Source organism: Streptomyces sp. CA189 (assembly GCF_056428985.1).
Genome location: NZ_JBWJVM010000025.1, coordinates 1 through 56,563 on the forward strand (window position 1 = coordinate 1; position 56,563 = coordinate 56,563).

Here is a 56,563-nt window from a genome sequence, read left to right on the forward strand (position 1 = left end):
GCTCTGACCGCCCCGCGCGTTCGTACCGGCTGAGGTCACTGTCCTGCCGGAGCGGTGTGCGGATGACCACCGGCCGAAGAAGGGCTGCGGATCTCAGACGGGGCCGCTCCTCCCCACTCCTCCCCCCGGCCGTTCCCCGGGGGGATCCCGGAAGTCTTGTGGCGTTTCGGTGTGGGCCGGTCGGTCAAGGGTGGCCGAAGGCCATCGCGTAGCGACGCGACCGCAGGGAGCGCCCTTGAGGGACCGGTCCACACCGAAAGGACACTGGACTGCCGGGACGCCCCCCGGAACCCCACGCAGCCACCGACCAACCCGCAGCACAACCCATCCTCCCGCAGCCCCCCTTCGCACCCCCCGCCCCCCACTTCCGGGGTAGTGGCCGGAAGCTGTTACCGGCATGGCACGCTTGGGGCATGGCCGTTCAGATCAATCCCAGCATCTTGTCCGCCGACTTCGCCCGGCTCGCCGAGGAGGCGAAGGCTGTTCAGGGGGCCGACTGGCTGCATGTCGACGTCATGGACAATCACTTCGTCCCGAACCTCACCCTCGGCGTGCCGATCGTGGAGTCGTTGAGCCGGGCGACGGACATCCCGCTCGATCTGCACCTCATGATCGCGGACCCCGACCGCTGGGCCCCCCAGTACATCGAGGCCGGTGCGGGCTCCGTGACCTTCCACGCCGAGGCGGCCGCCGCGCCCGTGCGGCTCGCGCGGGAGATCCGGGCCAAGGGGGCGCGGGCGTCCATGGCGCTGAAGCCCGCGACGCCCATCGAGCAGTACGAGGACATCCTTCCCGAGCTCGACATGCTGCTGATCATGACCGTCGAGCCCGGCTTCGGCGGTCAGCCCTTTCTCGACATCATGCTGCCCAAGATCCGCCGTACCCGGGAGCTGATCTCCAAGCACGGTCTGGAGCTGTGGCTCCAGGTCGACGGAGGCGTCTCCGCGACGACCATCGAGCGGTGTGCCGAGGCCGGTGCGGACGTGTTCGTGGCCGGCAGCGCGGTCTACGGAGCGGTCGATCCGGCGGCAGCCGTACGCACGCTGCGTGACCAGGCGGGTGCGGCAATCGCCGCTGCGCCCTGGGCTTGCGACCACTGAACCAAGGCTTGGTGAACAGCTCGGTGAACGGGAGCTGTCCAGGCTGATCAACGGCCGTCGGATCTGACAGGATGAACGGCGAGTCGAGAGTGTGAACACGAGAGTGTGAACAGCAGTGAGGAGAACGCGGTGTCTGCAATGTCGGCGGGACGGTCAGCCCTGCGGATGGGACCCGCGGAGCTGGTGCAGGCGGCGGCCATGGCGCGCCGCTTCTACCTGGAGGGGAAGTCCAAGATCCAGATCGCCGAGGAGTTCGGCGTGAGCCGCTTCAAGGTGGCCCGGGTCCTGGAGACCGCTCTGGAGCGCGACCTCGTGCGCATCGAGATCCGCGTGCCGGCCGAGCTGGACGCGGAGCGGTCCGACGCGCTGCGCGCCCGGTACGGGCTGCGGCACGCCGTGGTCGTGGAGTCTCCCGCCGATGCCACCGAGGATGCGCCGGACCCGGAGAACCTGGGTGCCGTAGCCGCCGATCTGCTGGGCGAGCTCGTCAACGAGGGTGACGTACTCGGCCTCGCGTGGGGGCGGTCCACCATCCACATGGCCGCCTCCCTGCACCGGCTGCCTCCGTGCACCGTCGTCCAGCTGACGGGCGTGTACGACGCCGGTACGGCCGAGCGCGGGTCCGTGGAGGCCGTGCGCAGGGCCGCGCAGGTGTCGGGCGGCGACGCCCACCCGATCTACGCGCCGATGCTGCTGCCCGATCCGGCCACCGCGGCCGCCCTGCGGAGCCAGACGGGCATCGCGCGGGCCTTCGAGTACTTCGACAAGGTGACGGTCGCCGCCGTCTCCATCGGGTCCTGGGAGCCGGGCATCTCGACGGTCCACGACATGCTGAGCGACGAGGAGCGGGCGCACTACGCCTCGCTGGGCGTCGCGGCTGAGATGTCCGCCCATTTGTTCGATGCCGAGGGGCGTCGGGTCGGGCGGGACCTCGGCGAGCGCTGCATCACCGTGGAGGCGGACCGGCTGCGCCGGATCCCAGAGGTCGTCGCCATCGCCGGCGGGCTGCGCAAGGCGTCCGCGATCGGGGCGGTGCTGCGCTCGGGGCTCGTGACCAGTCTGGTCACCGACACGGCCGTCGCGGACTACCTGCTGACCGAATCGGAGCCCGGTCTGAGGCCGGCGCTGGAGCGGGCCGACCCCGACGAGTGATTGTTCGGATTGGTCCGATTGTCCGGACGAATGCCGGTCAAACGCGGGCACGTGATGTTCGCCGATGCGGATGGTGCCGTAATTGAGATCCGAACGGCGGACCGTTGGACGGCCTGCTGGGCGCATACTGGGTGCAATGACAAAGTCCGCAGTACCTCGCCGCCACCTGCCGTCCAGCCCGTTCAAGGCCCCCGTGGAAGCGCCGCTCCGGCACTTCAGCGTCGGCGACCGGGTTACTCACGATGAGCACGGCCTCGGCCGTGTCGTCGCCGTTGAGGAGGGGATCGCTGTCCTCGTTGAATTCGGGCCTGAGGTCCGCAAGCGCATTCTGAGCCCGTACACCAAGATGGCCGCCCTCTGAAGCCATCGCGCGATTCGCGGGCGAATCGGATATTTGGCACGATCGGTGCATGATCTTTCGGAACGTGCCCCGATCGTTGCTGCGTGTGCTGGGGGCCGTGTTCCTCTGCGCGGCGCTGGTCGGTGCGGTGGGTTGCAGCGGGAAGAAACCCGCGCCTGCCGCGGCCACCAGTACGAGCGCGAGCGCCGGCTCCGGCGTTGACGCTGCCCCGAGCGGGGCGGCGAGTTCCGCCACACCGACGCCCGGATGGGCGAAGGGGATGGCGACGGTACGGGCCGCGGCGTTGCCGCAGCAGGCCCGGGACGTGCTCGTGCTGATCGGCAAGGGCGGGCCGTACCAGTACCGGCAGGACGGGACCGTCTTCGGCAATTTCGAGAAGGTCCTGCCGCAGAAGAAGCGCGGCTATTACCACGAGTTCACCGTGAAGACGCCCGGTGAGCGGGACCGTGGGGCCCGGCGGATCGTGACCGGTGGGGGCGGGGAGTTCTTCTACACGGACGACCACTACAAGACCTTCAAGGCGGTTCTCCGATGACCTTGGACCCGCGGCCCCTGGCCCCCGCGCTCGAAGCGGCCGAGGCCGCCGGCTGGGTGACCGTACGGCTGGATCTGGACGGCGTACGGAGCAAAGCGGAGCTGATGCGGCGGTGTGGGGGCGCGCTGCGGCTGCCGCCGTGGGTCGGGGGGAACTGGGATGCGCTGTTGGATGCGCTGAGGGATCTGTCGTGGTTGCCGGCTGCGGAGGGGCGGCTGCTTGCGGTGACCTCTTGGCGGGGGTATGCGGAGGCTCGGCCTGCGGACTGGGAGACGTTCCGGGATGTGCTGGAGGAGGCCGTCGATTTCTGGCGGGCCGAGGGTGAGGGCGGCTCCGAGGATGGTGCGGCCGCGCCGGGGTTGACGGTGCTGCTCGCCGAGTCCGGCCCGGGGCCGGTTGCCGGGGCTCCGCCCCGGGCCACGCGCCTCAAACGCCGGCGGGGCTGAGTTGGTGCCGGTGGGGCGGCCGGGATGGTGTGGGCTGAGCTGGGGTGGCCCGCCGGGCTGAAAGATCGGAGCTCCGCCCCGGGCCCCGCGCCTCAAACGCCGGCGGGGCTGGATTTGCCCGGCGGAGCCCGGGGGCTCCGCCGGGGGATGGGTCAGTCCTTCGGGATCCAGGGTGGGGTTTGGCCCCAGGACCAGACCGGGATGTCGGCCGCGTCCACCGGGGGTGGGGTGGGGCCCGAGTAGATCAGGGCCATGCGGGTGCCCCACTCGATGTAGTACGCGAAGACCGCGCGGAACTCCGGGTCCGTGGGCAGGCCCACTTCGTCGGCCGTGTCCGTCAGGAGGTCCACCCAGCGGCGGCGCTGCTGTTCGGTGATGCAGCGGCCCAGGTGCTTGGTGGCCATGTGCTGGTGGCCGCCGTGGGCCGCGGTGTACTGCTTCGGGCCGCCGAAGACCTCCGCCAGCCAGACCGCGACGTGGTGGGGGTGCTCCGAGTCCATGCCCGCGAAGACCGGGGCCAGGACCTCGTCCTGGAGGGCGTGGGCGTAGAAGGCGTCGGTGAGGCGGTCCATCGCCTCCGCTCCGCCCATCCACTCGTAGATCGTGGGCGTGGTGTCGGGTGTGGTGCTCACGGGGTGGAAGCCTTTCCGGGGCCGGCCACCTGGGTGACGAGGTAGTGCTGCATTTCCTCGATGGCCGTGACGTACGGGCGGATCGCGCTGAAGAACGCCGGGAAGTGCTCGCCCTTGCGGAATCCGTTCAGGTGGGCGTCGATCGAGGTCCAGCGGATGCGGAGGATGTAGCGCTCGGGCTCCTCCTCGCAGCGGGCGAGTTCGTAGTCGATGCACTCCGGCGAGGCGGACAGGGACTCGGAGGCCCTCGCGTACGCGTCTTCGAAAGCCGGCTGATCGTCCAATGCGATCCGGTAGCGGATGTATTCGACGGTGGTGGTCATGGTGCGGGCCTCTCCCTGGGGTCGGGCGTTGATCGCCGGTGGTCCGTGCCAGGCTTGCGCGATCTTGTCGGTGCCGGGGGATCTTTCGCCGTTATGACCCGGACTTCTGGGAGTCGGCGAGGTCCGGACCCTCGGCGCGGACCTGCTGGACCCGGTCCAGGGACTCGCGCAGGTCCGTCAGCCAGGTGTCGGTGTTGCGGCCGACCAGGCGGACGCACCAGGCCAGGGCGTCGGCGCGGCTGCGGGCGACTCCGCCCGCGACCAGGGTGTCGAGGACCTGGCGCTCGGGCTGGCGCAGGCGGGTCATGACCGGGACGGCGAGGTGGGTGAAGAGGGTCCGCTCCTCGCCCGACTGGACGGCCCAGGACACCTTGCGGCGGTAGAGCTCCTCCGCCTCCCGGGCGACTTCCATGCGCTGTTCGCGGGTGCGCTCGCGGAAGGCCGCGACCGATTCGGTCGCGGGGATCGCGCCGACGACGGTGATCTCCTCACGGTCGACCGTGACCGAGAGGAGCGACTCGTAGACGTCCACCGGCAGGTGCTCGGCGAACCAGGTGCGGAGCTGTTCGTTCTGCTCGGATGTAATCATGTAATCAACGGTGCGTCCGGTGATTGCTTGATCGCAAGTGGGCCGGCGCGCTGTTCGCTCTCAGCCCATCGAGCGGTAGCGGTGGATCAGGGAGACCGCCATGGCTCCCTCGCCCACCCCCGAGGCGACGCGTTTGACCGAGTGGGCCCGTACGTCCCCTGCCGCGAAGACCCCGGGGACGCTGGTCTCCAGCGGGTACGGTGCCCGCTCCAGGCTCCATTCCTCCGGGAGTTCGCCGCCGTTGGAGATCAGGTCCGAGCCCGTGAGGACGAAGCCGTACTCGTCCCGCTCGACCACCCCGGCCAGCCATTCCGTGTGCGGGCGGGCGCCGATGAAGGTGAACATGAAGCGGGCCGGGATCTCCTTGTCCTCGCCGGTTTCGGAGTTGTGGAGGGTCAGGCGTTCGAGGTGGTCCTCGCCGTGCAGGCGGACGACCGTCGTGCGGACCCGGACCTCGATGTTGGGGGTGCGTTCGATCTCGTCGATCAGGTAGCGGGACATGCTGTCGTCGAGCGAGGCCGCGCGGACCAGGATCGTGACCCGGGCGGCGTACTTGGCGAAGTGCACGGCGGCCTGGCCCGCGGAGTTGGCCCCGCCCACGATGAACACGTGCTGCGAGATGCACGCCGAGCTCTCCGTGGTCGCCGCGCCGTAGTAGAGCCCGGCGCCCTCGAAGCGGTCGGCTCCGGGGGCGTCCAGGCGGTTGTACGAGACCCCGGTCGCCAGGAGCACCGTCTCGGCGCTGATCTCCGTACCGTCCGCCAGGGTCAGGATCTTCGCCGGGTCGTCGCGGGTCAGCGAGGTCACCTCCACCGGGTGCAGGATCTCGGCGCCGAAGCGGGAGGCCTGGATGGTGGCGCGGCGGGTCAGGTCACCGCCGGAGAGGCCCGAGGGGAAGCCGAGGTAGTTCTCGATCAGGCTGGAGGTGCCGGCCTGGCCGCCCGGGGCGCGGGAGTCCAGCATGAGCGTGGACAGGCCCTCGGAGGCCGAGTAGACGCCGGCCGCGAGGCCCGCCGGGCCCGCGCCGACGATGACGCACTCGTAGTGCGGGCGCGAGGCGGTGGTGGCCAGCCCCAGGCGCTGGGCGAGCTGGGTGTCCGTCGGCGCGGAGAGCACCGAGCCGTCCGGGAAGCGGACCAGGGGCAGCGCGGCCTCCGGCTGGGCGGCGGCGATCACGGTCAGCGCCTCGGGGTCCCGCTCGACGTTGAGGAAGCGGAAGGGCTGGCCGTTGCGGGTGAAGAAGTCCCGGACGGCGTGGGTGCCGGGGGAGACCAGGTGGCCCGCGACGATGATCCCGTCGTACGCCGGCCGGTAGGTGGCGAGCCAGTCGGAGAGCAGGTCGTCCAGGACCGGGAAGAGCCGCTCGTGCGGGGGGTCCCAGGGCTTGAGCAGGTAGTAGTCCAGGCGGACCCGGTTGATGGCGGTGATCGCCGCGTCCGTCTCGGCGTACGCGGTGAGCAGCACGCGGCGGGCGTCGGGGAAGCGGCTGACGGCCTCCAGCAGGAACTCGACCCCGGTGACGTCCGGCATCCGCTGGTCGACGAGGAAGAGCGCCGGGTCGTGGCCGCGCTCGTCGAGGGAGTCCAGGATCTTGAGGGCGTCGGCGGCCGAGGAGGCGCCGAGCACCCGGTAGCGGTCGCCGTACGCGCTGCGCAGGTCGCGGCGGACGGCGCGCAGCACCTGCGGGTCGTCGTCCACGGCCAGGATGACGGGCTTGCGGTTCTCCGCGCGCGCCGCGGCTTCGGCGGTCGCGGAGGCGGTGCTCGTGGGCGCGCTGCTCGTCGGCGCACTGCTCGTGGGCGCGCCGCTCGTGGGCACGGAGCCCGCGGCCGCGGCGCTCTCCCGGGTCGCGCTCACGCCGGGTCCAGCATCAGCTTGTCGGCGTAGCACCAGGCCCAGTCCTCGCCGGGCTCGTGGGAGGCCGCGATGGGGTGCGCGGTGGTCCCGTAGTGCCTGGTGGCGTGACGGTTCTTCGAGGAATCGCAGCAGCCGACGTGCCCGCAGCTCAGGCACATCCGCAGGTGCACCCAGGCGTCACCGGAGACGAGGCACTCCTCGCAGCCCTCGGTGCCGGGTTTCACCGGACGTATCTGATCGATGTGGGTGCACAACAGGTCCATCGTCATCGTCATCGTCCCCGTCCCTCTCCTCGCGCTCTCGCGCTTCGCGCCCGTGATTGCAGCGCGCCCGTGATTCCGGCGCGTCCAGACCATAAGGCGGGGCCCCGCCGACGGTTCAGGGATTCGGACGAAGTCAGGTAGTCCGGAAGGTACTTCATGACCTCGCCGGACGACTTCCTGAGGTGCCCCCATGACCTGGCCGACTACCTCACGAAGTCGCACACCAGCGCTTTGACGGGAACCCCGGGCGCGGCCAGTGTGGGGGACGCCAACGACAACAGGCGGCGCCTGGAGGAATCCGTGAGCAGAAAGATTCTGGTCATTGTCTCCGAACACGGTTACTGGGCCGAAGAACTGATCGGTCCCGTATCCCAGTTCGACGAGCAGGGCTATGAAGTCGTATTCGCCACGCCGACCGGAAAGCGTGCCCACGCTCTCCCGCCGAGCCTCGACGCGAACTACATCGATCCTCCGCTGGGACGCTCGGTCACCACCGAGGAGAACGCCCGGCTGGGCCGGGAGTTCGAGCAGTCGAGCCGGCTCGACTCCCCCCTCGACATCGAAGCGTGGGCCCCCGAGCGCCCGTACACGAGCGACTCGGCCTATCTGCCCAAGCTGGAGCAGTACCACCGTGATCTGGACAAGCTCCAGTCCGACATCGCCGGTTTCGACGCGGTGCTCATCGTGGGCGGCAGCGGTCCGATCGTCGACCTCGCCAACAACGAGCGCGTGCACGCCCTGATCCTCGCCTTCAAGAACGCGGGCAAGGTCGTCGCGGCCGAGTGCTACGGAGTCGCCTGCCTGGCCTTCGCCCGGGACTGGGGCGACCGCCGCAGCATCATCTGGGGCAAGCACGTGACCGGCCACTGCAAGGAGTACGACTACAAGGACGGCACCGGATTCCTCGGTACCGATTTCAACATGGGGCCGCCGCCGTATCCGCTGGAGTACATCCTGCGCGATGCGACCGGGCCGCGCGGTGCGTACCACGGGAATTTCGGCCACCCCCTTTCGGTGATAGTCGACTTCCCGTTCGTGACCGGTCGTTCGACCCCCGACTCGTATCTCACGGGACAGAAGATCGTGGAAGTACTGGAGAACGGTCTCACCCGGTACGGCTGGTAATTCCGGTAACTCCGGCACGACGGTACGCAAAGGAGGGGGAGTTCGATGAGTTCTGGAGCCACTCCCGGACGGGAAAGGCTGATCGACCAGTTCAAGGCCGACGGCCTGAACGTCATGTTCGGAAATCCGGGGACGGTGGAACAGGGATTCCTCGACGCGGTCGACGCGGCGGAGGACTTCCACTACGTCCTCGCCCTCCAGGAGACGGTGGCAGCGGGCATCGCCGACGGCTACGCCCGCGCCACCGGCGGGGCGGCCCTGCTCCAGCTCCACTCCGGGGTGGGGCTGGGCAACGGCATCGGCATGCTCTACCAGTCGCTGCGCGGCCACACCCCGCTCGTCGTGGTCGCCGGCGACGCCGGGGTGCGCTACGACGCCATGGACGCGCAGATGGCGTCCGACCTCGTGGCCATGGCGAAGCCCGTGACCAAGTACGCGACCCGGGTCACCGACCGGCACTCCGTGCTGCGCACGATCCGCCGGGCGGTGAAGATCGCCCTGACCCCGCCGCGCGGCCCGGTGTTCGTGGCGCTGCCGATGGACGTGCTGGACGAGCTCAACTCCGAGCTCGTGCTGCCCGCCACGGTGCCCCTCACCGACGTGGCGCCCTCCGCCGCCTCGGTGGGGCGGGCGGCCGAGCTGCTCGCCTCCGCCGAGCGGCCGGTCGTCCTGGTCGGGGACGGGGTCGCCCTCTCCGGGGCGCAGCGCGAACTCGTCGCCGTCGCCGAACTGCTCGGCGCCGACGTGTACGAGGTCGACTCCTCCGAGGTGAACATCGCGGCCTCGCACCCGCTGCGCCGCGGTCAGACGGGCCACATGTTCGGCCCGCACAGCAGGGAGCTGGTCGGGGACGCGGACGGGGTGCTGATCGTCGGCACCTACGTCTTCCCCGAGGTGTTCCCGGAGCTGGAGAGCCCCTTCCGGGCCGGGGCGCGGGTCGTGCACATCGACCTGAACGCCTACGAGATCGCCAAGAACCACCCGGTGGACCTCGGGCTCGCCGCCGATCCCCGGCAGGCGCTGCGCGCGCTGGCCGGCGTACTGGAACGCGTACTCACCCCCGCGCAGCGGGCGGCGGCGGCCGGGCGGCTGGACGCGCGGACCCGGGAGCGGGTGCGGGCGGGCCAGGCCGAGCGGGAGGCCATGGATGCGGACGGATCGCCGATGGCGGTCTTCCTGCGGACCCTGGCCGAGCGCACGGGCGGGGACCTGATCGTCTTCGACGAGGCGCTGACCACCTCCCCGCTGGTCACCCGGTACCTGCCGCCGGAGCGCCCGGGCGACTACCACCTCACCCGGGGCGGATCGCTGGGCGTGGGCTTCCCGGGCGCGGTCGGCGTCAAGCTGGCCCGGCCGGAGCGGCTCGTCGTCGGCTTCGCCGGCGACGGCGGCTCGATGTACACCTACCAGGCGCTGTGGACCGCGGCCCGGCACGGCATCGAGGCCAAGTTCGTGGTCTGCAACAACCGCAAGTACCGGCTCCTGGACGACAACATCGCCCAGTACTGGCGGGAGCGGGAGATCCCGCAGCACGGCTTCCCGGGCTCCTTCGACCTCTCGCACCCCGAGATCGACTTCGCCGCTCTGGCCCGGTCGCTAGGGGCGGGCGGAATGCGGGTGGAGAAGCCCGAGGAGGCGGCCGCCGCCGTGGGGCGGATGCTCGCCCACCCCGGGCCGTTCCTGGTCGACGTACAGATCTGACGCACCGTGTACCGCGCACGCCCGGGTCGTACGGACAGACAGACAGCAGCAGACAGGAGGAGACCGCATGCCCGCCGAGCGGCTGACCGAGGACGCGATCCGCGCCTTCGCCGAGAAGTGGTACGTGGCCCTGGACCAGCACGTCCAGCCGGACCAGGTGCTGGACCTGATCACCGAGGACCTGGAGTTCAAGGTCCCCGAGGACACCTTCCTCGGCCACCAGGGCTTCGGCCGCTGGTACGAGGCGGTCACGAACCGCTTCTTCGACGAGGTGCACACGGTCACGAAGGTGGAGCCCGTCATCGAGGGCGACCGGGCGATCGTCCGGGTCCTCGTCAACTGGCAGGCCAAGATCTGGGATCCGCCGGCCGCCCGCAGCGTGTGGCTGGGCTTCGACGCCGACCAGACCTGGACCGTGGTCGCCGGCCCCGACGGGCCGCGGATCCGGCAGTACACCGTCAACGAACTGGCGCCCATGCCCGGTTCCGCCTCCCTCTGACCGCCGAAGGAGAAGCGACGATGACCGAAGTGACACGGGAGCGGGTCGAAGCGGCGTACCGCGCCCTCGGCTCCGGCGACCGGGCCAGGATCCTGGAGTACTACGCGGAGGACCTGCGCTGGCAGGTCCCCGGCAACCACCCGCTCGCCGGCTGGTACGAGAGCCTGGACGCCTTCCTGGAGCTGATGGGCCGGACCCACAAGCTCACGGGCGGCACCTTCCGCATGGACATCGAAGCGGTCCTCGTCGGCGAGGACTGCAGCGCGGACGTCTGCCGCAACGTCGCCGTGCGCGGCGGCGCCGACGAGTCGAGCGGCTCCCCGTACGAGCGGATGGACTACCCGGTCTTCCACTTCATGCGCTGGCGCGACGGCCGGATCGTCGAGGGCCACGACGGCCTGTTCGGCGACACGGCCACCGCCTTCAGCCAGTTCTGGGCGCCCTTCGCCCCGGACGGAACCCGCAGGGACGGATAGGGGGTTGAGCGCCATGGACGCGCGACAGATCTTGCAGAAGTACTACGAGTACGCCAACGCCGGTGACTGGGACAGCTGGTGCGACCTGTTCGCCGAGGAGCAGGTCATGGACGAGCAGCTCGCCGGCCACATCGAGGGCCTGGAGCTGCTGCGGTCGATGATGAAGGGCATGGGGACCATGTACCGGGTCTTCCGCAACGAGCCCGTGCACTTCCTCGTCGACGGGGAGAAGGCCGCGGCCGTCTCCCACCTGACCGCGGTCACCCCCTCCGGGGAGGAGATCGAGGCCGAGGTCATGAACTTCTTCCGGATCGTGGACGGAAAGATCGCCTACATGGCGAACTACCACGACACGGTTCCCTTCCAGGTGCTCGGCCAGGGCTGAGGGGACGCGCGATGGCCGTGGATGAGTACGACTACATCGTCGTGGGATCCGGCACCGCCGGCAGCGTCCTCGCGAACCGCCTCTCCGAGGAACCGGACGTCAGCGTCCTGGTCCTGGAGGCGGGCGCGGGCCGCATCCCTCCCGAGGTGGACGATCCGTCCTCCTGGTACAAGCTGCTCGGTGGGCCCGTCGACTGGGGTTACACCAGCGTCCCGCAGCCCGGCCTGGACGGCCGCCGCACGTACGAACCGCGCGGCAAGGCCCCCGGCGGCAGCAGCAACCTCTACATCATGATGCACATCCGGGGCCACGCCTCGGACTTCGACAACTGGGCCTACCAGGGCGCGGCCGGCTGGGCGCACGAGGACGTACTGCCCTACTTCGCGCTGCTGGAGGGCCAGGAGGACGCCACCGCGCCGACCACCGGCACCCGGGGGCCGCAGCGGATCACCCACGCCGGGCGGCACGGCGCCAACCCGGTCTCCCGCGCCTTCATCGACGCCGCCGTCGAGCTCGGCCACGAGGAGATCGCCGACTTCAACACCGACGGGCCCCGGCGCGGGCTCTTCGGCACCGGCTGGCACCACATCGACGTGGCCGACGGCCGCCGCCAGGGCGTCCTCGCCGCCTACCTGGAGCCCGCTCTCGACCGCTCCAACCTGACCCTGCGCACCAGTGCGCAGAGCACCCGGCTGCTCTTCGACGGGGACACCTGCACGGGTGTGGAGTACGTCCAGCTCCGTGCACCCGCCACGCTTTCGGACAGCGACGTCCCGGGGCGGACCGTGCGCGACGGGCACAGCACGGCCCCCGAGCCCGGGCTGCACACCGTACGGGCCCGCCGGGAGGTGATCGTGGCCGCCGGGGCGATCGAATCGCCGAAGCTGCTGCTGCTCTCCGGGATCGGGCACCCCGAGCAGCTGCGCGAGCACGGCATCGGGACCGTCGCGGCGCTGCCCGGGGTCGGCGAGAACTTCCACAACCACGTACTGACCGGGCTGATGGCCGAGGTCACCCAGGAACTGCCGCCGCCCGCACAGAACTTGTCGGAGAGCGCGCTGTTCCTCTCGTCCCGGCCCGGGCTGCCCGCACCGGACCTGCAAATCGCCTTCGTACACGTGCCGTTCGACGTGATCGTGGGCCAGGACCACCCGAACACGGTGTCCATCCTGCCGGGTGTCGTCCGGCCCGTCTCGCGCGGCTGGATCAAGCTGGCGAGCGCCGACCCGCTGGCCCACCCGCTGATCCACCCGAACTACCTGGGCGACCGCTGGGACTTGGAGCGGATGGTCCAGGGCGTCAAGACCGCCCGGGAGCTGTTCGCGACCTCCGCCTTCTCGCCCTGGTACAAGCAGGAGCTCCAGCCCGGACCCGGCTACGTGTCCGACGAGGACCTGCGCACCTTCGTGAAGCAGAAGTCGGAGAGCTACCACCACCAGGCCGGCTCCTGCCGCATGGGAATCGACGACCTGTCCGTCGTCGACCCCGAGCTGCGCGTGCACGGCGTACGGAACCTGCGCGTCGTCGACGCGAGCGTGATGCCCGCCGTCCCGTCGGGCAACTGCCACACCGCCATCGCGATGATCGCCGAGCGCGCGGCGGACTTCCTGAAGGGGGTGTCCCGTGCCTGATGTGGTCCTGCGCGAGGGTGCGCTGACCGGAACCCGGATCGCGGTCCTGGTCGAGAGCGACTTCTACGAGCCGGAGATCTTCTACTACCAGCACCGGTTCGCGGAGGAGGGCGCCGAGGTCGACTTCCTGACCCGGCTGTGGGGCAACGACTCCATCACCTTCTCCGGGCACGAGTACCGGGCGCCGTTCACCGCGACCCGGTCCCTGGAGGGGCTGAGCGACGAGGAACTGCGCCGGTACGCGGCGATCATCGTGCCCTCGGGCATGGTGGCCGACCGGCTGCGCTACACCGAGGACGTGGACGTGCTGGCTCCGGCGACGGAGCTGCTGCGCCGGGCCTTCGAGGAGCCGACGGTCCTCAAGGCGGTCATCTGCCACGGCATGTGGCTGGCCGCCTCGATCCCGGACAAGGTGCGCGGCCGCAAGGTCGTCTGCCACAACAACCTCATCGGCGACGTCCGGAACATGGGCGGCGAGTACGTGGACGAGGACGTGGTGGTCGACGGCGACCTGGTCACCGGCCGTACCGGGGCCCATCACCACCTGTTCGCCCGCCGGATCATCGAGCTGATCGCCGCCGACCGGGGCGCGCGGCGCGCACAGGGCGCGCAGGATGCCCGGGCCGCGCGGGGCGCCGGCTGATGGCCCCGATGGTCTGGTCGCACGTGGGCCTGAACTGCGCGGACCAGAAGACCACCGAGGACTTCTACACCCGGTACTTCGGCTTCACCCGGGCCAGAACGGTCGACCTCGGGAACGCCCGGATCATCTTCCTCCGGCAGGGGGACGTGTACCTGGAGCTCTTCGCGGCGGGCACCGAGCAGGCCGGCCCGGCCTACCACGACGGGCCGGCGGAGCCGGGCCGGATGCGCCACCTGGCCTTCCAGACCGACAGCGTGGACGGCTTCCTGGCCACGCTCGGCGATGCGGCCGAAGTGACCCTGGGGCCACTGGACTTCGACGATTTCATCTGCGGGTGGCGGACCGTGTGGGTCCGCGATCCCGACGGGGTGATCGTCGAGGTCAGCCAGGGATTCGAGGACGAGCACGGCCACGAGCAAGGCCACGACCACGAAGAAAAGGACGGTGTATGACATGGCGGACGCCGTGAGCTTCTCCTTCTCCGACACGATCGCCGGCTACGTCGGCCGCTTCGACTCCGAGTCCCGGCTGCTGCGGCTGAAGACCTCGGACGGCCGGGAGTTCGACGTCTCCCTGGCCGGGGACCCCAGCGCCGAGCTGGTCCGCAACCTGGACGAGCCGTACATCGACGCCTCCGGGCACATCGACGAGATGCTCTCGCCGGGACGGTTCCTCTACGTCTACGGGGTCCACTACCCCGAGCAGGGCGGCCGCTTCGAGGCGAAGCGCCTGGTGTTCCTGGGCCGCGGGGCCGAGGACTACCGCTTCGAGGAGCCGAGCTGGTGGATCAAGCAGATCGAATCGCTGGCCGACTTCTACAAGCGGGCGCAGTTCGGCGACGGGCCGGTGGACTTCACCGAGTACCGCACCGAGATCCGGCTCGGCGGTGACAAGACCGCCAGCCACGTCCAGGAGACCGACACGATCTCCCGCCTGGTCTACGGCATGGCCTCGGCCTACCTGCTGACCGGCAAGGACGAGTACCTGGAGGTCGCCGAGCGCGGCACCGAGTACCTGCGCAAGCACATGCGCGTCGTGGACGGCGAGGAGGACGTGGTCTTCTGGTACCACGGCATCAGCGTGGACGGGGACAGCGAACGCAAGCTGTTCACCTCGGAGTTCTCCGACGACTACGACGCGATCCCGATGTACGAGCAGATCTACGCGCTGGCCGGCCCGATCCAGACCTACCGGGTCACCGGCGACATCCGGATCAAGAACGACGCGGACGCCACCATCCGGCTGTTCGACAAGTTCTTCAAGGACCCGGAGCAGGGCGGCTACTACTCGCACATCGACCCGATCCTCTTCAGCGCCGACCACGAGTCCCTCGGGGAGAACGCGGAGCGCAAGAACTGGAACTCGGTGGGCGACCACGCGCCCGCGTACCTGATCAACCTGTACCTGGCGACCGGGGAGCAGCGCTACGCGGACTTCCTGGAGTACACCTTCGACACGATCGCGGACAAGTTCCCGGACTACAAGAACAGCCCCTTCGTCCAGGAGCGCTTCTTCCGCGACTGGTCCCACGACACCGCGCACAGCTGGCAGCAGAACCGTGCCGTCGTCGGCCACAACCTCAAGATCGCCTGGAACCTGCTGCGGATGAACTCGCTGAAGGCCAAGCCGGCCTACGAGGAGCTCGCCCGCAAGATCGGCGAGATCATGCCGGCCGTCGGCAGCGACGTGCAGCGCGGTGGCTGGTACGACGTGGTCGAGCGCGTCAAGTCGGGGGACGAGGAGACGTATCGTTTCGCCTGGCACGACCGCAAGGCCTGGTGGCAGCAGGAGCAGGCGATCCTCGCCTACCTCATCCTGAACGGCACCGTCGGCGGTGACGGCTTCCTGCGCGAGGCCCGGCAGGCGGAGGCCTTCTACAACACCTTCTTCCTCGACCACGACGAGGGTGCCGTCTACTTCAACGTCCTCGCGAGCGGGACCCCGTACCTGCTCGGGACCGAGCGGCTCAAGGGCAGCCACTCGATGTCCATGTACCACTCGGCGGAGCTCTGCTACCTGTCCGCCGTCTACAACAACCTGCTCATCAACGGCCGGGAGATGGACTTCCACTTCCAGCCCGACCCGACGAACCTGCCCGACCGCGTGCTGCGCGTCTCGCCCGACCTGCTCCCCGCCGGCTCGGTGCGGATCGCGTCCGTCGAGATCGACGAGAAGCCGTACACGGACTTCGACGCCGACGCACTGACCGTCCGGCTGCCCGACGTCCAGGGCCGGGTCAAGGTCAAGGTCCGGCTGCGCCCGACCGCCCAGTAGCGCTCAACGGGGGCGCCCCACTCAGAGGGGAAAGCAATGACCCTGAACGTGAAGGAACGCCGCAACAAGACGGGCATCGTGCTCGTCGCCACCGGCGAGATCAACAGTGAGACCTCCGGATCGCTGCTGCAGACACTGCTGCCGCTGGTCCGAGAGGGCCGGCCGCTGCGCATCGACCTGACGGCCGTCACCTACGTCTCCAGCGCCGGGCTGCGCACCCTGCTCGTCGTCTACCGCGAGGCCCAGCACGCCGGGGTCGCCGTCACCCTCTACGGGGTGAGCGAGGAAGTCCGGTTCGTCATGTCGGCCACCGGCTTCCTCGACTTCTTCTCGACCGGAGAGGCCGCCGCGGCGGCCGCCAAGGCCAAGGCCGCGCGATGAGCGAGCCGGCGTCCGAACAGGTGCTGCGCGTCGACGCGTACCCGACCCACGAGGTGGGCGGGTACCGCGTCCGGGCCGGCAAACCGTTCCCCTTCGGGGCCAACGTGGTCCCCGGCGGGGTCAGCTTCTCCGTCTTCTCCGACCAGGCCACCTCCATGACCCTGGTCATCTACAAGCGCGGAGAGCCCGAGCCGATGGCCGAGCTGGAGTTCCCCCAGGAATTCCGCACCGGCAGCGTCTTCGCCATGACGGTCTTCGGCCTCGACCACGAGAACATCGAGTACGGGTACCGGGCCGACGGACCCTTCGACCCCGTCACCGGCCACCGCTTCGACGCGCGCCAGGTGCTCTCCGACCCGTACGCCCGGCTGATCGCCGGCCGCGACGTGTGGGGCGTGGAGCCGGACCGCAGCCGCGGCTACCAGTACCGCTCCCGCGTCTGCCTCCAGGACTTCGACTGGGGCGACGACACCCCGCTGGGCATCCCCGCCGAGGACCTCGTCGTGTACGAGACCCACGTGCGCGGCTTCACCCGGCACCCCTCCTCGCAGGTCACCGCCCCCGGCACCTTCGCGGGGCTGCGGGAGAAGATCCCGTACCTGAAGGAGCTCGGGATCAACTGCATCGAGCTGCTGCCGGTGTTCGAGTTCGACGAGAGCGACAACCCGCGCACCAACCCGGAGACGGGCGAGCAGCTCTTCGACTACTGGGGCTACAACACCGTCTCCTTCTTCGCCCCCAAGGCCGGCTACGCGGCCACCGGACGCTACGGCATGCAGGGCGACGAGTTCCGCACGCTGATCAAGGAGCTGCACGCGGCCGGCATCGAGGTCATCCTCGACGTCGTCTTCAACCACACGGCCGAGGGCAACGAGCAGGGCCCCACCATCTCCTTCAAGGGGCTCGACAACGCCACGTACTACATGCTCACGCCCGAGGGGTACTACTTCAACTTCAGCGGCACCGGCAACACCGTCAACTGCAACCACCCCGTCGTGCGCAACTTCGTCCTCGACTGCCTGCGCCACTGGGTCGCCGACTACCACATCGACGGATTCCGCTTCGACCTCGCGGCCATCCTCGGCCGCTCCCCGGACGGCACCCCGCTGCCCAACCCGCCGCTGCTGGAACTGCTCGCCTACGACCCGGTGCTGCGGCACACCAAGCTCATCGCCGAGGCCTGGGACGCCGGCGGCCTCTACGAGGTCGGCAACTTCCCGGCGTACGGCCGCTGGGCGGAGTGGAACGGCAAGTACCGCGACACCGTGCGCAGTTTCCTCAAGGGCGACCCCGGGGTCACCGGGGAGCTCGCCACCCGGATCGCCGGGTCGCCCGACCTCTACTCCAGCCGCGGGACCTCGGCGTCGGTCAACTTCCTGACCGCGCACGACGGGTTCAGCCTGGCCGACCTGGTCTCCTACAACGACAAGCACAACGAGGCCAACGGCGAGGGCAACAACGACGGCGGGAACGACAACGCGAGCTGGAACTGCGGAGCCGAGGGGCCGACCGACGATCCCGAGGTCAACGCGCTGCGGCTGCGCCAGATGAAGAACGCCCTGGCCATCCTCTTCACCAGTCAGGGCATCCCGATGCTGCTGTCCGGCGACGAGGTGGCGCGCACCCAGCAGGGCAACAACAACACGTACTGCCAGGACAACGAACTGTCCTGGTTCGACTGGAGCCAGGTCGACGAGAACTCCGAACTGCTCCGGTTCACCCGGGAGATGATCGCCTTCCGCAAGCACCACCGCGAACTGCGCTCCACCTCCCACCCCACCGGACAGCTCCGGGACAGCCTCGGGCTGCCGGACATCAGCTGGCACGGCGAGCGGGCCTGGCAGCCCGACTGGTCGGCGGAGAGCCGGCTGCTCGCGGTGGCCCGCTGCGGCACCGGTGACGACGACGTGGTGTACGCGGCCATGAACGCGCACTGGGAGGCGCACGACCTTGAACTGCCCGCCCTCCCGGGCGGCCGCAGCTGGCACCTGTTCGCGGACACCGGGGCCGAGGCCCCGCACGACATCCGCACCCCCGGCGCCGAACTCGAACTGGAGAACGCCGGCAAGTATCTGATCGGTCCGCGCTCGGTCGTGATCCTGGTCGGCCGCACGCCCGACGCCGAGCTCTAGCCAGTGCTCCGGCCCACGCTGTAGCCCACGCACCGAAGGAGACCTGACATGCCGCTTTCCGTGTCCCTGAGCATCGAGGGCGACACCACCGTGATCGAGCTGGAGGGCGAACTGGACGCCAAGACGGCGCCGGACTTCCACCAGACCATCGAGAAGGCCGCCGGCCACGGCACCAGCACCGTCGAGATCCGCATGGCCGGGGTCGGCTACATGGCCAGCGCCGGACTGCGCTCCCTGGTCTTCGCCCAGCAGAAGGTGGGGGAGCACGTCACCATCAAGGTGGTCGGCGCCATCGAGCCCGTCTCCCGGACCATCCGGACGGCCGGACTCGACCGCAGCATCGTGCTCTCCGACGACTGACTCCGATGGACGAGGCGGTCAAGACGGCGGGGACGTCCGCCGAGCTGGACGTACCCGCCACCCTGGGGGCGTTGGGCGACATCGCCGCCCTCGTCCTGCGGCTGGCCGGGAGGGCGGGCCTGGACAAGGGCGCCTCGTACCGGATCCGGCTGGCCGTGGACGAGCTGGCCACCAACATCGTGATGCACGGGTACCGGGGCGGCGACGGACGGATCACCGTCCGGGGCCGCTCCGGGCCGGGCCGGGTACGGATCTCCATCGAGGACCGCGCCCCGGCCTTCGACCCCGTCCAGGGGCGACTGCCGCCCGACCCGGAAACCGCTCCCGAGCGGCGCCGGATCGGCGGACTCGGCATCCACCTCGCACTGACCAGCGTGGACGAGTTCGACTACGTACGCAGGGACGGCCGCAACATCAGCACGCTGACTGTGATGGCTGAGGGGACGGACCCATGCCCTCCACGACCGTGATCATCCTCGACGAGTACCCGCCCCCGCCCCTCGAACTCCTCGGAGCGCTGGGGGAGATGGGTGCGGAACTCGTCCCGCGCACGCTGGCCGACCTGCTGGCCGGCCCACTGGAGGAGCTGCCCGAAGCGGACGTACTGCTCGCCCCGGCCCAGGCCGACGGGGAGTCCGTACGGACCGCCGTGCGCCGGCTGCGCCGCTGGGCCGGCGCCCCCATCGTGGTCGTCTGGACCGTGACGGAGTTCGCCGCCCTGGAGGAACACGTCCGGATCGGCCACGACTACCTCGTACCCCCCTTCCTGCCCGCCCTCGTCGGGGCCCGGCTGCACAGCTGCTCGGAGCGCGCCGGACTCGGCCGCACCCTGCGCGAAGCCGACGCCCGCGCCGAACTCATGGGCTACGAGAAGGAATTGGAGATCGGCCGCGAAATCCAGGCCGGCTTCCTGCCGGAATCACTGCCGGTCCCCGAGGGCTGGGAGATCGACGTGTGCTTCCGGCCCGCCCGGCAGGTCGCCGGGGACTTCTACGACGTCTTCGAGCTCTCCCGCGGCCGGCGCCTGGCCTTCGTCGTCGCCGACGTCTGCGACAAGGGGGTCGGAGCCGCGCTCTTCATGGCGCTCATCCGCTCCCTGCTCCGCCACACCGCCGAGAACAGCGGCCTCCAGCACCTGGTGGCCGCCGGCCGCACCGGCAACAGCCGGCGCATCCCCGTGGTCGGTGCCACGCCGCTGCTCAACGCGGTCACCGCCACCAACGGCTACCTGACCCGCAACCACCTGCGGCAGGGCTACTTCGCCACCCTCTTCTTCGGCGTGCTCGACCCGCTCACCGGATCCCTCGTCTACATCAACGGCGGGCACAACCCGCCGCTGCTGCTGGCCGCCGACGGCGGCGAGCCGCGCACGCTGGAGGTCACCGGCCCCGCCGTCGGAGTGCTCCCGGACTGCGTGTACACGCTCGGCTACGCCCAGTTGAACCCGGGCGACACGCTCTTCGTGTTCACCGACGGAGTGCCCGAGGCGCGCTGCCCCAGAGGCAGCTTCCTCGGCGACGAGCGGATGCTGGAGCTGCTGTCGGGGCCCCCGGTCAGCGGCAGGGAGGTGGTCGACCGGATGGACACGGCCGTACGCGAACACACCGGAACAGCCGAACAGCACGACGACGTCACCATGCTGGCCCTGCACCGGCCACGCGCGGCGCGGGGGCCGCACGCGGGCGGCGCCGATTGCCAGGTCGTGGCCTGATGACCCGGACCATCGTGGTGCACTCGTACCGCGGCGGTACCGGAAAGTCCTCGGTACTGGCGAACCTGGCCCTGCTCCTCGCGGGCGAGGGACGCCGGGTGGGCGTGATCGACACGGACATCCAGTCGCCCACCCTGGACCTGCTCTTCCGGCTCGGCCCCGGCCCCTCGCTCGCCGACTACCTGCTCGGCCGGTGCGAGATAGAGGCCGCCGCGCAGGAGGTCGCCACCGGCCACGGCCGCGGGATCCTGTACGTCGTACCGGCGCGGACCGGGACGGCGGCCCTGCGGGAGCTCATGACCACCGGCTACGACGTGGGGCTGCTGCCCGAGGGATTCGACCGGCTGGCCGTGCACCACGCCCTGGACGTCCTGCTGCTCGACACCCACGCCGGGCTCAACAACGAGTCGGTGACCGCGATGGCGAGCGCCGACGTTCTCCTGATCATGGCCCGGGCCGACCGGATCGACCTCCTCGGCGTCGAGGAGACCATCGCCCTGACCGGCAGGCTCGCCTGCCGGCGGACCCTGGTGATGAGCATGGCGCCCGAGGGCATCGACCGGGAGGCCGCCCGGCGGCGGGCCGAGGAGGTCTACCGCACCCCCCTGGCCGGAATACTGCCCTATGTTCCGGAAATGGCCGCGCTCTACGGTGAACGCATATTCTCCGAAGCCCATCCCGACCACCCCCTGGTCGGTGAATTCCGCACCATCATCTCGGCGTTGGACGCACGTGACGAAGTATCGCGTGCCTGACGTCTCCCCCTTACGCCCCTTGGCGGAGGGCGTGTTGAATCGGCAGCGCATCCGGCGCATCATGAACAAGGAGAAGAGAGTCATGAAGATTCTCGTCGTCATGACGGCCAAGGCCACGCTTCATCTGCTGGACGGGGAACAACACCCCTCGGGTTTCTGGGCCGAGGAATTCGCCGTTCCCTACACCCTCTTCACGAACGCGGGCCACACCGTGGACGTGGCGACGATCGCGGGCCGGACCCCGACGGTCGACCAGACCAGCATCGACCCCCAGTTCCTCCAGTGGGTGCGCCCCCAGGGCTCCGCGGACACGGACACGGCCAGCGCCCAGGAGTACAGCCGCGTCATAGAGAACACCCCGCAGCTGCGGAGCCCGATCGCCCTGGAGACCCTGGGCGAGAAGGACATCGCCGGCTACGACGGCATCTACATCAGCGGCGGCCACGGGGCCATCGGCGACCTGCCCAAGTCCGACGAGCTCGCGCAGATCCTGCGCTGGGCCATCGCCCAGGACAAGCCGCTGGCCACCGTCTGCCACGGGCACACCGCCCTGCTGGCCCTGCGCGACGGCGAGGGCCAGTGGCCCTTCGCGGGTTACCGGATGACCGCCTTCTCGCACAGCGAGGAGCTCGTCACCAACATGGCCGGCCGCCTCCCGCTGATCCTGGAGGCCGAACTCACCCGGCTCGGCGCCCGCTACGAGAAGGCCGACGCGATCTGGGACTCGCACGTGGTGGTGGACCGCAAGCTCACCACCGGCCAGAACCCCTACTCCTCCAAGGCCCTCGCGGAGACGTTCTTACGTCAGCTCGCGCAGGGCTAGCCGTAGGGGGTGTCCCTCGGATCTCCGTGGGACACCCCCTAGCGCCCAGCCCCTCGCACCCGAAACCGGAAGGCAGCCACAGCCATGACCAAGCGCGCGCTCAGCGACCAGCCCTTGGCCAACCCCGGGAAACTGTTCATCGGCGGCACCTGGGTCCCGGCCCGGGACGGCCGTAGCGAACCGGACATCAGCCCCGTGGACGGACAGGAGATCGTGCCGGTGGCCCAGGCCGCCGCCGCCGACGCGGACGCGGCCGTGGCCGCCGCCCGCACGGCCTACGAGGAAGGTCCCTGGAGCAGACTGTCCGCCCAGGAACGCGCGCTGCGGCTGAACCGGGTCGGGGAGCTCATCGAGCGCGACCTGGAGGAGATCGCCCTGCTGGAGACCGTGGACATGGGCAAACCCTTCGCCTTCTCCTCCACGGTCGACGCCCCCATGGCCGCCCAGCTCATGCACTACTACGCCGGCGCCGTGACCCGGGTGGACGGCTCCTCCCGGGCCCCGGCCGGCGGGCAGCTCGCGTACACCCTGCGCGAACCGCTGGGCGTGGTCTGCGCGATCACCCCGTTCAACTTCCCGCTGCTCCTGTCGATGACGAAGATCGCCCCGGCCCTCGCGGCCGGGAACACGGTGGTCCACAAGCCCTCGCCCGCCACCCCGCTCACCGCCCTGAAGATCGCCGAGCTGTTCCAGGAGGCGGAGATCCCGGACGGAGTGCTGAACGTCATCACCGGTCCGGGCGTGGAACTGGGTGAGACCCTCACCGGCCACCCCGGCATCGACAAGATCGCCTTCACCGGCTCCACCTCGGTCGGCCAGTCGATCATCCGCAAGGCGGCCGGCACCCTGAAGAAGGTGACGATGGAACTCGGCGGCAAGTCCGCCAACATCGTCTTCGCCGACGCCGACCTCGATGCCGCCGAGGAACTCGCCTTCTTCGGCATCTACTACAACAAGGGCGAGATCTGCACCGCCGGCTCCCGGCTGCTGCTGCACCGCCCGATCCACGACGAGATGGTCGAACGGCTCGTCGCCCGCGCGGCCGCCCTGCTCCCCGGCGACCCGCGCGACCCGGCCACCCTCTTCGGACCGCTCGCCCACCGCGGCCAGTTCGACAAGGTCAGCTCGTACATCGAGGTCGGCGAGAAGGAAGGCGCCGTCCTGCGCACCGGCGGCACCGGCTGGACCCCCGAAGGGGCCTCCACCGAGGGCCTGTACTTCCTGCCGACCATCTTCACCGGCGTCGACAACGGCATGCGGATCGCCCAGGAGGAGATCTTCGGACCCGTCCTGTCGATCATCCCCTTCGACACCGAGGAGGACGCCGTACGCATCGCCAACGACAGCGCGTACGGCCTCGCCGCCGGCGTCCACACCAAGGACCTGCGGCGCGCCCACCGGGTCGCCTCGCAGATCAAGGCCGGGACCGTCTGGGTCAATTGCTACAACCAGTACGACCCCGCGGTGCCCTACGGCGGCTACAAGGCCTCCGGCTACGGGCGCGAGTGCGGCCCCGAGTCTCTGGAGAGCTACACCCAGACCAAGTCGGTCTGGATCGGAATGGACTGACATCCCCCGCCCGCACTGAGACCACCTGAGGAGCCCCCATGCGGATCGGCGTCATCGGCACAGGCCGGATCGGATCGACCCTGGCCAGGATCCTCGTGGCGGCGGACCACCAGGTCGTGCTCGCCAACGCCCGGGGCCCGCAGAGCCTCGCGGCCCTGCTGGCCGAACTGGGCCCCGCGGCCGCGGCGGCGCCCCCCCCCGCGGCCGCGGCCCGAGCCGAAGTCCTCGTCCTGATGGTGCCGTTCGACAGCGTCCAGGGGCTGCTGCCGCAGGAAGCCGTACGGGACACCGTGCTGGTGGACGCCACCAATGCGTTCAGCGGCCCGGGCACTGCACCTCAATCGGGAGGGGGCCGGGACCTCGGCGGCCGAGGATCCAGCGAACTCGTCGCCGAATGGTATCCGGGGACCCGGATCGTGAAATCCCTGAACACCATGCATTTCGAGACGCTCGCCGTCGCCGGAACCGCTTCGGGGCCGCGTCTGGCCCATTTCACGGCGGGCGACGACGGGAAAGCCAAAGAAATCGTCGCGGGAATCATCACGGATCTCGGATTCGCTCCCGTGGACACCGGCCCGCTGCACTCCGGAGGAATTCTCCAGCAGCCCGGCGGGCCCCTCTTCAACCGGCCGCTCACGGAAGCGCAGGCGCTGGCATGGACCTCTCACTGAACGTCAACGGAAGACCCGAGCAGTTCGCGGCGCAGCCGAACGAACTGCTCGTGGAACGGCTCCGCGACGGCCTCGGACTGACCGGCACCAAAGTCGGCTGCGACACCGGCCAGTGCGGAACCTGCGTCGTCCAGCTCGACGGCCGCTCCGTCAAGAGCTGCCTGATCCTCACCGCGGCGGCCGCCGGCTCCGCGGTGACCACCATCGAGGGGGTCACCACCCCCGGCGGTGAACTCAGCGGCCTCCAGGAGGCCTTGCGCCAGGAACACGGCACCCAGTGCGGCTTCTGCACCCCCGGGATGGTCATGGCCCTCGGGGAACTGGTCGGCAACACCGCCGACCGCGAGGCGCCCACCGAGCCCGAGATCCGCGAGTGGCTCACCGGCAACCTGTGCCGCTGCACGGGCTACCACAGCGTCGTACGGGGAGTGCAGCGCGCCTGCTCCGCGGCCCGCGCGCAGGCACCCGTGGAGCAGGCTGCCGCCGCCGTGTCCGGACAGGAGGGGTGAGGGAGATGACCGCAGTCACGGGGGAGACCCCGCTCCAGGGCAACGGCGTGCTCGGGCAGCCGCTGGACAGCCGCGAGGATCCGCAGCTGCTGCGCGGCGAGGCCACGTACGTGGGCGACATCGACCTGCCGGGCACCGCCCACATGGCGATCCTCGGCAGCCCCGTGGCCCACGCGAAGATCCTCTCCATCGACACCAAGGCCGCCGAGCAGCTGCCGGGCGTGCTGAAGGTGGCCACCGCGGCCGACTTCACCGACGTCATGCCGCTGCCCTGCATCTGGATACCCGGCGGGGTCGAGAGCCACTTCCCGCCCCACCCCTACGGACTTCCCGGCTCCCGCCCGGTGCTGTCCGGCGACACCGTGCGCCACGTCGGCGACCCCGTCGCCGTGGTCGTCGCCGAGACCCCGCGCCAGGCCGCCGCCGCGCTCACCGCCATCTCCGTCGACTACGAGCCGCTGCCCGTGGTGACCCGCGCCGACGAGGCCCTCGCCGAAGACGCCCCCCGGCTCCACGAAGCCGTACCCGGCAACCTGAACGCGTACTGGACCTGCGGCGACAAGGACCGCACCGACGCGGCCATCGCCGCGGCCGAGGTCACCGTCGAGCTGGACCTGGTCAACCAGCGCACCATCAACAGCCCCATCGAGCCGCGCGGCGCGGTCGGCGACTACAACCCGGCCACCGGCGAGTACACGCTGTACGCCTCCACCCAGGGCCCGCACAACCACCGCTTCCTGCTGTCCGCCCTGGTCCTCGGCATCCCCTTCAACAAGCTCCGCGTCGTCGCCCCGACCGTCGGCGGCAGCTTCGGCACCAAGGGGTACCTGTACCCCGACATGCCGCTGGTCCTACTGCTCTCCAAGGCGCTCGGCCGGCCCGTGAAATGGGTCGACACCCGCACCGGGCTGATGAACTCCACCGTCCAGGGGCGCGACCACCGCCAGCACGTCACCCTGGCCGGCACCCGCGACGGCCGGATCACCGCCGTGCGCTGCACGAGCTACGCCAACCTCGGCGCCTACCCGTCCACCATCGGCCCCGGCGTCGCCACCGCCCTGATGGGCCGCTCCATCAGCGGCATGTACGACATCGACGCGGCCTTCTGCGAGGTCTACGCGGCCTTCACCAACACGGTCCCGCTCGGCGCCCAGCGCGGCAGCGGGCGCGCCGAGGCCGCGTTCCTGATGGAGCGGCTCGTGGACCGGTACGCCTCCGAGATCGGCATGGACCCGGCGGCGGTGCGCCGCAGGAACCTGGTGCCGAAGGAGAAGTTCCCGTACGACAACGGCCTCGGCTGGACCTACGACTCGGGCGACTACCAGCTCAACTTCGACCGGGCCATCGAGCTCTCGGGCTACGCCGACATGCCCGCCCGCAAGACTGAGGCCCGCGCCCGCGGCAAGCGGCTCGGCGTCGGCATCGCCTCCTACGTGGCGATCTGCGGGGTCGGCCCCTCCACCCGGATGTCCAAGGAGGGCATGCTCGGCGGGACGTGGGAGAGCGCGAACATCCGCGTCCACCCCACCGGCGAGGTCACCGTCACCGTCGGCTCCGCCTCCACCGGCCAGAGCCACGGCACCGTCTTCGCGCAGGTCGCCGCCGACGAGCTCGGCATCGACCCGGCGCAGGTCCAGGTGTACGAGGGCGACACGCTCAAGGCACCGTACGGGCAGGGCACTTACGGCTCGCGCTCCTACAGCATGGCCGCGCCGGCCATCGCCCTCACCGCCCGGAAGATCAAGAGCAAGCTGGTCAAGGCCGGAGCCGTCTTCCTCGGCGTGACCGAGGACAAGGTCGTCTACGCGGACGGCAAGGTCTTCGAAGAGGGCAACGAGGAGAACACCAAGACCTTCGCCGAGCTGGCGATGGCCATGTGGTACGGCTGGGGGCTGCCCCCCGAGATCGAGCCCGCCCTCGACGAGACCACCCACTTCGACCCGCCGGACTTCAACTACCCCTTCGGAACGCACGTCGCGGTCGTGGAGATCGACGAACTGACCGGCGAGACCGAGGTGGTGGCCTACACCGCCGTCGACGACGCGGGCCACATCGGCAACCCGAAGATCGTCCTCGGCCAGATCGAGGGAAGCATCCTGCACGGGCTCGGCCAGGCCCTCATGGAGCACGCCGAGTACGACCGCGACGGGCGGCTCGTCAGCCGGGACCTGAACCACTACGCGCTGCCGCGCGCCATCGATGCGCCGTTCTTCACCCTCGACAAGACGGTCACCCCCTCTCCGCACAACCCGCTGGGAGCCAAGGGCGCCGGCGAGATCGCCACCGTGCCGCCCGCCGCGGCCGTCGTCAACGCCGTCGTCGACGCCCTGTCCGACCTGGGCGTCCGGCACATCGACATGCCCGTCACCCCCGAGAAGGTCTGGCGCCGCCTGAGAGGGGAAGCCCATTGAATCCTCCCCTTCCCGGAGGAGGGGGATTCCTGGCTCACGCAGCCTGGCGGACCAGCGGCCCGTCAGGTCTTCCACGATCAGCGCCAGCCGGGTTGAAACCAGCCCGGGTAACAGCAATACGAAAGGAGGGTTGCACGTGCTTGGTTCTCGCTACGCACTCTCCGTAGTGCACTGTACCCGATTCTGTGACGGCGTCAGGAGGTTCAGGTGATCCTCACCGAGTTCGACTACGTACGCCCCGTCGGCCTCGACGAGGCCCTGACCCTGCTGGCCGGCCGCCCCGGCGCCCGGGTGCTGGCCGGCGGGCAGAGCCTGCTGCCCGGCCTGCGCACGGGGGAGGACCGGGCCTCCCTGCTCGTCGACGTCCGCCGGCTGGAAGAGCTCCGGGGGATCGAGCGGACCTCCGGGGGGCTCCGGATCGGGGCGATGACCACCCTGGCCGAACTGGCCGCGGACCCCCTGGTGCTGGCCGGGGCGCCGGAGATCGCCGCCGCGGCCCGCGCCAACGGCGACCCCCAGGTCCGCAACCTCGGCACGGCCGGCGGCAACCTCGCCGCCACCGGCCGGGCCACCGACCTGCCCGTCGCGGCGATGGCCGCCGGAGCAACGGCCGAACTGGCCGGACCGGGCGGGGTGTCGACGCTCACCGCCGAGGAACTGGCCGCCTCCGGCGTCCCGGCGGGCACCGTCATCACCGCCCTGCTCGTCCCGGCCGCCGGACGCGCCGCCGCCTTCGAGAAGACCGCCGACCGGGCGACCCGCTACCCGGTCTGCGCCGCCGCCGTACGGATCACCCCCGACGGGCCGCGCATCGCGGTCACCGGGGCCACCGCCCGCGCGATGCGGCTGCGCGGGGTCGAAGAACGGCTCGGCGGGGGCCCGTACACGACGGAGAGGGTGCTCGCGGCCTTCCGCGCCGAGCCCCGGGAGCTGTTCGTCCCGGGGCGCGGCACCTCGGCCGAGTACCTCGGCCACCTCGCGGGCGTACTCACCGCCCGCGCGCTCACGAGGGCCGTGCGGGCACCCGCCTGACCGCCCACGACGGGGGAGTTGAAGCAGTGGAACCGTTGCCCACGACGAAACGGACCGCACCGTCCGCGACCACCACGGGGGTCACCTCGCGTCCAGCCGCCGGCTCCGCAGGCGCACCGGGAGGCTCCGGCTTCCGGGTGGTGGGCGCGGTTCTCGTCCTGCTGATGCTCTCCTCGTCCGTCCCCTCCGCCCTCTACGTGCTCTACCAGCAGGAGTGGGGCCTGTCCTCGGGCATGATCACGGTGGTCTTCGCCCTGTACGCCGTCACCGTGCTCGCCGGACTCCTGCTGTTCGGCTCGCTCTCCGACACCCTCGGCCGGCGGCCCGTACTCGCCGCGGGGCTGGTCCTCGCGATCGTCTCCATGGGGCTGTTCGCCTCTGCCCAAGGGCTCGGCCTGCTGCTCGCCGCCCGCGCCGTGCAGGGGCTGGCGGTGGGCCTGGCCACCGGGGCCATGGGCGCCGCCCTGCTGGAACTCGCCCCCCGCTCCCGGCCCGCGCTGGGAGCCCAGGTCAACAGCGCCGGCCCGACCGTGGGCATCGGCCTCGGCGGCATCGGGGCCGGGCTGCTCGTGCAGTACGCGCCCGCTCCGACCGTCCTGACCTACCTGCTGCTCGTGGGGGCCTTCGCCGTCTGCCTGATCGGCGTGGCCCGGATGCCGGAGAGCGCCCCGGGCCGGGCGGGCCGGAGCGGCGGACGGCTGAAGATCGCCCCGCACCGGATCCACATCCCCGCCGCCGTGCGCGGCCGCTTCGCCGTGCTGATCCTGACCATCGTGGCCGTCTGGTCGGTCGGCGGCTTCTACCTCTCGCTCGGCCCGCACCTGGTCCTCTCCCTGCTCCGGAGCACCAACTACCTCGTCGGCGGAGCCACCGTGGCCCTCCTCGCCGGCGCCGCCACCGCCGCCCAGCTCCTGCTCGGCCGCACCGAGGCCCTGAGGACCGCCGTCCTCGGCCTGTTCGGCCTGCTCGGCGGGCTGGGCCTGGTGCTCCTCGCGCTCGGGCTCGGCTCGGCGCCCGTGTTCCTCGTGGCCACCGCAGTCCTCGGAGCCGGCTGGGGCGCCGCCTTCCTCGGCTCCTTCCGCGCGCTGAGCGCCCTGGCCGAGCCCGCGCACCGGGGCGAACTGACCGCCGCCGTCTATGTGTTCGCGTACCTCGCGATGAGCGTGCCGGCGGTGCTGGCCGGACTGCTCACCAACATCCACGGGCTGCACCGCACCTCGGTCGGCTTCATGGCCACCGTCGCCGCCGTGTGCGCGCTCGCCCTGCTGGCCACCCTGCGGCTGGCTGCCCGCACCAGGACGGAAGGGAGCACCGCATGAGCGTTGCCCCGGGCTCCGCCGAGCTCCGTACCGCCCTGCGCGGGCTGGAGATCTTCGAGGGCCTCACCGAGGAACAGCTGGACTGGCTGGTCTCGGTCTCCGCACCCCGGGTGCTCGCGGACGGGGAGGTCCTCTTCCGTGACGGGGAGGAGGCCACCGGCTTCCACGTCCTGCTCTCCGGGGGCCTCGTGGTGACCAAGGTCGTCGACGGCCGCGAGGAGGTCCTGACCCGGCACTCCACCGAGGAGGAGAGCGCCGCCGCCGAGGACCACGACGGCAAACCCTCGGCCGCGCACCGGTTCACCGGCGAACTGCCGCTGCTGACGGACGGGGCGTACGTGGCCACGGCCGCGGCGAGCGGGCCGGCCACCACCGTGGTGGCGTACGCGAAGCCCGTCTTCTTCGAGATGCTGACCCGCTGCCACGGGGTGGCCGCCGTACTGATCCCCGTGCTGGCCTGGCGCATCAAGTCCTCCGAGGTCCAGGCGCGCAAACGGGCCACCGTCGAGGCGCTGGGCACGCTGGCGGCCGGGCTGGCGCACGAGCTGAACAATCCCGCCGCCGCCGTGGCCCGCGCCGCGCAGGAACTGGCGCCCGCACTGGACCAGCTCACGCGCACCGCCCAGGTCTGGGGCGCGGCCGCCACGGCCGCCGAGCGCTCCGTGTTCGAGCAGCTCGCCGACGAGCTGGACAAGGCGCCGCCGCCGGTGGTCGCCGATCCGCTGGCCCAGGCGGACACGGAGGAGGAGATCGCCGACTGGGCCGAAGAGGCCGGCGCGGAGCGGGCCGGACTGCTCGGCTCGGGGGTCTCCGACCTCGGACTGGACCTGGGCGGGCTGCTGGAGCGGCTGGAGGGGGTCGGCGAGCCGGCCCTGCCCGCGGCCCTGGACCACCTGGCGGCCCTCCTGGAGATCCGCTCGCTCGCCGCGGAGCTGCGGGCGGCCGGTCCGCGGATCTCGCAACTGGTGTCGGCCACCCGGGATTACGCCAATCTCGACCGGGCCCCCGAGCAGCGCTTCGCGGTGACCGACGGACTGGAGAACACGCTGGTCGTGCTGCGAGCGAAGCTCGCCGGGATCGTGATCGTGCGCACGTACGAACCCGGCCTGCCCGAACTGACGGGCTATCCGAGTGAGTTGAACCAGGTGTGGACCAACCTGGTCGACAACGCGGCGGCCGCCATGGAAGGCGCCGGAACCCTCACCCTGCGGGCCCGGGTCGAAGGCGTCTGCATGGTGGTGGAGATCGCCGACACCGGCTCGGGCATTCCCGCGGAATCCCTGCCGAGGATCTTCGAACCCTTCTACACGACCAAGGACGTGGGGAAGGGCACGGGTCTCGGTCTGCACCTCAGCTACCGCATCGTGACCCAGCGCCACCACGGGTCGATCACGGCCCGCTCGCGCCCGGGGGAGACCCGCATGACCGTCCGGCTGCCGCTGTCCGGGACCGACCCGTCCTGCGCCGTGCCGGCCGTACCCACTGATCCGACCGATCCATCTTCATCGAAATCGAAGAGCTGAAAGGGAGTCGACATGCCCAAGTACGACATCTCCACGCTGCACCCGGTGTTCGTCCGGCAGATGGACGCGCTCGCCGCCCTCGACATCGAGGCGGTCATGAAGAACTACACCGACGACGCGGTGCTGTTGCGCTTCGAGGGCGTCTCCGTCGGCATCGACGCGGTGCGCGAGACGTTCACCGGGTACCTGACGGTGAAGCCCACCCTCGTGGAGCTGCAGGAGTACGTCGAGACCGACGACACGATCTTCTACCGGGCGATCATGAACCTGAACGGCGAACCGGAGCACGCGTTCGGAACGCTCGTGGTCCGTGATGGCCGAATCTGGCGGCAGACAGCGGGATTCGGCGGCTGATTGCCGAAATCTGGGTAGCGTGTGCGGGGAGGGCGGGGATGTGCGCCCTCCCCGTATGTGCGGCAGCCGTAGATATATGCAAGAAGCGCGAAGGGGAGGTCATGGAAACGGAAACCGGCCGGGTCGAGGCATTCAGTGACGGCGTATTCGCGATCATCATCACCATCCTTGTCCTGGAATTGAAAGTTCCGGAAGAAACCGGCTCCGATTTCTGGCACGGAGTGCGGGAGCAGTGGCCGCACTACGCCGCCTATGTGGTGAGTTTCCTCATCATCGGCGTGATGTGGGTGAACCACCACACCATCTTCAGTCACATCAAGCGGGTCGACCGCCCCCTGCTGTTCCTGAACCTGCTGGTGCTGATGGTCGTGTCGGTGATCCCGTACACCACCAACGTGCTCGCCGAACACCTCATGGAAGAGGGGGGATCGGCCAACGCGGCGGCCGTCCTCTACAGCCTCGTCACCGTGGCCTACGCCCTGGCCTTCATGGCCTTCTGGTGGTACGTCACCCGGGTCGGGCACCTCTTCCACGACCAGGTGGACAAGGATGGCGCCCGGGCCACCAGGGTCCGCTTCGGGCTGGGTGCCATCGCCTACCCCTGCACCGTCGCCCTGGCCTTCTTCTCCGCTCCGCTCACTCTCGTCGCCCACTTCCTGATCGCGCTCTACTATGCGGCGAACCAGATCCCGATCCCCCTCGTGGTAGAAGAAGAGCGGCTCGAATCTGTCAGCGACCTCAGGAAGTAGCCGTCGGGACCTACGGCCGTTCTCCGCGGTCAAGTAGGGTATTGGATCTAGCTGGTCGCGGGGGAGGCCCAGATGGCTCGCGTAGTCCTGCCGGAGGAATCCACGAAGGAAATCTCCGAATTGATCGACGTTCTGATCTCGCTCTTCTTCGAGTCGTTACCCCGGCGGGACCAGCGAAACTGGGCCCGCGTATACCTGAACGGTCTGGTGCGGACCAACGGAAAGAAAACAATTCGTAACATCGCCGGAACAGGGGCCAGTTCCGTCGAGCAGAGCCTCCAGCAGTTCATCAGCAAATCCCCCTGGGACTGGACCCCCGTCCGCCGCTCCCTCGCCCAGCACCTGGAACGCACCGCACAGCGCCCGCTGGCCTGGGTGGTGCAGCCCATGGTCATCGAGAAGGCCGGCGACCGATCGGTCGGCGTGGGCCGGCAGTTCGTCCCCCAGCTGGGCCGCACCGCCAACTGTCAACAGGCCAGCGGAATCTGGCTCACCTCCAGCGATGCCGGCTTCCCCGTCGAATGGACCCTCACCCTCCCCGGGCCCTGGACGGCGGAACTCCTGCGACGACGGCGGGCCGGCATCCCCGACACGGCCCGCTCGCTCACCCCCGCTCAGGACGCGGTACACGCGGTCCAGCGGATGGCCGCCACCTGGCAACTCCAGCGCAGGCCCGTGGTGATGGAAGTGTCCAACGGCGAACTGCCGCAGTGCATCGAATCGTTCGCGATGCAGGACATCCCCTTCGTTTTCAAGGTGGACGGCACCCTGCCCGTCTCCTTCGGCGGGGCGGGCCGGCACAAGCCCGGCCCGCACACCGCGCCGGCCCGCGAGCTCATCGACTCCCTGCGCTCCCAGCGGCGCGTCGTCGAATGGACCCGGCACGGCCGCGCCGAGGGAGCGGTCACCCTGCTCACCTCGGCCGCCATCTTCGCCACCCCCGGCGAGGACCGGCCGGCCCCGGCCCCGCCCACCCCGCTGCTGCTCGTCGGGGCCTGGACCGAGGCCGCCCTGCTGCCCTCGGAGTTCTGGATCACCAACATCGGGGACCGGCCGCTCGCACAGCTGTTCCTCCTCGCCAAACTCACCGACCGGGTCGCGCTCGACTTCACCGAGGTCTGCGAGCCCGCCGGAATCCGCGATTTCGAGGGCCGCTCCTTCCGCGGCTGGCACCACCACGCAACCCTCGCCAGCGTCGCCCACGCCGCGATGCTGCTGGGCGCGCGCGGACGGGGCACCCACCCGTCGCAGCTCGAGCCGTACCCCGGCCCGGCCCGTACCGCCCCCACCCGTACGGTCGCCGCGGCCCACGCCGCCGGACCGCCCGTGCTGCCGCCGAGACCGGTCATCCCCGGGCAGAGCCCGCGCCGCGAGTACATCCGCTGATACCTGACATCGCCGAAGGGCAACGCGCGTGGTGCGCCCGCCGGACGGGGCTTCGCGGTGGCCGTCGGCACGGGGGGGCTCCGTCCACCGCCGCGCGGACCCTCCGGTGCCGGGCACGGGCGGACCCGCCGGTGCCGGGCCGGAGGACCAAGGTCCCGTAGGAAGCGACCATCCGGCCCTAAATGTCCTGGACGATCGGCCGGGGCGGTGTGAACTCCAGGTCGTGTGAGAATGAAGTACGTGCGTTCCTCGACTGCCCTGTCGGGGTCACCTCCGAACGACTGGGATGTTCAGCACGTGCGTTTTCTCAATGACCTGAAGCCGCCGTACGACCTGACGTACGACGATGTATTCATGGTGCCGAGCCGCTCCGCGGTCGGTTCCCGGCAGGGCGTCGACCTCTCCGCGCCTGACGGCACCGGCACCACCATTCCGCTGGTCGTGGCCAACATGACCGCCATCGCCGGCCGCCGGATGGCCGAGACGGTCGCCCGCCGCGGCGGCATCGTCGTGATCCCGCAGGACATCCCGATCGACGTCGTCACCGACGTCATCTCCTGGGTGAAGACCCGCCACCTCGTGCTCGACACCCCGATCACGCTGGCCCCCACCCAGACCGTCGCCGACGCGCTGTCCCTGCTGCCCAAGCGCGCCCACGGCGCCGGCGTGGTCGTCGACGCGGACGGCCGCCCGGTGGGTGTCGTCACCGACCACGACCTGACCGGCGTGGACCGCTTCACCCAGCTCTCCGAGGTCATGTCGAAGGAGCTCCTGCTCATCGACGCCGACATCGACCCCCGCGAGGCCTTCATCAAGCTCGACGCCGGCCACCGCAAGCTGGCCCCCGCCGTCGACAAGGACGGCAAGCTCGTCGGCATCCTCACCCGCAAGGCCGCGCTGCGCGCGACCCTGTACACCCCGGCCACCGACGCCAACGGCAAGCTGCGCATCGCGGCCGCCGTCGGCATCAACGGCGACTTCGTGGCCAAGGCCAAGCAGCTGCTCGACGCGGGCGTGGACACGCTCGTCATCGACACCGCGCACGGCCACCAGGAATCGATGATCAGCGCGATCAAGGCCGTCCGCGCCCTCGACCCGCAGGTCCCGATCGTGGCCGGCAACATCGTCGCCGCCGAGGGCGTCAAGGACCTGATCGACGCCGGCGCCGACATCATCAAGGTCGGTGTGGGCCCGGGCGCCATGTGCACCACCCGCATGATGACCGGTGTGGGTCGCCCGCAGTTCTCCGCGGTGCTGGAGTGCGCCGCCGAGGCGAAGAAGCACGGCAAGCACGTCTGGGCCGACGGCGGCGTCCGTCACCCGCGCGACGTGGCGATGGCGCTGGCCGCCGGTGCGTCGAACGTCATGATCGGCTCCTGGTTCGCCGGTACGTACGAGTCCCCGGGCGACCTGCAGCAGTCGGCCGACGGCCGCCTGTACAAGGAGTCCTTCGGCATGGCCTCCGCCCGCGCGGTCCAGAACCGCACCTCGGAGGAGTCCTCGTACGACCGCGCCCGCAAGGGTCTCTTCGAAGAGGGCATCTCCACCTCGCGAATGTTCCTGGACCCGGCCCGTCCCGGCGTCGAGGACCTGATCGACTCGATCATCGCGGGCGTCCGCTCCTCCTGCACCTACGCCGGTGCGGCCTCCCTCGCGGAGTTCGAGGAGAAGGCCGTCGTCGGCATCCAGTCCGCGGCGGGCTACGCCGAGGGCAAGCCGCTGCACGCGAGCTGGAGCTAGTCGCTCCGCGCTCCTCACCACTGCGCCGGGGTCCCCGTGGGGGCCCCGGCGCAGTGCTGTCCGCCGCCCGTCCGAGTGCTGCGCCAGCGCCCCCGCCCACACTGCCGACCGCCGACGATGCGTCGCGCTGCCCCAGGCCGTGGAAAGGTGAAGACAGGTGGACACATTCAGCCGAGGCTTCGGGCGGACCTCCGTCGTTCCTCCCGAGGCGGTGGTGCGGGAGGACGAGGGCGACACCGTGGCGGAGGCCATGCGGGAGGCGGCCGCGGCCGGCCGCGACATGACCGTCCGGGGAGCCGGCCGCTCGACCAACACGCAGACGCTCACCCCCGGGGTCGTCATCGACAACTACCGCCCCGATGCCACGCCGCGCTTCGTCGGGGACGTTGGGGACGCCGGGGACGTCGGGGACGAACACCTGGTGGAGGTCCCGAGCGGGATCACCTGGCTCGAACTGGAGAAATGGCTGAACCGGCACGGCCGCTCCAATCCCGTCCTCCCCAGCTACCTCGACATCACCGTGGGAGGGATCCTCTCCATCGGAGGGTTCGGCCTCGCTTCCGTCCGGTCCGGACTGCAGAGCGACCAGGTCCACGAGATCGAGCTCGTCGACGGAACGGGCACCTCGCGCCGCTGTTCCGACCGGGAGAACTCCGAGCTGTTCCGCTACGCCCTCGGCGGCCTGGGGCAGGTGGGGTTCATCAAGAAGGTGGTCCTGAAGACGGTTCCGTACCTGCCCGTCACCCGGGCGGCCCGGGTCGAGCACACCGGACTGGCCGACCTCACGGAGTTCATGACGCACGGCGTGCAAGAGCCGTGGGTGTCGAGCTTCTTCGGCATGTACGACCGGGCCGCCTGGTATTCGCACGTATCGCTCACCGACGACGCGCCCGCGCCCGCGGACCCGGCGCAGGAGTTCCTGGTCCCCGACTACATGTAGTTCAGCCACGGGGAAACCGCGAAGCACCTCCACCACCTGCTCGAAGAGGACTCCCACGCGAACATGTGGGTGGACCACGTCTTCGACGAGGAGGGCTTCAAGCTCTTCACGAAGAAGGTGGAGGGCATGCTCGACGAGTATCCGGTCTCCGAGACCCTGGTCGCCCTCTACTTCCTGGTGATCCGGCGCCCCGAAGCGGCCACCCCCTTCGTCCTCGCGCCCGTGGTGGACGCCCCCGTCCAGTACCTGATCGGCATCTTCACGGCAGCCGGGACCGCCGATTCCCGCGGGATCTCCGAGACCAGGCGCGTCCTGCGGGAACTCCTGGAAGCCTGCGCGGAGGCCAAGGGCCGTCCGTACCTCTACGGCACCCACGACTTCGACACGGACCTCCTGGAGCGCTTCTACGGAGCCCCGGCACTCCAGCGCCTCCGGGAACTGCGCGAGGAGCACGCGCTGACCCACTTCGCCCGCCGGGCCTTCGGGGCGGTCGCCCCGTAGGACCTGTGCCCCGCGCCCGTGGACCGACGGGCGGGGGCAGGTGTCCGGTGCCACGCTGGTCGTACTCGATCCGCGAAAGGCAGTCGTCATGATCACCACTGACTTCGTCCCCGGCTCCCCCTGCTGGCTCGACCTCGGCGCACCCGACGTCCCCGCCGCCGCGGCCTTCTACGGCGCCGTCCTCGGGTGGGACTACGAGTCCATGGCGGGCGAGGGGGAGGACATGGAAGGCGGCATGTTCCGGAAGGACGGCAAGATCGTCGCCGGGCTGGGCAAGCTCACCGAGGAGGGCGCCCGGCCGGCCTGGATGATCTACTACAGCGTTCCCGACGCCGAGGCCACGACCCGCGCCGTCCAGGGCGCCGGCGGCACCGTGCGGGTGGAGCCGCGGAAGCTCGACGAGTGGGGCACGATGGCGCAGTACAGCGACCCGCTGGGGGGCCAGTTCGCCGTCTGGCAGCCCGGGGAGAACAAGGGCGTCGACCTCGTGGACCAGCCGGGATCGCTGTCCTGGACCGAGCTGTACACGAGCGACGCCGCGGCCGCCCGGGAGTTCTACGGGGGCGTCTTCGGCTGGCAGTTCAGCGATATGCAGATGCCGGGCGGCGAGGGCACGTACACCCTGATCACCCCCGCCGGGCTGCCCGAGGGGCGCATGCAGGGCGGCCTCATGGAGCTCTCCCCGGAGGACCTGGCCGTCGCGGGCGGACGGCCGTACTGGCACCCGGTCTTCCACGTCACCGACTGTGACGCGGCGGTCGCCGAGGTCACCGCGCGCGGCGGCAGCGTGCAGATGGGGCCCACGGACGCCGAGGGCGTCGGCCGGCTGGCCGTCTGCCTCGACCCGTCGAACGCCGACTTCGTGGTGCTGACCCCGACCGAGGACTGAGCCCCCTCCGGCCCTCCCCTCCCCCCGGCCCCCCCGCCGTCCTCCCGGACGGCGGCGGGGCCTGCCGCGTACCACCCGCCGCCGCGCCCCGGCGACCGTTCACCGACGGGGGACGACCGGTGGGCGCAGGACGGGGCGGGATACGTCAGGCGGCGGATAACTCCGCGCGCACGGTCCGGCACGCTCAGGGCATCCCGACCCGGAAGGGGTAGCCCATGTTCGCGGCCGCCGGCACCGTCACCCGCCGCCGCACCGACGCGTACGCCCTCGCCCGGCTGGAGAGGGAACACGGCAAAGCGCTCTACCTTTGACCTTGACCAGTGCTCCGCCGGTTACGGTGGAGGTGAAGGCCATCCTTGAAGCGAAGGCGTGGAAGGCTGGAGTTCGCTATAGTCATTGGTGACCTCAGCGATAGCCAAGCTGAAGTCGCTGAGGTGCAGTATGACTTGAGCGAGTCTCGTACTTGCTCCGGCGGCCGGGAGGGTCGTCGCCGGACAGGCATGACCTGTCAAACCCACCAGGGCGACCTAGGGGGGAATCTCCCGGCTTCAGTCGGGAGAGAGCTTCAATTCCGCGGAGCCAGCGTCTGCAAGGTCGCCAAGGCGCTCGGGGTGCCCGCAGGCACGGTCAAGTCCCATACGTACTACGCCCTGCGGGCCCTGCGCGCGCTCCTGCCCGGCTACGATGACGGCCACCTCCGCGCGTGAGCAGACCTCCAGCTTCGCCAGGATGTGCGAGACGTGCGTCTGCACGGTCCGGCGGGACAGGAACAGCGCCGAGGCGATCTCGGGGTTCGTCCGGCCCCGCGCGACGAGCAGCGCCACCTTCAGCTCCGCCGGAGTCAGCGCCTCCCACCCCCGCGCCGGCCGCCGCCGCGCCGCCCGGCTGCCCCGGCGCACACCCAGGCTCCGCAGCCGGGCGTCGGCCCGGGCGATGTCCCACCGGGCGCCGAGGAGCTCGTACGAGGCCACCGCGCCGGTCAGCGCCGAACGCGCGCCCGGCAGGTCCCCGTGCCAGGCTCGGGCCACCGCCAGGTCCTCCAGGGTCTGGCCCGCCACCAGCCCGCCCCGCGCCAGCGCGGCCGTCTCCGCCAGCAGCTCCGGGTCCTGCGCGAACAGTCCGCGGCAGCGCAGCAGCGCCAGCGCCGGCCCCGGCTGCTCCGGCAGGGCCGCCGCCGTGCGGGCGCAGGCGGCCACCGCCGACCGGGCCGCACCGGTGTCCCGCACCTCCAGCGCGAGCCGGACGGCCTCCGACAGCGCCCAGGGACGGTCGAAGGCCACCGCCTCGTCCACACCGTCCTCCAGCGCGGGCAGCAACGCCTCCAGCGCCCCGCGGGGACGCCCGTCGCGCTCCGCCAGCAGGGCGCGGGCCAGCAGGACGTACGCGGTGTGCCGGCGGGCCGCGGGCGGCTCGCACGCGTCCGGGCCTAGCTTGGCCAACTCCGCCCGGGCGGCGTCCTGTTCGCCCCGGTGGCCCAGGATCAGGGAGCGCAGCCCGCAGGTCAGCACCGGCAGCCAGCCGTCCGACACGGGCATGCCCTCCGCCCGGGCGAGGCCGGCCAGTGCCGCGTCCCAGTCGCCGAGCCGGTAGCGGAGATCGGCCAGCAGGGCTTCGGTGACCACGAGCCGGCCGGTCGAACCGGTGCGGGCCGCCAGCTGCCGGGCCTCGCGCAGCGCCGCCGCGGCGGCGTGCGGCTCGTCGAACCGCAGATGGCCCTCGGCCTGGTTGGCGAGCAGCAGCAGCCGCATGTCGTTGGCGTCCGGGCTGCGGCGGGCGTGCGCGATCCCGGCCGCCACGTGGTGCAGGGACTCCCGGCCCCGGTTGAGGTGGAACAGTGCGAAGGACATGGCGTGTTCGGCCTCCGCGCCGCAGAGCGGATCGCCGAGCAGCCGCGCCCGATCGACCAGCGGACCGGCCAGCGCGTACGCCTCCTCCGGCCGGTGCAGATCGGCCAGCGCCAGGACCCGGCACGCCTCCAGGCGCAACCGCAGTGCCGCGCAGGGGGTCTCCCCGGCCGGCACCGCCGCGGCCAAGGCCTCCTCGGTGACCTCCAGGGACCGGGCCATGTCCCCCTGGATCATCAGCGCCGACACCAGCTTGAAGGCGAGGGCGGCCCGCCGCCCGGGATCCCGCGCCCGCTCCCGCAGCGTACGGAGCAGCTCCATGGACTCGGGCCGCCGCAGCATCAGCGCGGCATCGGCGAGCCCGTCCTCCAGGGCCTCCCGGTACGGGCTCCCGGTCCGGTCGGGGGGCTGCTCCGCGTACCGTTCCGGGCCGTGCCCCGCAGGGTGCCCGGCGCGGTGTCCCGCTTCGCGCCCCGCGTCGTGTCCCGCGCGGTGCCCCGTGGTCCGTCCGCCGTCCCGGTCCGCGCACTGGTCCACGGCCCGGCGCAGCAGCGCGGCCGCCGTCTCGGGTGCCACCGCGGTCAGGGCCCGCGCCGACTCCGCCGTCCACCGCACCGCCCACGGGTCCAGCGCCCCGCCGGCCAGCAGCTGCCCCGCGGTCCGGGCGGGATCGAGCCCGGCCTCGGCGAAGGCCCGGGCGGCGTCCTGGTGGAGGACCGTACGGGCGGCCTGCGGCAGCCCCGCGTACAGGGCGAGCCGCACGGCCGGCTGCCGGAACCGCAGGGCGTCGCCGTCGGTGGGGTGGTACCCGGGCGGACCGGCCGGGAGCCCGGTGGGCAGGGGGCCCGGTTCCAGCACCCCGGCCAGGAGCGGGGCCTCCAGGTCCGCGAGCAGGTCCCGGACGGGGAGCGACCGTACGAGGGCCAGCTCGCGCGCCGTGAAGGCCGGTCCGAGCAGGGCGGCGTGCCGGAGCGTGGCCAGGGCCGCCGGGGGGAGCCGGCTCAGCTCGCGGGTCGCCGCCTCCGGGGGCGGTGGCAAGTCTCGGACGGGGAGGGTCAGTTCGGCGGAGCCCTCGCGGACTTCGATGACTCCGGACCAGTGCGCGAGCAGCTCCCGCAGCAGCCGGGGATTGCCGCCCGCGTGCCCGGCGGCCTCCCGCAGCCGGGGGCCGGGCGGCACGCCCAGCACCTCCCGGACCAGTGCGGCCGACTCCGCCCCCGTCAGCGGCTCCAGCCGCAGCGTCCGCCCGCCCGGCCCGCCGCCCAGGGAGGCGCACAGCTCTTCCACCTCCGCCCGCCGGGGCAGCCGCCGCCGGGCCGTCAGCAGCAGCAGGGGCAGCCGCTGCGCAGCCCGCGCGAGGTGGCGCCACAGCAGCAGGGAGGCCGGATCCGCCCACTGGAGGTCGTCCAGGGCCAGGAGCAGCGGCCGGCGCGCGCACCACTCCTCCACGTCGGCGGCCAGCAGGTCCACGGCCGCCAGCAGCGCCCCGCCGGGCTCGGCCGACCGGGCGGCCTCCCGCAGCAGGGCCAGTGCCCGCGCCCGCCCCGGGCCGGCCGGGTGCAGGCAGTCCAGCGCCGCGCGCAGCGGGAGCCCGGTGCCCAGCGCCTCGGCGGCCCCGTACCGCACCCGGCAGCCGAGTGCGGCCGCCTCGGCCAGCGCCTCGCGCAGGAAGGCCGTACGGCCCGCGCCCGGCTCCCCTTCCACGATCAGGCAGGCTCCGCCGCCCTCCGCGCCCGCTCGTACCCACGTCCGCAACGCGTCACGGCACTCGTCGCGGTGCTGTTCTCGCCCGACCCGCACGTCGGCGATCCCTCCGGTCGTTCGCGCCTCCTCCAGGATGGCAGCTCACGGGCCCGTCAGCGCCGGGGGATTCGGCCAGGTGGGGCCGAACTGTGCACTCCAGCACGGTATTTGGGAATCCGAACCGTAATCTTCATGCCGGCGCCCACGCCTGTTTCGATGACGAGCCCGTGCCCGTCCCCGTAGACCTGGCGCAGCCGCTCGTCCACATTGGGCAGTCCGATGCCCGAGGAGGACCCGGCGTGGTCCCCGGCCAGGATCCGGCGCAGCAGGGCGGGATCCATCCCGACGCCGTTGTCCTCGATGGTGATCAGCGCCTCCGCGCCCGCGTCCCGGGCCGCGATGGTGATCCGGCACTCCTCGGTGGAGTCCTCCAGTCCGTGCTTCACCGCGTTCTCCACCAGCGGCTGCAGGCAGAGGAACGGCAGCGCCACCGGCAGCACTTCCGGCGCCACCTGCAAGGTCAGCTTGAGCCGCTCTCCGAACCGGGCGCCGGCCAGCGCCAGGTACTGCTCGATGGACCGCAACTCCTCGGCCAGTGTGGTGAACTCCCCGTGCCGCCGGAAGGAGTACCGGGTGAAGTCCGCGAACTCCAGCAGCAGGTCCCGTGCCCGCTCCGGGTCCGTGCGCACGAACGAGGCGATCGCGGCGAGGGAGTTGAAGATGAAGTGCGGGGAGATCTGCGCGCGCAGCGCCTTGATCTCGGCTTCCATCAGCCGGGTCCGCGAACGGTCCAGCTCGGACAGCTCCAGCTGTACGGAGACCCAGCGCGCGACCTCGGTGGCGGCCCGCACCAGCACCGCCGACTCCCGCGACCCGTAGGCCACCAGCGCGCCCAGCATCCCGTCCTCGCCGGTCAGCGGGGCCACCACGGCCCACTTGAGGGGGCAGTCGGGCCGCTCGCACTCGGTGCGCACGCTCTGACTGCGCCCCGAGTCCAGCATCACCGCGACCCGTGCCATCGCCCGGCGCTCGTGGTGGTCGGCGCCCGGGCCGTCCCAGGCGAGGACGTGTCGGCGGTCCGTCAGGCACAGGGCCTCGGTGCCGAGGAGGGAGCGCAGGCGCCGGGCGGCCTTGCGGGCGGCGTCCTCGGTGAGGCCGGCGCGCAGCGGGGGAGCGGCGAGGGAAGCGGTGTGCAGGGTGTGGAAGGTGGCCCGTTCGACGGGGGTGCCGAGGTCGAGGCCGAGGGCGCGCTCGCCCCGCCGGGCCTGCCGGCGACCGCCGATCCAGCCGAGCCCGAGCAGAAACATCCCGCCGGCCACGCCCAGCATGGAGAGTAGTGCTCCGGTCATAGGTTGCCGCCCTTGGGTGCTCTGGTCACCAGGGCGAGAAGCGCCACTTCGCCCCAGTGGGGGACCTCAGCCCGCATGATTGGGTATGCTCCGTTTCGTGCGCTGCGAGAACCAAGCGCGCACGGTGTGCTGATCGAGAACCAAGACAGCGCAAGCATCGCAATTTTTTGCCGTACCAAACCGGGCTGGTTCCAACCCGGCTGGCGTCGATCGTGGAAGACCGGTTGGGTCGCTGACCCGCAGGCAGCGTGAGTCAGGCATCCCCTTGCTTCAGCTCGGGGAGGGTTCAAAGAGCATCGCCCTTTCCGGTGGGTGTGGCGGAGGCGACCGTGCCCCCGCCACCCGCCGGGGCCGGCTCCGACACGTCCTCCGGCAGGTGGAGCCGCGCCAGCGTCGCCGCCGTGCCCGGCGGGATGCGCCCGCGCGTACCCAGCGACACCACCACCATCGTCAGGAAGCCCAGCGGGACCGACCACACCGCAGGCCACGCCAGCAGCGTGTTCGCCCATCCCGCCGGAGCCAGCCCGGCCCGCGTCGCCAGCACCGCGCCGAGCGCCGCCCCGCCCCCTGTCACCAGCCCCGCCACCGCCCCCGGCGGCGTCAGCCCGCGCCACCAGATCCCCAGCACCAGCAGCGGACAGAACGAGGACGCCGACACCGCGAAGGCCAGCCCCACCGCGTCCGCCACCGGCACCTCGGTCACCGCCGCGCTCCCCGCCAGCGGCACCAGGATCGCCACCAGCACCGCGACCCGGAAACTGCGCACCCCGCGCGAAGGCAGCACGTCCTGGTGCAGCACCCCCGCCACCGCCATCGTCAGCCCCGAAGCCGTGGACAGGAACGCCGCGAACGCGCCCCCCGCCAGCAGCGCCCCCAGCAGCTCCCCGGCGAGCCCGCCCACCACCCGGGCCGGCAGCACCAGCACCACCGCGTCCGCCTCCCCGGTCAGGGCCAGCTCCGGGGTGTAGATCCGGCCCAGCGTTCCGTACACCGGCGGCAGCAGGTAGAAGGCGCCGACCAGGCCGAGCACCACCAGCGTGGTGCGCCGCGCCGCCCGGCCGTTCGGGCTCGTGTAGAAGCGCACCGCCACGTGCGGCAGCCCCATGGTCCCGAGGAAGGTGGCCAGGATCAGCCCGTACGTGGCGTACAGCCGCAGCTCCGGCCGGTCCCCGGACAGCGGCTCCGACCAGCTCGACACGCCGGATGCGGCCTCCGCCCGGCTCTGCGGCACCGCGGAGTGCGGGGAGAACTCCAGCCGCGCGTGCGCCCGTACGGAATGCTGCCCGGCCCCGAGGGTCACGGGCTGCCCCGCGTACGCGTGCCCGTCCGCCTGCCCGGTGACCGTCACCGTCAGCGGCGCGTCCAGGGAGAGCCGTACGTCCTCGGCCAGCGTGACGGCGGTGTGCTCGCGGAACACCGCCGGGGCGTCGAAGGAGGCGCGCGGAGCGCCGTCCCCCGCCCAGGCCGCCAGCAGGAAGAACGCGGGGACCAGCAGGGCGGTGAGCTTCAGCCAGTACTGGAAGGCCTGCACGAAGGTGATGGACCGCATCCCGCCGGCCGCCACCGCCGCCGTCACCACGCAGGCGACGACCACCCCGCCCACCCAGTGCGGGGCCCCGGTCAGGATTTCCAGGGTCAGCCCCGCGCCCTGGAGCTGCGGCAGCAGGTACAGCCAGCCGACGCCGAGCACGAACAGCACCGCGATCCGGCGCACCGCCTGCGATTCGAGCCGGGCCTCGGCGAAGTCGGGCAGCGTGTACGCGCCCGAGCGCCGCAGCGGGGCCGCGACCAGCACCAGCAGCACCAGGTACCCGGCGGTGTAGCCCACCGGGTACCAGAGCATCTGCGGCCCCTGGAGCAGCACCAGCCCGGCCACGCCGAGGAACGAGGCCGCCGAGAGGTACTCGCCGCCGATGGCCGCCGCGTTGAGGCGCGGGCCGACCGTGCGCGAGGCCACGTAGAAGTCCGAGGTGGTCCGGGATATCCGCAGGCCCAGCGCGCCGACCAGCACCGTGACCAGGACGACGACGGCGACCGCGGTCAGCGCGTACGTCTGGTTCACCGGCGGGTCCTTCGGCTGGGGCGCGGGCGCGGCCCTGCGCGGGTGTCGGGGTTCCGGGAGTCTACGCACGCCCCCGGACCGGGCAACAGGCCCTCTCGCAGGTCAGGCCGGATATGGCTCAGCGGGCGGGATCGCGGTGCTCCGCGCAGTCCCGCAGGGCGATCTCCAGCTCCACGTACGATTCCTCGGCGCGCCGGAAGGCCAGCGTCAGCGCCGCCGCGGCCCGGGGCGGCAGGTGTCCGTCCACGCCCTCGTGGGCCTCGTACAGGACGTCGGCCCAGCGCGCGGCCGCGCTCCGCAGGCGGGCCAGCAGCACCTCGGCCTCGGCGGGACCGGCCGGCCGGGTGCGGGGCAGTCCGGTCAGCGCGTCGAGCAGCGCCTGGATTTCGGACATCTGCTTCCTCCCGGGGCCGAAGATCCACGATACCCGCGGGGGCCCGCCCGGCCGGGCGGCCCGGCCACCGCTGCGGCCGACGGCCCGGGCCGATCGCCGTACACCCCTCCGGGCGCGGTGAACGGTGCGTCGCCGCGCCGGACGGTCGGCGCGCCCCGCCGGGGCCGCTTCGTCCGGGCCCCGGGCCGGCGCCCCGGACCCCGGCGCGGTTCAGCCCATTGCCTGGCGCATCAGCAGGTCCCTCAGTTCCCGTGTGTGCCTGCGGCTCACCTGGAGTTCGGCCGCGCCGACGCGGACCGTGGTGGTGCCCGCATCCAGGCGCAGTTCGTCGATGCGGGCCAGTGCGACCAGGTGGCGGCGGTGAATGCGGACGAAGCCGCGTGCCGCCCATCGCTCCTCCAGCGTGGACAGCGGAATCCGTACCAGGTGGCTGCCCTCGTCGGTGTGCAGCCGGGCGTAGTCGCCCTGGGCCTCCACGTACGCGATGTCGGCGATCGCCACGAAGCGGGTGACGCCACCCAGTTCGACGGCGATCTGGTCGGGTGCGCGGTCCGCGCCGCGGGGGGCGGAGGACGCGGCGACGGCGGGGACGGCGGGGGCGGGGACGGCGGCCCCGGGGGTCTCGGGGACGGCCGCGCGGGCCGCCAGTACGGCGGGCGCGGCCGCCGCGGGTTGCTCACCCGACCGCCCCGACTGGGCGCAGGCCCGCCGCACGGCCTCGGCCAGCCGCTCCGGCCGTACGGGCTTGAGCACGTAGTCCACGGCCTTGAGGTCGAAGGCCTGTACGGCGAACCCCTCGTGCGCGGTGACGAACACGATCAGCGGCGGCCGCGCGAACCCGGCCAGCAGCCGGGCGACGTCCAGCCCGGTCAGCCCCGCCATGTGGATGTCGAGGAAGACCACGTCGATGACGTCGGCCCCGTCCGGGCCGCTCTCCAGCGCCCGGGTGATCCGGCGCAGCGCCTCCGTGGCGTCCGAGGCGCCCTCGGCGCTGAGCACCCGGGGGTCGGAGCGCAACAGGTAGAGGAGCTCTTCGAGCAGGGGCTTCTCGTCGTCGACGGCCAGTACGCGCAGCATGGTGCGGAGTCTAGGTTCCGCCCGGCCGGGGCGAAACGGTGCGCGGCCCCCGCCCTCGGGGAGGGGAGCGGGGGCCGCGCGGTCGGTTGGTCCACGGGGTCGGTGCACGGGGTCGGGCTACGGGACCGGTCCACGGGGGGACCGGTCGGCCGGCCCGGTCTACTGGACGGTGATCAGCTTCCCGTCGGGGGCGACCGCGTACCAGGTGCCGCCGACGCCCTGCCCGTTGATGTCGCCGGCCTTCTTGTCACCGGTGAAGGTGTAGACGGGCCAGCAGTTCACCGTCTGCTGCTTCTTGCCGTCGGGGCGGTCGAGCACCAGGTAGTTCTTCTCGATGATCCCCTTGGCGTTGGCCTGGTCCACCGGTGGCACGACCGGCCACTTGGCCACGCAGTCGCCCTCGCACTTGGAGACCATGGGCCACGCGGTGTCCGGCTTGAAGCGGTAGACCGTCATCCCGTTGCCGTCGACGATGTGGTCGCCCAGCTTCGGGTCCTTGGCCACGGTCAGCGCACCGGAGGTCTGGCCCGCGCCGCTGGGCGCGGCGGCCGCCTTCGCCGCCTTCTTGCCGTCGGGGGCCGCCGCGAACCAGGTGCCGCCGACACCCTGCCCGTTGGTCTCGCCCGCCTTGGTGTCCTTGCTGTACCGGTACACGGGCCAGCCCGCCACCGTGAGCTGCTTGCTGCCGTCGGTACGGACCACCTCGCCCAGCAGCGCCGGGTCCATGCCCGCCGCGGCGGTGGCGTCGCCGGCCGCGACCACCGGCCAGACCTTCGCGCAGTCCCCGTCGCAGGTGGACTTCGACGGCTTCGCGGTGTCCTTGTCGAAGCGGTAGAGGGTGAAGCCCGCGCTGTCGGCGAGGACGGAGCCGAGCTTCTCGTCCTGTGCGATGGCCAGTTGGCCGGCCGGCTTGGCGGCGCCGCCCGCGGCGGCGGCGTCGGAGCCCGAGCCGTAGCCTTCGCCCGAGGAGGGGGCCTGGGAGGGGGCGACCGCTCCGGCCGGCTTGGCGGCGTCGCCCGCCGAGTCGCTCCCGCCGCACGCGGTCGCGGTGAGTGCGACGACGACCGCCACGGCCGCCAGGGTGGTTCCGCGCTTGATGCCCATCTTGATCTCTCCCACGTGTGTGTCCCTCCCTGCGCCGCCGCGTCCATCCGTTTGAGCGGAGTGGAGCGGCGGCAACTGTGTGCAGGACACGCCTCGTCGGAGCCGATCTGTTCAATTCCTCCGATGTGGGCTGTTTCACTCACCCCGCGTCGAACCCGGCCCGCTTCATGGCCGTGGCCACAGCGAGGCCGAGCGTGCGGTGTCCGGCGTCGTTGGGGTGCAGGCCGTCCGCCAGGTGCTCGGGGCCGAGCAACTCCCGACCCGGCAGCAGCACCAGCCGTTCGTCCCCGGCGGCGATCCGCTCCCGGGTGGCGCGTTCCATCGCGTCGCGCAGGGCGCCCAGGGTGGCGCCCAGCTTGTTCGGGGTGCGCTCCGCGTCGGGGCGCAGCACGGGGGAGAGGAGGAGCAGCGGGGTCCGCGGGTGGCCCTGGCGGACCAGTTCGAGGAACGCGCGGGTGGTTTCGTACAGCAGTGGGGCCGAAAAGGGCACGCGCGACCAGCAGTTGGTGCCGAAGGCGAGGGTGAGGGCGTCGGCGGGGAGTACGGCGATCTGCTCGGCGCAGGCCAGCTCCCCGCGCGCGGCCCCCGCGTAGCCGAGGTTGACGGTGTCCCAGCCGAGCGCCCGCCCGGCCACCGACGGCCAGCCGTGCGCGGGCCGGGTGGACCACCAGCCCTCGGTGATGGAGTCGCCGTGCACCACCCAGCGGGTGGTGGTCGGCGCGGGGGCGACCGGGCCGCCGATCCCGCGCAGGCCGAGGATCAGCGGGGACTGGGTCTCGGGCGGGTGGATGGTGAACGGGCCGGAGCTGCCCGGAAGTTCGAGGCGTACGACGGCCTCGGCGGCCGGCTCGGTGTACAGCTCGCTCACCACCCCGTGGCGGTCCCACAGGGCGAACCCGTGCGCGAGGTCGCGCAGCGCGTCGGTGGGGCCGGGCACGGTCGCCCGGTAGTGGATCTCCACCGCCCGGGTGCCGGGCGCGGTGAACTCCAGGCGCACCCCGATGGGCAGCGTGGCCCGCTCGCCGGTGTCCCAGGGAAGCCGCATGGTGTCGGTGGGGTCGGCCCGCACGGGGCGGCCGCCGTCGAGCCAGGCGACGCCGCGGAGGAAGGGCGCGGGGTCGAGCCACGGTCCGCCGTCCGCCGCGACCGCGTGCGGGCCCGCGGGCGTGTCCGAGCCCAAGTCCGAGCCCAAGTCCGAGCCCAACTCCGAGCCCAACTCCAAGTCCAAGTCCAAGCCCACGCTCAAGTCCGTGTCCAAGTCTGTGTCCAAGCCCGTGTCCGCGACCGCACCTGTACCTACACCTACACCCGCGCCCGCGTCCGGCCCGACTTCTCGCGTGCTCAACGTGCGCCTCCGACCGTCGGGTACGGGAACTTCACGCCGACGCCGCCGTCCACGACCAGCGTCTGGCCCGTCATGTACGAGGACTGCGGCGAAGCCAGGAAGTACAGCGCGGCCGCGATGTCCCGGGTCTCCGCGACCCGGCCCAGCGGGGCGTTCTCCGCGTTGAGCCGGCGCCCCTCCGGACCCAGCAGGGCGGCGACCCGCGGGGTCCACACCACCCCCGGTGCCACCGCGTTGACCCGTACCCCGCGCGGGCCCAGTTCTACCGCCGCCGAGCGCACCAAGGACATCAGGCCGGCCTTCGCGGCCCCGTACGCGGCGTGCAGCGGGGCCGCGGTGAGCCCGGAGACGGAGGCGACGAAGACCAGCGGCCCGCCGCCGGCCGCGGCGACGGCCCGGCCGCCGTACTGCACGGCCAGCCAGGCGTGCCGCAGCACCAGGTCGAAGTGCCAGTCCCAGTCGGCGTCGTCCAGCTCGGGCAGCGCGGCGTACCGGGCCATGCCGACGATGTCGACGACCCCGCCGACCGGGCGGCCGCCGAGCAGCTCCGGCGCCGCCGCGAAGAGCTCCCGTACGGCCTCGCGCCGGGTGACGTCGGCGGCGTACGGCACGCCGCCGGTCTCCGCCGCGACCGCCCGGGCCCGCTCCTCGTCCACGTCCACGCACAGCACGCGGGCGCCGCCCGCGGCCAGCGCGTGCGCGGTCTGGCGGCCGATGCCGTTGCCCGCGCCGAGCAGCACGAGGGCGCGGCCGTCGAGGCGGTGCAGGGCGGCGTAGTCGGGGACGGGGGAGGTGTCGGGGCCGTCGCTCACGCGGAGGCCTTCCGCGGTGTGTAGCGGGCCAGCTCCGGGATGACTTCCTTGCCCAGGATCTCCAGGGTCCGCAGGATCTCCCGGTGCTCCAGGTATCCCCACTGCACGTAGCAGATGAGCTGGTCGACGCCGAGGTCCGCGTACCGCTTGGCTTTGGCGACGATGGTCTCCGCGTCCCCGATGAGGATCATGTCCCCGTCGCTGAACTCCCGTACGGGTACGTTCCCTTCGAGGATCGGCGTGAGCAGCGGGAAGGTCCGCTTCCGCTCCTCGGGGCTCAGGTGCGGCAGCTCCCAGTCCAGGGTGAACTGCGCGAGGTTGGAGTACCACCAGGCGACCGAGTCCCAGACCCGGGGGCCCGGGTCGGTGCGCGGCGCCGTCGCGTGGACCAGGGTGTAGGCGGCGACCCGGTCCGTGGTGACGTCGGTGAGGGGGCGCGGGGCGGCGGCCGCCGCCCGGTAGGCGGCCACCTGGGCGGCCATCGCCTCCAGCGGCTGCATGATCGAGAAGGAGAGCAGCCCGAGGCCGTGCGCGCCCGCGACCTCCGCGGAGCCGGGGGAGGTGGCCGCCATCCAGGCGGGCGGGTGCGGATCCTGCACCGGCTTGGGGGTGACCATGCGGCGCGGGAAGCTGAAGCGCGGAGATTCGTAGGCGAAGTACTCCTCACGCCACATTCCGGTCACGATTTCTATGGCCTCGCGCCAGTCGTCGCGGGACTTCTCCCGGTCCACCCCGAAGGCCGCCTGTTCCATGGGCGTGGACCGCCCGGTGCCCCACTCCACCCGGCCGCCGGAGAGCACGTCGACGGTGGCGACCTTCTCCGCGATGCGCTGCGGCGGGGTGAAGGCGAAGGGGGTCAGGGTGACGCCGAAGCCCAGCCGGATCCGCTCGGTCAGCCCGGCCAGGTGTCCGAGGAGCACCTCGGGGGCCGGGCAGTGCGAGCGGCCCTCGCGGAAGTGGTGTTCGACCGCCCAGACGGTACGGAATCCCATCCGGTCGGCGAGCCGGATCTGTTCCACCGCCTCCCGGTAAGCGCGCTGCTCAGCGGCCCGCTGGCCGTGCGGGTGGGCTCCCCGCCAGGGCCGCGGCACGTCGATCTCGTAGAGCACGTCCAGGTCCATGGCGGCACGCTGCGGCAGATCTGACGAAGTGTCAAGAACGCGGGTCGGGATCGGCTGCGCACTGATCGATCATCCCCGCGCAACAAAGGACCATCCAGGACAGATCCGCGCAACGATCAGTCGCCAATGTGCAAGGATGGTGCATTACGGGCGGTATCACTCAGCTCGTAGGCTCACTCGCTGTACGTGGAGTGGCGTGGACCGCCTGCTCGGCGGTCCCCCATGCCCAGGCCTTCTCGGCCTGCTCCTGCTCCGGACCGCTGCGGTCGACGCCTGAAACCCCACCCGCAGTGACAAAGGAGTCCCCTCGTGCTCGACCACGGCCAGGCGCCACCGCTCGCCCCCGCCCCCGAGGCGCCGCGCAAGCCCGCCCACCCGCTCCTGCGCCGCAAGCCGGTGGAGCAGCTGGTCGCCGAGGGCGGCCAGGGTGAGGGCGGCGCGCTGAGGCGGTCGCTCACCATGTGGCAGCTGACCATGATCAGCATCGGCGCGACGCTCGGCACCGGCATCTTCGTCGTCCTCGGCGAGGCCACCCCGATCGCCGGTCCCGCCGTCTTCATCGCGTTCATCGTGGCGGGTCTGACCGCGCTGTTCTCCGCGCTCTCCTACGCCGAGCTGGCCGGATCCATACCGGTCTCCGGCTCCTCGTACTCCTACGCCTACGCCACCATGGGCGAGCTCGTCGCCTGGGTCTGCGGCTGGTGCCTGGTCCTGGAGTACGGAGTCTCGGTCGCGGCCGTCGCCGTCGGCTGGGGCCAGTACCTCAACGAGTTCCTCGACGGCACCATCGGCCTCACCATCCCGGAGGGCTTCTCCGCCCCGCTCGGCGAGGGCGGCTACATCAACATGCCCGCGCTGGTCGTCGTGATGCTCTGCATGGTCTTCCTGCTCCGCGGGGCCAAGGAGAGCGCCCGGATCAACTCGATCATGGTCGCCATCAAGATCGTGACTCTGGTCATGTTCTGCGTCATCGGCTTCATGGGCATCAAGGCCGGCAACTACACCCCGCTGGCCCCGCTCGGCATCACCGCCATCAGCACCGCCGCCTCCATGCTCTTCTTCTCCTACATCGGCTTCGACGCCGCCTCCACCGCCGGTGAGGAGGCCAAGGACCCGAAGAAGGACCTGCCGCGCGCGATCATGCTCTCGCTGGCCATCGTCACCGCCCTGTACTGCCTCGTCGCCCTGGTCGCCGTCGGCGCCATGCCGTGGCAGGAGTTCGAGGGCAGCGAGGCCGCCCTGGCCAAGATCATGGAGAACGTCACCGGGCACGCCTTCTGGAGCGTCGTCCTGGCCGCCGGCGCGATCGTCGCCATCGCCAGCGTCGTCTTCGCCGTCCTCTACGGCCAGACCCGCATCCTCTTCGCGATGTCCCGCGACGGCCTGATGCCCAAGGCCTTCGCCAAGGTCGACCCGAAGACCGGCACCCCCCGCGTCAACACGATCATCGTCTGCCTCTTCTGCGGAATCCTGGCCGCCTTCATCCCGCTGGGCGAGCTGGCGAACGCCACCAGCATCGGCACGCTCTTCGCCTTCGGCCTGGTCAACATCGCCGTCGTGATCCTGCGCTACACCCGCCCGGAGATGAACCGCACCTTCCGGGTCATGCTCTTCCCGGTCACCCCGATCCTGGGCTTCCTGTTCTGCGGCTACCTGATGACGAAGCTGCCGGGGGTCACCTGGTTGGTCTTCGGTGGCTGGATGGCCGTCGGGCTCGTGATCTACTTCCTGTACGGCATCCGCCGCTCCCGTCTGGCCGCCGCCCAGCCGACCGCTGCACAGTCGGCCACAGCAGAGAAGTGATCCACGCGCAGTGCGACTGAACGATCTCGACGAACGCATCGTGCACGCCCTGGCCAAGGACGCCCGCCGCTCCTTCGCGGACATCGGCTCCGAGGTCGGACTCTCCGCCCCCGCCGTGAAGCGGCGCGTCGACCGGCTGCGCGCCGAGGGAGCCATCACCGGCTTCACCGTCCGCGTGGACCCCGCCTCGATGGGCTGGGAGACCGAGGGCTTCATCGAGATGTACTGCCGCCACAACACCTCACCGGACGACATCCGGCGGGGGCTGGAGCGCTACCCCGAGGTCGTGTCCGCGTCCACCGTCACCGGTGACGCGGACGCCCTCGTACAGGTCTTCGCCTCCGACATGCGGCACTTCGAGCGGGTCCTGGAGCGGATCGCGGGCGAGCCCTTCGTGGAGCGCACCAAGTCCGTCCTCGTCCTCTCCCCGCTGCTGCGCCGCTTCACCTCGGGCGCACCGGCGTAGGGCCTGTCGTCACGCCGGGCGCACGAGGCGGAGCATGCGGTGTGCGGCCTCAGGCGTGCTGCGGGACGTCGTCCTTCATCAGGCTCCGCAGCTGCTCGCGGAACTCCGGGGTGTCCGTGTGGCTGTGCACGTCGACGGCGTGCTGCACGGAGGCCCGCAGGAGTTCCTCCTCCTCACCCGCGATGGTGAGGGTGCAGTTCAGTTCGCTCGGGTACTCCCTGCAGTCCAGAACCTTGCGCATGATGTACCTCCCTGGAGGGCAGGCGGTGGTGGACTCACCTCCCACCATCCTCTTCCCCGGCCCGGGGCGAAAGCCGGGGCCTCACCCCCGCCGGGCCCACTCCCCGGCCAGCAGCCGGTACGAGCGCACCCGGTCGGCGTGGGCGTGCGTGATCGTGGTGATCAGCAGCTCGTCCGCGCCGGTCGCGTCCCGCAGCCGCTCCAGCTGGTCGGCGACGGTGGCCGGCGAACCGGCGAACTGCGTCTCCACCCGGTCCGCGACCAGCTCGTGGTCCGCCGCCGACCAGCCCCGGGTCAGCGCACGGGCCTCCTCCGGAGACGGGAAGGGGATCGCCCCCTCGCCGGACCGGATGCTGTGTACCCACGGCGCGTACCCGGTGGCCAGCTCCCGGGCCTCGGCGTCGTCCGGGGCCACCACGACATCGGCGGACACGGTCAGGTGCGGCCGGTCCAGCCCGCCCGGACCGGCCGAGGGCTTGAAGGCCGTCCGGTAGGCCTCGGCGGCTTCCAGCACGCTCGCCGGGCTGACGTGGTAGTTCGCCGCGAACCGCAGCCCGTTCGCGCCGGCCGTCTCCGCGCTCACCCCCGCGCTGCTGCCCAGCACCCACACCTGGACCTCGGCGCCCTCCCCGGGCACGGCGTGCGCCTCCGCCCCGTCCGCCGAGCGGTACTCCCCGCGCAACAGGGCCAGTACGTCGCCCACTTGCTCGGAGTACTCCTGCGGCGTGGCCCCCGGCAGCTGCAGCAGCCGCTGCTGGAGCGCGATCCGCGGGTGATCGCGCAGGTGGGCGAAGGAGAAGGGCTTCGGTATGCGCAGCCCGTTCGCCGTGGTGTACGCCACCGGCGGCTCGGCCCCGGCACGGCGCGCCGGCGGGCCGCCCGCCGAACGTCCCAGCCCCAGGTCGATCCGCCCCGGGTGCACCGCGTCCAGCAGGCCGAACTCCTCGACCGTGGACAACGCCGTGCGGTGCCCGAGCTGGACCGCCCCCGAGCCGATCCGGATCGTGGAGGTGGCCGAGGCGGTCAGTGCCAGCACCACGGCGGGCGAGGTCCCGGCGACGCCCGGATTCAGGTGGTGCTCGGCGAACCAGTAGCGGGCGTAGCCGAACCGCTCGGCCTGCCGGGCCAGGTCGACGCTGTTGCGGAGTGCTTCGGCGGCAGTGGCGCCGGAGACGACCGGGACGAGGTCGAGGACCCCGAGCGGGATACCGCGCATGGTGTTCCCCTTCTTCGGTGACGGGCTTCGGATGCTGTCCTGCGGATGTCAGCCGCGGGCACGGGCGAGCGTGCGCGGCGCCGCCGGCCCGAGGTGGTCGCGCAGCGTCGGGCCGCCGTACTCGCGGCGGAACACCCCGCGCTCCTGGAGCAGCGGGACGACGGTGTCCGCGAAGGCGTCGAGCCCGCCGGGGGTCAGGTGCGGGACCAGGATGAAGCCGTCGGCGGCGTCCGCCTGGACCAGGGCGTCGATGCTCTGGGCGACGGTGAGGGGCGAGCCGACGAAGGACTGCCGCTCGGTCGTCTCGATCACCAGCTCCCGGATCGACAGGCCCCCGGCGGCGGCCCGCTCCCGCCACTCACGGGCCACGGCCAGCGGATCCCGGTGCGTGCGCACGCTCGCCCGGCCCAGCGCGATGGTGTTCTCCCCGGGTACCGGATCGACGTCCGGCAGCGGTCCGTCCGGGTCGTAGCCCGACAGGTCCCGGTTCCACACGTGCTCCAGGCGCTTGATCGCGGTCGCCCCGCTGACCTGCTGGAGCCGCACCTCGCGGGCCAGCTCCCGCGCCTCGGCGTCGGTGTCGCCGAGCACGAAGGTCGCCGCCGGCAGGATCTTCAGCTCGTCGGGGGTGCGCCCGTACCGGCCGAGGCGGCCCTTGACGTCCGCGGAGAAGGCGCGGCCCTCCTCCAGCGTGCCGTACCGCCCGAAGACGGCGTCCGCGGCGGCCGCCGCGAACTCCCGTCCCTCGTCCGAATCGCCCGCCTGGAAGACGACCGGCCGCCCCTGCGGGCTGCGCGGCACGTTGAAGTGCCCGGAGATGTCGAACTGCTTCCCCCGGTGGGCGAAGGCTCCGGGGCCCGCGTCCCGCAGGAACTCCCCGGAGACCGGGTCGGCGAGGATCTCCCCGCCGTCCCACGCGTCGAACAGCTCGTGGGCGGTGTCCAGGAACTCCCTTGCCCGCTCGTAGCGTTCCTCGCGCGGCAGGAACCCGCCGCGCCGGAAGTTCTCTCCGGTGAAGGCGTCCCAGGAGGTGACGACGTTCCAGGCGGCGCGGCCGCCCGACAGATGGTCGAGGGAGGCGAACTGGCGGGCCACCTCGTACGGTTCGTTGAAGGTGGAGTTGATGGTGCCGGTCAGCCCGAGGTGCTCGGTGACGGCGGCGAGCGCCGCCAGTACCGTGAAGGTGTCGGGGCGGCCCACCACGTCCAGATCGTAGATCTCACCGCCCTGTTCGCGCAGGCGCAGGCCCTCGGCGAGGAAGAGGAAGTCGAACTTCGCGCGCTCGGCGGTCCGCGCGAAATGGACGAAGGAATCGAAGTCGATCTGGCTCCCGGCGGCCGGGTCGCTCCACACGGTGGTGCTGTTGACGCCGGGGAAGTGCGCCGCGAGATGGATCTGCTTGAGCTGCTTGCTCATGGCTGCTGTCGGTCCTTCCGGGCGGATCAGGCGGCGGGGGAAGCGGTTGCGGCCGGGGCCGCGGAGGTGGCGGCGTACCGGCTCGCCGGGCGCGCCAGCCCGAGCAGGCCGCGGAGCGAGGAGGCCTCGTAGGCCCGCCGGAACGCCCCGCGCCGCTGGAGCTCCGGGACCAGGCCGCGGGTGATCGCCGGCAGGTCGTGGGCGAGCACCCCCGGCCGCAGCCGGAAGCCGGTCAGTCCGGCCTCCCGCCACTCCAGCAGCAGGTCCGCGAGGTCCGCCGGAGTCCCCGCGAAGACGCGGGCGCCACTCGTGTACGCGGCTCCGTGCGCGGCGTCCAGCCGCTGGAGCCGGCGCTCCGCCGTCGCCGGCTTCGCGTCGAGGAACACCGTCAGCTCGCCGAACAGGTGCGGGGCGGCGGGGAGCGCCGCGACGGCGGCGCGGACCTCGCCGGCATCCCGCGCGGTCACGTAGCCGATGTCGGCCGAGCGCGCGAGGAAGGGGTATACGGCGGCGTCGGAGGCCAGTGCGCTGACCGGGGGCAGGCCCTGGGGCGGCCGCGGGGTGATGGAGGGGCCCTTCACGCTGAAGCGGGGGCCCTCGAAGTCGATGTAGTGCAGCTTGGCGCGGTCGACGAACCGTCCGGTGGCCGCGTCGCGGATCTCGGCGTCGTCCTCCCAGCTGTCCCACAGCCGCCGCACCACCTCCACGTGGTCGGCCGCCTCTCCGTACAGCTCGGCCGGGTCCAGGGGCGCCGTCCGGCGCCCGAAGTGGCGCACCTCGTCGGGCCGTTCGGAGATCTGGATGCGCAGCCCGGCGCGCCCGCG

At 71.6% G+C, this 56,563-nt stretch carries 54 protein-coding genes and 2 pseudogenes (1 of these 56 cut by a window edge); 38 read left to right on the forward strand and 18 right to left on the reverse strand.

Translation table 11 applies throughout. The features are described from left to right. Positions 1-413: 413 nt before the first annotated feature. From rpe to AC061S_RS19945, 5 genes are all read left to right on the forward strand, one after another. Positions 414-1,100, forward strand: a complete 687-nt coding sequence (gene rpe, locus AC061S_RS19925; protein ID WP_478687311.1) for a ribulose-phosphate 3-epimerase — start codon at positions 414-416, stop codon at positions 1,098-1,100. 138 nt (positions 1,101-1,238) lie between these two features. Continuing rightward, positions 1,239-2,252, forward strand: coding sequence for a sugar-binding transcriptional regulator (locus AC061S_RS19930; protein ID WP_250741550.1), 1,014 nt, complete (start codon positions 1,239-1,241; stop codon positions 2,250-2,252). A 136-nt stretch (positions 2,253-2,388) separates the two neighbouring features. Then, entirely contained in the window at positions 2,389-2,613 is a 225-nt protein-coding gene (locus AC061S_RS19935; protein ID WP_112452447.1) for a hypothetical protein, read from the forward strand. Between the two features lie 259 nt (positions 2,614-2,872). Next, a complete protein-coding gene (locus AC061S_RS19940) occupies positions 2,873-3,148 on the forward strand; it encodes a guanyl-specific ribonuclease (RefSeq protein ID WP_478687312.1) in 276 nt (91 codons plus the stop codon). Continuing rightward, positions 3,145-3,594: a barstar family protein gene (locus AC061S_RS19945; RefSeq protein ID WP_478687313.1), complete on the forward strand. Its 450-nt coding sequence runs from the start codon at positions 3,145-3,147 to the stop codon at positions 3,592-3,594. The genes AC061S_RS19940 and AC061S_RS19945 overlap by 4 nt, the downstream gene beginning before the upstream one ends. A 152-nt stretch (positions 3,595-3,746) precedes the next feature. Here the strand turns inward: AC061S_RS19945 and AC061S_RS19950 are convergent, their stop codons facing one another. The 5 genes from AC061S_RS19950 to AC061S_RS19970 all read right to left on the reverse strand — a co-directional run bounded on the left by AC061S_RS19950 (position 3,747) and on the right by AC061S_RS19970 (position 7,264). After that, positions 3,747-4,226, reverse strand: a complete 480-nt coding sequence (locus AC061S_RS19950; protein WP_478687314.1) for a group II truncated hemoglobin — start codon at positions 4,224-4,226, stop codon at positions 3,747-3,749. Continuing rightward, positions 4,223-4,549 (reverse strand): putative quinol monooxygenase, encoded by a 327-nt coding sequence (locus AC061S_RS19955; protein WP_478687315.1) that lies wholly within the window; start codon positions 4,547-4,549, stop codon positions 4,223-4,225. Before AC061S_RS19955 ends, AC061S_RS19950 begins: the two co-directional genes overlap by 4 nt. A 91-nt stretch (positions 4,550-4,640) precedes the next feature. Next, the gene (locus tag AC061S_RS19960) at positions 4,641-5,138 is read right to left on the reverse strand and encodes a hypothetical protein (RefSeq protein WP_478687316.1); all 498 of its coding nucleotides are present in this window, start codon (positions 5,136-5,138) and stop codon (positions 4,641-4,643) included. Between the two features lie 60 nt (positions 5,139-5,198). Then, positions 5,199-6,842 (reverse strand): FAD-dependent oxidoreductase, encoded by a 1,644-nt coding sequence (locus tag AC061S_RS19965; RefSeq protein ID WP_478687386.1) that lies wholly within the window; start codon positions 6,840-6,842, stop codon positions 5,199-5,201. Positions 6,843-6,991: 149 nt separating this feature from the next. After that, positions 6,992-7,264, reverse strand: coding sequence for a UBP-type zinc finger domain-containing protein (locus AC061S_RS19970; RefSeq protein ID WP_478687387.1), 273 nt, complete (start codon positions 7,262-7,264; stop codon positions 6,992-6,994). A 294-nt stretch (positions 7,265-7,558) separates the two neighbouring features. Here AC061S_RS19970 and AC061S_RS19975 point away from each other — a divergent pair, with 294 nt between their 5' ends. The 31 genes and pseudogenes from AC061S_RS19975 to AC061S_RS20125 form a co-directional block, all read left to right on the forward strand. After that, positions 7,559-8,383, forward strand: coding sequence for a type 1 glutamine amidotransferase domain-containing protein (locus AC061S_RS19975; protein ID WP_478687388.1), 825 nt, complete (start codon positions 7,559-7,561; stop codon positions 8,381-8,383). A gap of 45 nt (positions 8,384-8,428) precedes the next feature. Then, the gene (locus AC061S_RS19980; RefSeq protein ID WP_478687317.1) at positions 8,429-10,084 is read left to right on the forward strand and encodes a thiamine pyrophosphate-binding protein; all 1,656 of its coding nucleotides are present in this window, start codon (positions 8,429-8,431) and stop codon (positions 10,082-10,084) included. Between the two features lie 67 nt (positions 10,085-10,151). Further along, a complete protein-coding gene (locus AC061S_RS19985) occupies positions 10,152-10,583 on the forward strand; it encodes a nuclear transport factor 2 family protein (RefSeq protein WP_478687318.1) in 432 nt (143 codons plus the stop codon). 20 nt (positions 10,584-10,603) lie between these two features. After that, positions 10,604-11,059: a nuclear transport factor 2 family protein gene (locus AC061S_RS19990; protein WP_478687319.1), complete on the forward strand. Its 456-nt coding sequence runs from the start codon at positions 10,604-10,606 to the stop codon at positions 11,057-11,059. 13 nt (positions 11,060-11,072) lie between these two features. Then, the gene (locus tag AC061S_RS19995; RefSeq protein WP_478687320.1) at positions 11,073-11,444 is read left to right on the forward strand and encodes a nuclear transport factor 2 family protein; all 372 of its coding nucleotides are present in this window, start codon (positions 11,073-11,075) and stop codon (positions 11,442-11,444) included. Between the two features lie 11 nt (positions 11,445-11,455). Next, positions 11,456-13,075 carry a GMC family oxidoreductase gene (locus tag AC061S_RS20000; protein ID WP_478687321.1) on the forward strand — a complete coding sequence of 540 codons (1,620 nt, stop codon included), beginning with the start codon at positions 11,456-11,458 and terminating at the stop codon, positions 13,073-13,075. Continuing rightward, the gene (locus AC061S_RS20005; RefSeq protein WP_478687322.1) at positions 13,068-13,718 is read left to right on the forward strand and encodes a DJ-1/PfpI family protein; all 651 of its coding nucleotides are present in this window, start codon (positions 13,068-13,070) and stop codon (positions 13,716-13,718) included. The genes AC061S_RS20000 and AC061S_RS20005 overlap by 8 nt, the downstream gene beginning before the upstream one ends. Further along, positions 13,718-14,170: a VOC family protein gene (locus AC061S_RS20010; protein ID WP_478687323.1), complete on the forward strand. Its 453-nt coding sequence runs from the start codon at positions 13,718-13,720 to the stop codon at positions 14,168-14,170. The genes AC061S_RS20005 and AC061S_RS20010 overlap by 1 nt, the downstream gene beginning before the upstream one ends. A gap of 1 nt (position 14,171) precedes the next feature. Further along, positions 14,172-15,992, forward strand: a complete 1,821-nt coding sequence (locus tag AC061S_RS20015; RefSeq protein WP_478687324.1) for an AGE family epimerase/isomerase — start codon at positions 14,172-14,174, stop codon at positions 15,990-15,992. A gap of 36 nt (positions 15,993-16,028) precedes the next feature. After that, a complete protein-coding gene (locus AC061S_RS20020) occupies positions 16,029-16,373 on the forward strand; it encodes an STAS domain-containing protein (RefSeq protein WP_478687325.1) in 345 nt (114 codons plus the stop codon). Then, entirely contained in the window at positions 16,370-18,505 is a 2,136-nt protein-coding gene (glgX, locus tag AC061S_RS20025; protein ID WP_478687326.1) for a glycogen debranching protein GlgX, read from the forward strand. Before AC061S_RS20020 ends, glgX begins: the two co-directional genes overlap by 4 nt. Positions 18,506-18,553: 48 nt before the next feature. After that, positions 18,554-18,865, forward strand: a complete 312-nt coding sequence (locus AC061S_RS20030; RefSeq protein ID WP_250741370.1) for an STAS domain-containing protein — start codon at positions 18,554-18,556, stop codon at positions 18,863-18,865. A 5-nt stretch (positions 18,866-18,870) separates the two neighbouring features. Next, on the forward strand, positions 18,871-19,335 hold the full coding sequence (locus AC061S_RS20035) for an ATP-binding protein (protein ID WP_478687327.1): 465 nt from the start codon (positions 18,871-18,873) through the stop codon (positions 19,333-19,335). Then, complete coding sequence (locus tag AC061S_RS20040) at positions 19,317-20,576, forward strand: PP2C family protein-serine/threonine phosphatase (RefSeq protein ID WP_478687328.1); 1,260 nt, start codon at positions 19,317-19,319, stop codon at positions 20,574-20,576. The genes AC061S_RS20035 and AC061S_RS20040 overlap by 19 nt, the downstream gene beginning before the upstream one ends. After that, positions 20,576-21,331, forward strand: a complete 756-nt coding sequence (locus AC061S_RS20045; RefSeq protein WP_478687329.1) for a MinD/ParA family ATP-binding protein — start codon at positions 20,576-20,578, stop codon at positions 21,329-21,331. Before AC061S_RS20040 ends, AC061S_RS20045 begins: the two co-directional genes overlap by 1 nt. 82 nt (positions 21,332-21,413) lie before the next feature. Beyond that, complete coding sequence (locus AC061S_RS20050; RefSeq protein ID WP_478687330.1) at positions 21,414-22,154, forward strand: type 1 glutamine amidotransferase domain-containing protein; 741 nt, start codon at positions 21,414-21,416, stop codon at positions 22,152-22,154. Between the two features lie 84 nt (positions 22,155-22,238). Beyond that, positions 22,239-23,723, forward strand: a complete 1,485-nt coding sequence (locus tag AC061S_RS20055; RefSeq protein ID WP_478687331.1) for an aldehyde dehydrogenase family protein — start codon at positions 22,239-22,241, stop codon at positions 23,721-23,723. Between the two features lie 38 nt (positions 23,724-23,761). After that, positions 23,762-24,394, forward strand: coding sequence for an NADPH-dependent F420 reductase (locus AC061S_RS20060; protein ID WP_478687332.1), 633 nt, complete (start codon positions 23,762-23,764; stop codon positions 24,392-24,394). Then, on the forward strand, positions 24,379-24,903 hold the full coding sequence (locus AC061S_RS20065) for a (2Fe-2S)-binding protein (protein WP_478687333.1): 525 nt from the start codon (positions 24,379-24,381) through the stop codon (positions 24,901-24,903). The genes AC061S_RS20060 and AC061S_RS20065 overlap by 16 nt, the downstream gene beginning before the upstream one ends. Positions 24,904-24,908: 5 nt before the next feature. Next, complete coding sequence (locus AC061S_RS20070; RefSeq protein ID WP_478687334.1) at positions 24,909-27,314, forward strand: xanthine dehydrogenase family protein molybdopterin-binding subunit; 2,406 nt, start codon at positions 24,909-24,911, stop codon at positions 27,312-27,314. Between the two features lie 207 nt (positions 27,315-27,521). Next, entirely contained in the window at positions 27,522-28,346 is an 825-nt protein-coding gene (locus AC061S_RS20075; protein ID WP_478687335.1) for an FAD binding domain-containing protein, read from the forward strand. A gap of 35 nt (positions 28,347-28,381) precedes the next feature. Next, the gene (locus tag AC061S_RS20080; protein ID WP_478687336.1) at positions 28,382-29,665 is read left to right on the forward strand and encodes an MFS transporter; all 1,284 of its coding nucleotides are present in this window, start codon (positions 28,382-28,384) and stop codon (positions 29,663-29,665) included. Continuing rightward, complete coding sequence (locus AC061S_RS20085; RefSeq protein ID WP_478687337.1) at positions 29,662-31,188, forward strand: ATP-binding protein; 1,527 nt, start codon at positions 29,662-29,664, stop codon at positions 31,186-31,188. The genes AC061S_RS20080 and AC061S_RS20085 overlap by 4 nt, the downstream gene beginning before the upstream one ends. A 12-nt stretch (positions 31,189-31,200) precedes the next feature. Then, positions 31,201-31,542, forward strand: a complete 342-nt coding sequence (locus tag AC061S_RS20090) for a nuclear transport factor 2 family protein (protein ID WP_243334431.1) — start codon at positions 31,201-31,203, stop codon at positions 31,540-31,542. Between the two features lie 101 nt (positions 31,543-31,643). Further along, positions 31,644-32,291, forward strand: a complete 648-nt coding sequence (locus AC061S_RS20095) for a TMEM175 family protein (RefSeq protein ID WP_478687338.1) — start codon at positions 31,644-31,646, stop codon at positions 32,289-32,291. 72 nt (positions 32,292-32,363) lie between these two features. Then, entirely contained in the window at positions 32,364-33,677 is a 1,314-nt protein-coding gene (locus AC061S_RS20100; RefSeq protein WP_478687339.1) for an IS701 family transposase, read from the forward strand. 231 nt (positions 33,678-33,908) lie between these two features. After that, positions 33,909-35,417, forward strand: a complete 1,509-nt coding sequence (locus tag AC061S_RS20105; protein WP_478687340.1) for a GuaB1 family IMP dehydrogenase-related protein — start codon at positions 33,909-33,911, stop codon at positions 35,415-35,417. Between the two features lie 157 nt (positions 35,418-35,574). Beyond that, positions 35,575-36,357 carry an FAD-binding protein gene (locus AC061S_RS20110; protein WP_478687341.1) on the forward strand — a complete coding sequence of 261 codons (783 nt, stop codon included), beginning with the start codon at positions 35,575-35,577 and terminating at the stop codon, positions 36,355-36,357. Between the two features lie 63 nt (positions 36,358-36,420). Then, a complete protein-coding gene (locus AC061S_RS20115) occupies positions 36,421-36,858 on the forward strand; it encodes a hypothetical protein (RefSeq protein WP_478687342.1) in 438 nt (145 codons plus the stop codon). An 88-nt stretch (positions 36,859-36,946) separates the two neighbouring features. Further along, positions 36,947-37,747 carry a VOC family protein gene (locus tag AC061S_RS20120; RefSeq protein WP_478687343.1) on the forward strand — a complete coding sequence of 267 codons (801 nt, stop codon included), beginning with the start codon at positions 36,947-36,949 and terminating at the stop codon, positions 37,745-37,747. 560 nt (positions 37,748-38,307) lie between these two features. Further along, a pseudogene (locus AC061S_RS20125) lies at positions 38,308-38,454 on the forward strand (sigma factor-like helix-turn-helix DNA-binding protein); the annotation flags it as partial. On the opposite strand, the pseudogene AC061S_RS20130 reads toward AC061S_RS20125, so the two are convergent. The 9 genes and pseudogenes from AC061S_RS20130 to AC061S_RS20170 form a co-directional block, all read right to left on the reverse strand. Further along, positions 38,443-41,391, reverse strand: a pseudogene (locus AC061S_RS20130) (ATP-binding protein); the annotation flags it as partial. The pseudogenes AC061S_RS20125 and AC061S_RS20130 sit on opposite strands and share 12 nt — an antisense overlap. Before the next feature lie 56 nt (positions 41,392-41,447). After that, positions 41,448-42,683: a histidine kinase gene (locus AC061S_RS20135; RefSeq protein WP_478687344.1), complete on the reverse strand. Its 1,236-nt coding sequence runs from the start codon at positions 42,681-42,683 to the stop codon at positions 41,448-41,450. 286 nt (positions 42,684-42,969) lie between these two features. Next, positions 42,970-44,745, reverse strand: coding sequence for a sodium/solute symporter (locus tag AC061S_RS20140; protein ID WP_478687345.1), 1,776 nt, complete (start codon positions 44,743-44,745; stop codon positions 42,970-42,972). Between the two features lie 118 nt (positions 44,746-44,863). Continuing rightward, positions 44,864-45,139: a hypothetical protein gene (locus AC061S_RS20145; RefSeq protein ID WP_478687346.1), complete on the reverse strand. Its 276-nt coding sequence runs from the start codon at positions 45,137-45,139 to the stop codon at positions 44,864-44,866. Positions 45,140-45,349: 210 nt separating this feature from the next. Beyond that, positions 45,350-46,216: a LytR/AlgR family response regulator transcription factor gene (locus AC061S_RS20150; protein ID WP_478687347.1), complete on the reverse strand. Its 867-nt coding sequence runs from the start codon at positions 46,214-46,216 to the stop codon at positions 45,350-45,352. A 159-nt stretch (positions 46,217-46,375) separates the two neighbouring features. Beyond that, a complete protein-coding gene (locus AC061S_RS20155; RefSeq protein WP_478687389.1) occupies positions 46,376-47,320 on the reverse strand; it encodes an SCO0930 family lipoprotein in 945 nt (314 codons plus the stop codon). Between the two features lie 139 nt (positions 47,321-47,459). Continuing rightward, positions 47,460-48,500 carry a GDSL-type esterase/lipase family protein gene (locus tag AC061S_RS20160; RefSeq protein ID WP_478687390.1) on the reverse strand — a complete coding sequence of 347 codons (1,041 nt, stop codon included), beginning with the start codon at positions 48,498-48,500 and terminating at the stop codon, positions 47,460-47,462. Between the two features lie 161 nt (positions 48,501-48,661). Next, positions 48,662-49,477, reverse strand: coding sequence for an SDR family NAD(P)-dependent oxidoreductase (locus AC061S_RS20165; RefSeq protein WP_478687348.1), 816 nt, complete (start codon positions 49,475-49,477; stop codon positions 48,662-48,664). Next, positions 49,474-50,598, reverse strand: coding sequence for an LLM class flavin-dependent oxidoreductase (locus tag AC061S_RS20170; RefSeq protein WP_478687349.1), 1,125 nt, complete (start codon positions 50,596-50,598; stop codon positions 49,474-49,476). The genes AC061S_RS20165 and AC061S_RS20170 overlap by 4 nt, the downstream gene beginning before the upstream one ends. Positions 50,599-50,907: 309 nt before the next feature. On the opposite strand from AC061S_RS20170, the gene AC061S_RS20175 reads away from it, so the two are divergent. Further along, positions 50,908-52,401 (forward strand): amino acid permease, encoded by a 1,494-nt coding sequence (locus AC061S_RS20175; protein WP_478687350.1) that lies wholly within the window; start codon positions 50,908-50,910, stop codon positions 52,399-52,401. 10 nt (positions 52,402-52,411) lie between these two features. Beyond that, positions 52,412-52,867, forward strand: coding sequence for an Lrp/AsnC family transcriptional regulator (locus tag AC061S_RS20180; RefSeq protein ID WP_478687351.1), 456 nt, complete (start codon positions 52,412-52,414; stop codon positions 52,865-52,867). Positions 52,868-52,916: 49 nt separating this feature from the next. Here AC061S_RS20180 and AC061S_RS20185 read toward each other — a convergent pair whose 3' ends face one another. From AC061S_RS20185 to AC061S_RS20200, 4 genes are all read right to left on the reverse strand, one after another. After that, the gene (locus AC061S_RS20185; protein ID WP_478687352.1) at positions 52,917-53,108 is read right to left on the reverse strand and encodes a DUF1059 domain-containing protein; all 192 of its coding nucleotides are present in this window, start codon (positions 53,106-53,108) and stop codon (positions 52,917-52,919) included. A gap of 81 nt (positions 53,109-53,189) precedes the next feature. Next, positions 53,190-54,323, reverse strand: a complete 1,134-nt coding sequence (locus AC061S_RS20190; protein WP_478687353.1) for an LLM class flavin-dependent oxidoreductase — start codon at positions 54,321-54,323, stop codon at positions 53,190-53,192. A 48-nt stretch (positions 54,324-54,371) separates the two neighbouring features. Further along, the gene (locus AC061S_RS20195; RefSeq protein WP_478687354.1) at positions 54,372-55,739 is read right to left on the reverse strand and encodes an NtaA/DmoA family FMN-dependent monooxygenase; all 1,368 of its coding nucleotides are present in this window, start codon (positions 55,737-55,739) and stop codon (positions 54,372-54,374) included. Positions 55,740-55,765: 26 nt separating this feature from the next. Further along, positions 55,766-56,563, reverse strand: the 3' portion of a protein-coding gene (locus AC061S_RS20200) for an LLM class flavin-dependent oxidoreductase (RefSeq protein WP_478687355.1). Its footprint extends 420 nt past the window's final position; 798 of the gene's 1,218 nt are visible here — the last part of the coding sequence; its start codon lies beyond the right edge, outside the window; it ends in the stop codon at positions 55,766-55,768.

Coding starts and splice junctions, on each gene's coding strand:
- rpe (WP_478687311.1), top strand. CDS start 414: ATGGCCGTTCAGATCAATCCCAGCATCTTGTCCGCCGACTTCGCCCGG.
- AC061S_RS19930 (WP_250741550.1), top strand. CDS start 1,239: ATGTCGGCGGGACGGTCAGCCCTGCGGATGGGACCCGCGGAGCTGGTG.
- AC061S_RS19935 (WP_112452447.1), top strand. CDS start 2,389: ATGACAAAGTCCGCAGTACCTCGCCGCCACCTGCCGTCCAGCCCGTTC.
- AC061S_RS19940 (WP_478687312.1), top strand. CDS start 2,873: ATGGCGACGGTACGGGCCGCGGCGTTGCCGCAGCAGGCCCGGGACGTG.
- AC061S_RS19945 (WP_478687313.1), top strand. CDS start 3,145: ATGACCTTGGACCCGCGGCCCCTGGCCCCCGCGCTCGAAGCGGCCGAG.
- AC061S_RS19955 (WP_478687315.1), bottom strand. CDS start 4,549: ATGACCACCACCGTCGAATACATCCGCTACCGGATCGCATTGGACGAT.
- AC061S_RS19960 (WP_478687316.1), bottom strand. CDS start 5,138: ATGATTACATCCGAGCAGAACGAACAGCTCCGCACCTGGTTCGCCGAG.
- AC061S_RS19970 (WP_478687387.1), bottom strand. CDS start 7,264: ATGACGATGGACCTGTTGTGCACCCACATCGATCAGATACGTCCGGTG.
- AC061S_RS19980 (WP_478687317.1), top strand. CDS start 8,429: ATGAGTTCTGGAGCCACTCCCGGACGGGAAAGGCTGATCGACCAGTTC.
- AC061S_RS19985 (WP_478687318.1), top strand. CDS start 10,152: ATGCCCGCCGAGCGGCTGACCGAGGACGCGATCCGCGCCTTCGCCGAG.
- AC061S_RS19990 (WP_478687319.1), top strand. CDS start 10,604: ATGACCGAAGTGACACGGGAGCGGGTCGAAGCGGCGTACCGCGCCCTC.
- AC061S_RS19995 (WP_478687320.1), top strand. CDS start 11,073: ATGGACGCGCGACAGATCTTGCAGAAGTACTACGAGTACGCCAACGCC.
- AC061S_RS20000 (WP_478687321.1), top strand. CDS start 11,456: ATGGCCGTGGATGAGTACGACTACATCGTCGTGGGATCCGGCACCGCC.
- AC061S_RS20010 (WP_478687323.1), top strand. CDS start 13,718: ATGGCCCCGATGGTCTGGTCGCACGTGGGCCTGAACTGCGCGGACCAG.
- AC061S_RS20015 (WP_478687324.1), top strand. CDS start 14,172: ATGGCGGACGCCGTGAGCTTCTCCTTCTCCGACACGATCGCCGGCTAC.
- AC061S_RS20020 (WP_478687325.1), top strand. CDS start 16,029: ATGACCCTGAACGTGAAGGAACGCCGCAACAAGACGGGCATCGTGCTC.
- glgX (WP_478687326.1), top strand. CDS start 16,370: ATGAGCGAGCCGGCGTCCGAACAGGTGCTGCGCGTCGACGCGTACCCG.
- AC061S_RS20030 (WP_250741370.1), top strand. CDS start 18,554: ATGCCGCTTTCCGTGTCCCTGAGCATCGAGGGCGACACCACCGTGATC.
- AC061S_RS20035 (WP_478687327.1), top strand. CDS start 18,871: ATGGACGAGGCGGTCAAGACGGCGGGGACGTCCGCCGAGCTGGACGTA.
- AC061S_RS20040 (WP_478687328.1), top strand. CDS start 19,317: ATGCCCTCCACGACCGTGATCATCCTCGACGAGTACCCGCCCCCGCCC.
- AC061S_RS20045 (WP_478687329.1), top strand. CDS start 20,576: ATGACCCGGACCATCGTGGTGCACTCGTACCGCGGCGGTACCGGAAAG.
- AC061S_RS20050 (WP_478687330.1), top strand. CDS start 21,414: ATGAAGATTCTCGTCGTCATGACGGCCAAGGCCACGCTTCATCTGCTG.
- AC061S_RS20055 (WP_478687331.1), top strand. CDS start 22,239: ATGACCAAGCGCGCGCTCAGCGACCAGCCCTTGGCCAACCCCGGGAAA.
- AC061S_RS20060 (WP_478687332.1), top strand. CDS start 23,762: ATGCGGATCGGCGTCATCGGCACAGGCCGGATCGGATCGACCCTGGCC.
- AC061S_RS20065 (WP_478687333.1), top strand. CDS start 24,379: ATGGACCTCTCACTGAACGTCAACGGAAGACCCGAGCAGTTCGCGGCG.
- AC061S_RS20070 (WP_478687334.1), top strand. CDS start 24,909: ATGACCGCAGTCACGGGGGAGACCCCGCTCCAGGGCAACGGCGTGCTC.
- AC061S_RS20085 (WP_478687337.1), top strand. CDS start 29,662: ATGAGCGTTGCCCCGGGCTCCGCCGAGCTCCGTACCGCCCTGCGCGGG.
- AC061S_RS20090 (WP_243334431.1), top strand. CDS start 31,201: ATGCCCAAGTACGACATCTCCACGCTGCACCCGGTGTTCGTCCGGCAG.
- AC061S_RS20095 (WP_478687338.1), top strand. CDS start 31,644: ATGGAAACGGAAACCGGCCGGGTCGAGGCATTCAGTGACGGCGTATTC.
- AC061S_RS20100 (WP_478687339.1), top strand. CDS start 32,364: ATGGCTCGCGTAGTCCTGCCGGAGGAATCCACGAAGGAAATCTCCGAA.
- AC061S_RS20105 (WP_478687340.1), top strand. CDS start 33,909: ATGAAGTACGTGCGTTCCTCGACTGCCCTGTCGGGGTCACCTCCGAAC.
- AC061S_RS20115 (WP_478687342.1), top strand. CDS start 36,421: ATGTGGGTGGACCACGTCTTCGACGAGGAGGGCTTCAAGCTCTTCACG.
- AC061S_RS20120 (WP_478687343.1), top strand. CDS start 36,947: ATGATCACCACTGACTTCGTCCCCGGCTCCCCCTGCTGGCTCGACCTC.
- AC061S_RS20135 (WP_478687344.1), bottom strand. CDS start 42,683: ATGACCGGAGCACTACTCTCCATGCTGGGCGTGGCCGGCGGGATGTTT.
- AC061S_RS20145 (WP_478687346.1), bottom strand. CDS start 45,139: ATGTCCGAAATCCAGGCGCTGCTCGACGCGCTGACCGGACTGCCCCGC.
- AC061S_RS20150 (WP_478687347.1), bottom strand. CDS start 46,216: ATGCTGCGCGTACTGGCCGTCGACGACGAGAAGCCCCTGCTCGAAGAG.
- AC061S_RS20155 (WP_478687389.1), bottom strand. CDS start 47,320: ATGGGCATCAAGCGCGGAACCACCCTGGCGGCCGTGGCGGTCGTCGTC.
- AC061S_RS20170 (WP_478687349.1), bottom strand. CDS start 50,598: ATGGACCTGGACGTGCTCTACGAGATCGACGTGCCGCGGCCCTGGCGG.
- AC061S_RS20185 (WP_478687352.1), bottom strand. CDS start 53,108: ATGCGCAAGGTTCTGGACTGCAGGGAGTACCCGAGCGAACTGAACTGC.
- AC061S_RS20190 (WP_478687353.1), bottom strand. CDS start 54,323: ATGCGCGGTATCCCGCTCGGGGTCCTCGACCTCGTCCCGGTCGTCTCC.
- AC061S_RS20195 (WP_478687354.1), bottom strand. CDS start 55,739: ATGAGCAAGCAGCTCAAGCAGATCCATCTCGCGGCGCACTTCCCCGGC.